At 66.5% G+C, this 54,837-nt stretch carries 57 protein-coding genes, 1 tRNA gene and 1 riboswitch (2 of these 59 cut by a window edge); of the genes, 13 read left to right on the top strand and 45 right to left on the bottom strand.

From position 1 onward, the window contains the following. The 3 genes in view from thiD to thiM are tightly spaced (each overlapping or abutting the next) and all read right to left on the bottom strand, a layout consistent with a single transcriptional unit that may run on beyond the window. Positions 1 to 265, bottom strand: partial view of a bifunctional hydroxymethylpyrimidine kinase/phosphomethylpyrimidine kinase gene (gene thiD, locus CLD20_RS18745; protein ID WP_224408194.1) — the 5' end (the start) only. The gene continues 542 nt to the left of window position 1, outside the view; only the first 265 of its 807 coding nucleotides appear in the window; the start codon lies at positions 263 to 265; the stop codon falls past the left edge of the window. Beyond that, positions 262 to 912: a thiamine phosphate synthase gene (gene thiE / locus CLD20_RS18740; RefSeq protein ID WP_224408193.1), complete on the bottom strand. Its 651-nt coding sequence runs from the start codon at positions 910 to 912 to the stop codon at positions 262 to 264. Before thiE ends, thiD begins: the two co-directional genes overlap by 4 nt. Further along, on the bottom strand, positions 909 to 1,718 hold the full coding sequence (thiM, locus tag CLD20_RS18735; RefSeq protein ID WP_224408192.1) for a hydroxyethylthiazole kinase: 810 nt from the start codon (positions 1,716 to 1,718) through the stop codon (positions 909 to 911). The genes thiE and thiM overlap by 4 nt, the downstream gene beginning before the upstream one ends. A 48-nt stretch (positions 1,719 to 1,766) precedes the next feature. Continuing rightward, a riboswitch (TPP riboswitch) is annotated at positions 1,767 to 1,875 on the bottom strand. Between the two features lie 140 nt (positions 1,876 to 2,015). Between thiM and CLD20_RS18730 the strand changes: the two genes are divergently transcribed. Next, positions 2,016 to 2,252: an Lrp/AsnC ligand binding domain-containing protein gene (locus tag CLD20_RS18730; protein WP_224408191.1), complete on the top strand. Its 237-nt coding sequence runs from the start codon at positions 2,016 to 2,018 to the stop codon at positions 2,250 to 2,252. A gap of 37 nt (positions 2,253 to 2,289) precedes the next feature. Here the strand turns inward: CLD20_RS18730 and CLD20_RS18725 are convergent, their stop codons facing one another. Together CLD20_RS18725 and CLD20_RS18720 are read right to left on the bottom strand one after the other, a co-directional pair. Further along, positions 2,290 to 3,216: a DMT family transporter gene (locus tag CLD20_RS18725; protein ID WP_224408190.1), complete on the bottom strand. Its 927-nt coding sequence runs from the start codon at positions 3,214 to 3,216 to the stop codon at positions 2,290 to 2,292. A 75-nt stretch (positions 3,217 to 3,291) separates the two neighbouring features. Continuing rightward, entirely contained in the window at positions 3,292 to 5,577 is a 2,286-nt protein-coding gene (locus CLD20_RS18720) for a xanthine dehydrogenase family protein molybdopterin-binding subunit (RefSeq protein WP_224408189.1), read from the bottom strand. A 161-nt stretch (positions 5,578 to 5,738) separates the two neighbouring features. On the opposite strand from CLD20_RS18720, the gene CLD20_RS18715 reads away from it, so the two are divergent. The 4 genes from CLD20_RS18715 (at position 5,739) to CLD20_RS18700 (ending at position 9,526) form a co-directional block, all read left to right on the top strand. Next, positions 5,739 to 6,674, top strand: coding sequence for a DMT family transporter (locus CLD20_RS18715; protein ID WP_224408188.1), 936 nt, complete (start codon positions 5,739 to 5,741; stop codon positions 6,672 to 6,674). A gap of 99 nt (positions 6,675 to 6,773) precedes the next feature. Then, positions 6,774 to 7,865: a DNA topoisomerase IB gene (locus CLD20_RS18710; RefSeq protein ID WP_224408187.1), complete on the top strand. Its 1,092-nt coding sequence runs from the start codon at positions 6,774 to 6,776 to the stop codon at positions 7,863 to 7,865. Continuing rightward, on the top strand, positions 7,862 to 8,341 hold the full coding sequence (locus tag CLD20_RS18705; RefSeq protein ID WP_224408186.1) for a pyridoxamine 5'-phosphate oxidase family protein: 480 nt from the start codon (positions 7,862 to 7,864) through the stop codon (positions 8,339 to 8,341). Before CLD20_RS18710 ends, CLD20_RS18705 begins: the two co-directional genes overlap by 4 nt. Before the next feature lie 87 nt (positions 8,342 to 8,428). Then, on the top strand, positions 8,429 to 9,526 hold the full coding sequence (locus CLD20_RS18700; RefSeq protein ID WP_224408185.1) for a calcium:proton antiporter: 1,098 nt from the start codon (positions 8,429 to 8,431) through the stop codon (positions 9,524 to 9,526). Positions 9,527 to 9,656: 130 nt separating this feature from the next. Here CLD20_RS18700 and CLD20_RS18695 read toward each other — a convergent pair whose 3' ends face one another. The 6 genes from CLD20_RS18695 to CLD20_RS18675 form a co-directional block, all read right to left on the bottom strand. Further along, the gene (locus CLD20_RS18695; RefSeq protein WP_224408184.1) at positions 9,657 to 10,205 is read right to left on the bottom strand and encodes a sigma-70 family RNA polymerase sigma factor; all 549 of its coding nucleotides are present in this window, start codon (positions 10,203 to 10,205) and stop codon (positions 9,657 to 9,659) included. An 18-nt stretch (positions 10,206 to 10,223) separates the two neighbouring features. Next, positions 10,224 to 10,445: a NepR family anti-sigma factor gene (locus tag CLD20_RS18690; protein ID WP_224408183.1), complete on the bottom strand. Its 222-nt coding sequence runs from the start codon at positions 10,443 to 10,445 to the stop codon at positions 10,224 to 10,226. 337 nt (positions 10,446 to 10,782) lie between these two features. Then, the gene (locus tag CLD20_RS20295; RefSeq protein ID WP_255599987.1) at positions 10,783 to 10,917 is read right to left on the bottom strand and encodes a hypothetical protein; all 135 of its coding nucleotides are present in this window, start codon (positions 10,915 to 10,917) and stop codon (positions 10,783 to 10,785) included. Positions 10,918 to 11,252: 335 nt separating this feature from the next. Further along, complete coding sequence (locus CLD20_RS18685; protein ID WP_224408182.1) at positions 11,253 to 12,251, bottom strand: diacylglycerol kinase family protein; 999 nt, start codon at positions 12,249 to 12,251, stop codon at positions 11,253 to 11,255. Positions 12,252 to 12,286: 35 nt separating this feature from the next. Then, positions 12,287 to 12,508, bottom strand: coding sequence for a DUF2945 domain-containing protein (locus CLD20_RS18680; RefSeq protein WP_224408181.1), 222 nt, complete (start codon positions 12,506 to 12,508; stop codon positions 12,287 to 12,289). A gap of 83 nt (positions 12,509 to 12,591) precedes the next feature. After that, positions 12,592 to 12,990: a hypothetical protein gene (locus CLD20_RS18675; protein ID WP_224408180.1), complete on the bottom strand. Its 399-nt coding sequence runs from the start codon at positions 12,988 to 12,990 to the stop codon at positions 12,592 to 12,594. A 130-nt stretch (positions 12,991 to 13,120) separates the two neighbouring features. Between CLD20_RS18675 and CLD20_RS18670 the strand changes: the two genes are divergently transcribed. The 3 genes from CLD20_RS18670 to menA all read left to right on the top strand — a co-directional run bounded on the left by CLD20_RS18670 (position 13,121) and on the right by menA (position 15,516). Beyond that, the gene (locus CLD20_RS18670; protein ID WP_224408179.1) at positions 13,121 to 14,047 is read left to right on the top strand and encodes a formate/nitrite transporter family protein; all 927 of its coding nucleotides are present in this window, start codon (positions 13,121 to 13,123) and stop codon (positions 14,045 to 14,047) included. A gap of 122 nt (positions 14,048 to 14,169) precedes the next feature. Next, a complete protein-coding gene (locus CLD20_RS18665; RefSeq protein ID WP_224408178.1) occupies positions 14,170 to 14,367 on the top strand; it encodes a CsbD family protein in 198 nt (65 codons plus the stop codon). 252 nt (positions 14,368 to 14,619) lie between these two features. Beyond that, positions 14,620 to 15,516 (top strand): 1,4-dihydroxy-2-naphthoate octaprenyltransferase, encoded by an 897-nt coding sequence (gene menA, locus CLD20_RS18660; protein WP_224408177.1) that lies wholly within the window; start codon positions 14,620 to 14,622, stop codon positions 15,514 to 15,516. 6 nt (positions 15,517 to 15,522) lie between these two features. Here menA and CLD20_RS18655 read toward each other — a convergent pair whose 3' ends face one another. The 25 genes from CLD20_RS18655 to nifA form a co-directional block, all read right to left on the bottom strand. Beyond that, positions 15,523 to 16,278 (bottom strand): metallophosphoesterase family protein, encoded by a 756-nt coding sequence (locus CLD20_RS18655; protein WP_224408176.1) that lies wholly within the window; start codon positions 16,276 to 16,278, stop codon positions 15,523 to 15,525. A 56-nt stretch (positions 16,279 to 16,334) separates the two neighbouring features. Beyond that, positions 16,335 to 16,673, bottom strand: a complete 339-nt coding sequence (locus CLD20_RS18650) for a ferredoxin family protein (RefSeq protein WP_224408175.1) — start codon at positions 16,671 to 16,673, stop codon at positions 16,335 to 16,337. Continuing rightward, positions 16,670 to 17,977 carry an FAD-dependent oxidoreductase gene (locus CLD20_RS18645; RefSeq protein ID WP_224408174.1) on the bottom strand — a complete coding sequence of 436 codons (1,308 nt, stop codon included), beginning with the start codon at positions 17,975 to 17,977 and terminating at the stop codon, positions 16,670 to 16,672. Before CLD20_RS18645 ends, CLD20_RS18650 begins: the two co-directional genes overlap by 4 nt. A gap of 10 nt (positions 17,978 to 17,987) precedes the next feature. Then, a complete protein-coding gene (locus CLD20_RS18640) occupies positions 17,988 to 19,088 on the bottom strand; it encodes an electron transfer flavoprotein subunit alpha/FixB family protein (protein WP_224408173.1) in 1,101 nt (366 codons plus the stop codon). Beyond that, complete coding sequence (locus CLD20_RS18635; RefSeq protein ID WP_224408172.1) at positions 19,085 to 19,954, bottom strand: electron transfer flavoprotein subunit beta/FixA family protein; 870 nt, start codon at positions 19,952 to 19,954, stop codon at positions 19,085 to 19,087. The genes CLD20_RS18640 and CLD20_RS18635 overlap by 4 nt, the downstream gene beginning before the upstream one ends. A 184-nt stretch (positions 19,955 to 20,138) precedes the next feature. Next, entirely contained in the window at positions 20,139 to 20,471 is a 333-nt protein-coding gene (gene nifW / locus CLD20_RS18630; RefSeq protein WP_224408171.1) for a nitrogenase stabilizing/protective protein NifW, read from the bottom strand. Continuing rightward, positions 20,471 to 21,637 (bottom strand): homocitrate synthase, encoded by a 1,167-nt coding sequence (nifV, locus tag CLD20_RS18625; RefSeq protein WP_224408170.1) that lies wholly within the window; start codon positions 21,635 to 21,637, stop codon positions 20,471 to 20,473. The genes nifW and nifV overlap by 1 nt, the downstream gene beginning before the upstream one ends. Next, entirely contained in the window at positions 21,637 to 22,857 is a 1,221-nt protein-coding gene (locus tag CLD20_RS18620) for an aminotransferase class V-fold PLP-dependent enzyme (RefSeq protein WP_224408215.1), read from the bottom strand. The genes nifV and CLD20_RS18620 overlap by 1 nt, the downstream gene beginning before the upstream one ends. A 19-nt stretch (positions 22,858 to 22,876) precedes the next feature. Further along, positions 22,877 to 23,305 (bottom strand): NifU family protein, encoded by a 429-nt coding sequence (locus CLD20_RS18615; protein ID WP_224408169.1) that lies wholly within the window; start codon positions 23,303 to 23,305, stop codon positions 22,877 to 22,879. Positions 23,306 to 23,316: 11 nt separating this feature from the next. Then, positions 23,317 to 23,637, bottom strand: coding sequence for an iron-sulfur cluster assembly accessory protein (locus CLD20_RS18610; RefSeq protein ID WP_224408168.1), 321 nt, complete (start codon positions 23,635 to 23,637; stop codon positions 23,317 to 23,319). Positions 23,638 to 23,784: 147 nt separating this feature from the next. Further along, positions 23,785 to 24,387, bottom strand: coding sequence for a nitrogen fixation protein NifQ (locus CLD20_RS18605; RefSeq protein WP_224408214.1), 603 nt, complete (start codon positions 24,385 to 24,387; stop codon positions 23,785 to 23,787). Further along, entirely contained in the window at positions 24,387 to 24,683 is a 297-nt protein-coding gene (gene fdxB, locus CLD20_RS18600) for a ferredoxin III, nif-specific (protein ID WP_224408167.1), read from the bottom strand. Before fdxB ends, CLD20_RS18605 begins: the two co-directional genes overlap by 1 nt. Positions 24,684 to 24,738: 55 nt before the next feature. Continuing rightward, positions 24,739 to 25,218, bottom strand: coding sequence for a NifX-associated nitrogen fixation protein (locus tag CLD20_RS18595; RefSeq protein WP_224408166.1), 480 nt, complete (start codon positions 25,216 to 25,218; stop codon positions 24,739 to 24,741). 13 nt (positions 25,219 to 25,231) lie between these two features. Then, entirely contained in the window at positions 25,232 to 25,720 is a 489-nt protein-coding gene (gene nifX / locus CLD20_RS18590; RefSeq protein ID WP_370636943.1) for a nitrogen fixation protein NifX, read from the bottom strand. Further along, positions 25,692 to 27,089: a nitrogenase iron-molybdenum cofactor biosynthesis protein NifN gene (gene nifN / locus CLD20_RS18585; protein WP_224408165.1), complete on the bottom strand. Its 1,398-nt coding sequence runs from the start codon at positions 27,087 to 27,089 to the stop codon at positions 25,692 to 25,694. The genes nifX and nifN overlap by 29 nt, the downstream gene beginning before the upstream one ends. An 11-nt stretch (positions 27,090 to 27,100) precedes the next feature. Beyond that, a complete protein-coding gene (gene nifE, locus CLD20_RS18580; protein WP_224408164.1) occupies positions 27,101 to 28,525 on the bottom strand; it encodes a nitrogenase iron-molybdenum cofactor biosynthesis protein NifE in 1,425 nt (474 codons plus the stop codon). A 29-nt stretch (positions 28,526 to 28,554) separates the two neighbouring features. Then, positions 28,555 to 30,090: a nitrogenase molybdenum-iron protein subunit beta gene (nifK, locus tag CLD20_RS18575; protein WP_224408163.1), complete on the bottom strand. Its 1,536-nt coding sequence runs from the start codon at positions 30,088 to 30,090 to the stop codon at positions 28,555 to 28,557. Between the two features lie 35 nt (positions 30,091 to 30,125). Next, positions 30,126 to 31,628 carry a nitrogenase molybdenum-iron protein alpha chain gene (gene nifD, locus CLD20_RS18570; RefSeq protein ID WP_224408162.1) on the bottom strand — a complete coding sequence of 501 codons (1,503 nt, stop codon included), beginning with the start codon at positions 31,626 to 31,628 and terminating at the stop codon, positions 30,126 to 30,128. Positions 31,629 to 31,697: 69 nt separating this feature from the next. Further along, positions 31,698 to 32,579 carry a nitrogenase iron protein gene (nifH, locus tag CLD20_RS18565; protein ID WP_224408161.1) on the bottom strand — a complete coding sequence of 294 codons (882 nt, stop codon included), beginning with the start codon at positions 32,577 to 32,579 and terminating at the stop codon, positions 31,698 to 31,700. A gap of 308 nt (positions 32,580 to 32,887) precedes the next feature. After that, the gene (locus tag CLD20_RS18560) at positions 32,888 to 33,742 is read right to left on the bottom strand and encodes an SIR2 family protein (protein ID WP_224408160.1); all 855 of its coding nucleotides are present in this window, start codon (positions 33,740 to 33,742) and stop codon (positions 32,888 to 32,890) included. Then, positions 33,739 to 33,954, bottom strand: coding sequence for a putative nitrogen fixation protein NifT (nifT, locus tag CLD20_RS18555; protein ID WP_224408159.1), 216 nt, complete (start codon positions 33,952 to 33,954; stop codon positions 33,739 to 33,741). The genes CLD20_RS18560 and nifT overlap by 4 nt, the downstream gene beginning before the upstream one ends. Continuing rightward, positions 33,951 to 34,247, bottom strand: coding sequence for a nitrogen fixation protein NifZ (locus CLD20_RS18550; protein WP_224408158.1), 297 nt, complete (start codon positions 34,245 to 34,247; stop codon positions 33,951 to 33,953). Before CLD20_RS18550 ends, nifT begins: the two co-directional genes overlap by 4 nt. Positions 34,248 to 34,262: 15 nt before the next feature. Then, positions 34,263 to 34,457, bottom strand: a complete 195-nt coding sequence (locus tag CLD20_RS18545; protein WP_224408157.1) for a 4Fe-4S dicluster domain-containing protein — start codon at positions 34,455 to 34,457, stop codon at positions 34,263 to 34,265. A gap of 12 nt (positions 34,458 to 34,469) precedes the next feature. After that, the gene (nifB, locus tag CLD20_RS18540; protein WP_224408156.1) at positions 34,470 to 35,963 is read right to left on the bottom strand and encodes a nitrogenase cofactor biosynthesis protein NifB; all 1,494 of its coding nucleotides are present in this window, start codon (positions 35,961 to 35,963) and stop codon (positions 34,470 to 34,472) included. A 189-nt stretch (positions 35,964 to 36,152) separates the two neighbouring features. Continuing rightward, entirely contained in the window at positions 36,153 to 37,973 is a 1,821-nt protein-coding gene (nifA, locus tag CLD20_RS18535; protein WP_370636942.1) for a nif-specific transcriptional activator NifA, read from the bottom strand. Positions 37,974 to 38,482: 509 nt separating this feature from the next. On the opposite strand from nifA, the gene CLD20_RS18530 reads away from it, so the two are divergent. Next, positions 38,483 to 39,877, top strand: coding sequence for a hypothetical protein (locus CLD20_RS18530; RefSeq protein WP_224408155.1), 1,395 nt, complete (start codon positions 38,483 to 38,485; stop codon positions 39,875 to 39,877). A 178-nt stretch (positions 39,878 to 40,055) separates the two neighbouring features. On the opposite strand, the gene CLD20_RS18525 is transcribed toward CLD20_RS18530, so the two are convergent. Beyond that, on the bottom strand, positions 40,056 to 41,123 hold the full coding sequence (locus CLD20_RS18525; RefSeq protein WP_224408154.1) for a hypothetical protein: 1,068 nt from the start codon (positions 41,121 to 41,123) through the stop codon (positions 40,056 to 40,058). A gap of 61 nt (positions 41,124 to 41,184) precedes the next feature. Next, a tRNA-Lys gene (locus tag CLD20_RS18520) sits at positions 41,185 to 41,260 on the bottom strand. A gap of 141 nt (positions 41,261 to 41,401) precedes the next feature. On the opposite strand from CLD20_RS18520, the gene betB reads away from it, so the two are divergent. Further along, complete coding sequence (betB, locus tag CLD20_RS18515) at positions 41,402 to 42,868, top strand: betaine-aldehyde dehydrogenase (RefSeq protein WP_255599984.1); 1,467 nt, start codon at positions 41,402 to 41,404, stop codon at positions 42,866 to 42,868. A 56-nt stretch (positions 42,869 to 42,924) separates the two neighbouring features. Here the strand turns inward: betB and CLD20_RS18510 are convergent, their stop codons facing one another. Then, the gene (locus tag CLD20_RS18510) at positions 42,925 to 43,824 is read right to left on the bottom strand and encodes a LysR substrate-binding domain-containing protein (protein ID WP_370636941.1); all 900 of its coding nucleotides are present in this window, start codon (positions 43,822 to 43,824) and stop codon (positions 42,925 to 42,927) included. A 103-nt stretch (positions 43,825 to 43,927) separates the two neighbouring features. Between CLD20_RS18510 and CLD20_RS18505 the strand changes: the two genes are divergently transcribed. Beyond that, a complete protein-coding gene (locus CLD20_RS18505) occupies positions 43,928 to 45,238 on the top strand; it encodes an aspartate aminotransferase family protein (protein ID WP_224408152.1) in 1,311 nt (436 codons plus the stop codon). Between the two features lie 116 nt (positions 45,239 to 45,354). Then, positions 45,355 to 47,172 (top strand): DNA helicase RecQ, encoded by a 1,818-nt coding sequence (recQ, locus tag CLD20_RS18500; protein WP_224408151.1) that lies wholly within the window; start codon positions 45,355 to 45,357, stop codon positions 47,170 to 47,172. Between the two features lie 31 nt (positions 47,173 to 47,203). Here recQ and CLD20_RS18495 read toward each other — a convergent pair whose 3' ends face one another. The 4 genes from CLD20_RS18495 to CLD20_RS18480 form a co-directional block, all read right to left on the bottom strand. Continuing rightward, positions 47,204 to 48,040 carry a heparan-alpha-glucosaminide N-acetyltransferase gene (locus tag CLD20_RS18495; protein ID WP_224408150.1) on the bottom strand — a complete coding sequence of 279 codons (837 nt, stop codon included), beginning with the start codon at positions 48,038 to 48,040 and terminating at the stop codon, positions 47,204 to 47,206. Positions 48,041 to 48,045: 5 nt separating this feature from the next. Beyond that, a complete protein-coding gene (locus CLD20_RS18490; protein ID WP_224408149.1) occupies positions 48,046 to 49,617 on the bottom strand; it encodes a 2-isopropylmalate synthase in 1,572 nt (523 codons plus the stop codon). Positions 49,618 to 49,922: 305 nt separating this feature from the next. Then, positions 49,923 to 50,822 (bottom strand): PhzF family phenazine biosynthesis protein, encoded by a 900-nt coding sequence (locus tag CLD20_RS18485; RefSeq protein WP_224408148.1) that lies wholly within the window; start codon positions 50,820 to 50,822, stop codon positions 49,923 to 49,925. A 28-nt stretch (positions 50,823 to 50,850) separates the two neighbouring features. Further along, entirely contained in the window at positions 50,851 to 52,095 is a 1,245-nt protein-coding gene (locus tag CLD20_RS18480) for a sodium:proton antiporter (RefSeq protein ID WP_224408147.1), read from the bottom strand. A gap of 182 nt (positions 52,096 to 52,277) precedes the next feature. Here CLD20_RS18480 and CLD20_RS18475 point away from each other — a divergent pair, with 182 nt between their 5' ends. Then, a complete protein-coding gene (locus tag CLD20_RS18475; RefSeq protein WP_224408146.1) occupies positions 52,278 to 52,532 on the top strand; it encodes a PilZ domain-containing protein in 255 nt (84 codons plus the stop codon). A gap of 95 nt (positions 52,533 to 52,627) precedes the next feature. Here CLD20_RS18475 and ilvC read toward each other — a convergent pair whose 3' ends face one another. Continuing rightward, the gene (ilvC, locus tag CLD20_RS18470; RefSeq protein WP_224408145.1) at positions 52,628 to 53,647 is read right to left on the bottom strand and encodes a ketol-acid reductoisomerase; all 1,020 of its coding nucleotides are present in this window, start codon (positions 53,645 to 53,647) and stop codon (positions 52,628 to 52,630) included. A gap of 173 nt (positions 53,648 to 53,820) precedes the next feature. Continuing rightward, positions 53,821 to 54,837 carry the 3' portion of an ATP-dependent RecD-like DNA helicase gene (locus CLD20_RS18465; RefSeq protein ID WP_224408144.1) on the bottom strand. It continues 120 nt past the right edge of the window, so only the last 1,017 of its 1,137 coding nucleotides appear in the window; its start codon lies off the right edge, out of view — the gene reads right to left on this strand; its stop codon occupies positions 53,821 to 53,823.

Genomic DNA, 54,837 nt, shown 5'->3' with positions numbered 1-54,837 from the left:
CCACCTCGATCACCTCCGGGCGAGACAGCATGCCGATCTTGGTCGCGTCGACGTCGAGGTCGGAATAGACCGCATCGATCTGCTTGGCGATGAAATCGGGCGGCACGTCATGGATGGCCTGGACGCCACGGGTATTCTGCGCGACCAGCGCCGTCATGACGGTGGCGCCGTAGACGCCGAGGGCGGAGAAGGTCTTGAGGTCGGCCTGGATGCCGGCCCCGCCGCTCGGATCCGTGCCGGCGATGGTGAGTGCGATCGCGGTCATCTTCTTTCCTTTGCCTCACAGACTTCCTTGAGGAGCGCGGCAGCCGCCGCCTGTGGATCGGCAGCGGCCATGATCGCCGAAACGACGGCAACGCCCTCTGCCCCGGCCTCGACGCAGGCGCCGGCATTGCCCGCGGCAATGCCGCCGATCGCCACCGCGGGAAGGTCGATGAGGCCGGCCACGGCCGACACGCCCGCCGGGCCGATCGCCGCGCCGGCATCCGGCTTCGTGCCCGTCGCATAGACGGGGCCGACGCCGATATAGTCCGCGACGAGGAGGGCCTGGCGCGAAGCGGCGTGCTCGGCCGCGCTGCCGACGGAGATGCCGAGAATGAGGTCCGGCCCGATCAGGCGGCGGGCATCCTCTCCGTCCATGTCGCTCTGGCCGATATGGACGCCCTCCGCCCCGGCCGCGAGCGCAACGTCGATGCGGTCGTTGACGATGAGCGGCACCTTGTAGGGCTCAAGCAGCGCCTTCAGCCGCCGGGCGATGCCGACGAGCTCGCGCGTTCCGGCATCGGGGTCGCGCAGCTGTACCAGGCTCGCCCCGCCCTTCACGGCCGCTTCCACCGTCTCGAAAAAGTCCCGCCCGCCCGTCAGGCGCGGATCGGTGACGAGATAGAGCGAAAGGTCGAAAGCCCGGCTCATCCTTCCACCTTCCGGATCGTGGAATGGGCCGACAGCGCCTCGGCATCGAGCCCGTAGAGCGCGTCGCACAGCTCGGCCGGCAGGTGTCCCGGTCCGCGCGGGCAGCGCTCGCCTGCGATCGCTCCGGCAGCGCCATAGACGGCAAGCCCCGCAACGGCGGCTTCAAGCGGAGGACGACAGGCGGAGAAGGCGGCAACGCAGGCCGACAGCGCGCAGCCGAGCGCGGTGGAGAGCGGCATCAGATGGTGACCGCCGGTGATCGCATAGACGGTCTTGCCGTCGGTCGCGTAGTCGCTTTCGCCGGTCACGGCGACGACGCAGCCCGCCTTGCCCGCCAGGGCCTTCGCCGCGGCGAGCGCGGCATCCGAGCCCTGGGTGGAATCGACGCCCTTGCCCGCGCCCGCACTGCCGGCGAGCGCCATCACCTCGCTGGCATTGGCGCGCACGATGGTCGGGCCCCGCCTCAGGAGATCCTCGGCCGCCCGCGTGCGAAAGCTCGTCGCGCCGGTCGCGACCGGATCGAGCACCCAGGGCTTGCCGGCATCCTTGATGACGCTGGCGGCGTCCTGCATCGCCCGCACCCAGGCCGGCGAGAGCGTGCCGATATTGGTGACGAGCGCGTCGGCGATGCCCGCGAAATCGTCCGCCTCCTCCTCCGCATGCACCATGGCCGGCGAGGCGCCCAGCGCAAGCAGCGCATTGGCCGAAACGGTCATGGCGACGAAGTTGGTGATGTTCTGGACGAGGGGCTTTCGCGAGCGCAGCTCGGCAAGAGCCTCAAAGGCATTCTGGGTCGTAAACGGCATTCTTCCTCCGGCGGGCCGGCCCGGCGGCGGAAGAACGGAAGAGGGTTGAAAAGGCGCCCATCCCATCCCTACGCCGGTGCGAGCCGGATCAGGTTCGAGGGGTTGGCCATCTGCCTCTCAGCCACCCGCATGACGGGTGGCACCCCCTGAGATTTGATGTCGGTCTAATGACAGCGGCGAGGCATTGCAACCGGCTTCCGCCATGAGCTCGTGAGCCGGCAAGGCTTCGCCCCCGCACCCTCCCCTTGCCCGGCGGCGCGGCTTGGTCTTTTGTCGGCCCGACAGGAGACCAAGCCCATGACGCCCTTTTTCGTACTCATCAAATGCAGTCTCGGCGAAGCCTACAAGGTGGCGACCGAGTTGGCGGATGCGGAGATTGCCTCGGAGATCTATTCCACGGCCGGCGACTACGACCTTCTCGCCAAGTTCTATCTGGAACGCGACGGCGATATCGGCCGCTTCGTGCAGGAGAAGGTGCACTGCCTGGAAGGCATCCAGGACACCAAGACCATCATCACCTTCAAGGCCTTCTGAGGCGGCGCGGTCGAAAGCCGCCGGCGCCCCGGGCGGCCTAGCCCTGGGGCGTTGCCAGCTTGCGCATGCGCCGGCGCTCCAGGCCGAGCTGATGCTCGCGGTAGATGATGAAGATGCCCGCGGCGATGACGATCGCTCCGCCCGCCCAGACGTTGATGCTCGGCACCTCGCCGAAGACGAAGAAGCCCAGGCTCGTGCCCCAGATGATCGAAACGTATTCGAAGGGCGCGATGGTGGAGGTCTCCGCCTTGCGATAGGCGGCGGTCAGCATGATCTGCCCGACACCCCCCAGAAGACCGCACAGAATGAGCAGCAAGGTGTCGCGCACGGGCGGCAGGCTCCACCCGAAGGGCAGTGTCGCAAGCGCCACCACGCTGCAGGTGAGCGAGAAGTAGAAGACGATCGAGGAGGTCGATTCCGTTGCCGTCATGTAGCGGATCTGGATGGCGATGAGGCCCATCAGGACGGTCGAGGCGAGCGCGCAGACCGCGCCGACAAGCTCGTAATCCTCCAGCCCGCCGGCCGACACCGCTCCGAGGCGCGGCCATAGCACCACGACGATGCCGATGAAGCCGAGCGCCACCGCCGTCGAGCGATAGATGCGCACCGTCTCATGCAGGATGAGCGCCCCCAGAATGACGATGACGAGCGGCGCGGCGTAGTTGATCGCCATCGCCTCCGGCAGAGGCAGGCGCTGCACGCTGACGAACCAGAGCATCATGGAAGCGACGCCGAAGAGACCGCGGCGCGCATGTGCCCACGGATTCCGGGTCTTCACCGCCTCGGCCAGTTTCTTCTGAAAGGCGAGCATCGCGAGCAGAGGAACCAGCGCGAAGGCGGAGCGGAAGAAGACGATCTCGCCGATGGGCACGCTGCCCGCAGCGAGTTTGATGCAGACGAGCATCAGCGCGAAGGTGAATGTGGAGCCGATCTTCAGGAGGATCGCGGCTGAGGAGTTGGTCACCGCCCCTGCCTGTCCGGGACGTGTCCGGCACCGCGCCGGCACGCCTCTTCTTCTTTATGGGTCACCTTGGCCTCGTCATGCCGCACTCTGCTCGCCCGTGACCGCCTGGATCGCTTCCCACACGCGCAGCGGCGTTGCCGGCATGTCGAGATGGCGGATGCCGTAGCCACGGTATAGCGCATCGATGACGGCGTTCATCACCGCTGGCGTCGCACCGATCGTACCGGCTTCGCCCGCCCCCTTGATACCGAGGGCATTATGGGTCGACGGCACGTTGCGCGTTTCGAAGGCGAAGGAGCAGGTGTCCCAGGCGCGCGGCATGGCGTAGTCGTTGAAGGTGGCGGTCAGAAGCTGGCCGTCCTCGTCGTAGACGGTGTTCTCCAAGAGCACCTGGCCGATCGACTGCACGACGCCGCCATGCACCTGGCCTTCCAGGAGGATCGGATTCACCGTCACGCCGAAATCGTCGACGATGGTGTAGCGCAGGACATGGGCGCTGCCGGTCTGCGGATCGATCTCCAGCTCGCACACATGCGTGCCGTTCGGATAGGTCGCTTCGGCCTGCTCGAATTCGCCGACGGCCTGGAGCTTTTCCTTGTCTCCGGCCTTGGCCGCGAGCTCGGCAAGCGAGATCGCCCGGTCGGTGCCGACGATGCGCGCCGTTCCTTCGGCCAGTTCGATATCGGCGGCGGCGGCCTCGAGCTCGTTCGCGGCGAGTTCTTTCAACTGCCCGGCGAGCTTTGTCGAAGCGCGCTCCACTGAAGGCACGCCGAGCGGGATCGAGCGCGAGCCGCCGGTACCGCCGCCTTTTTCCAGCTCGTCCGTATCGCCCTGGCGCACATGGACATGCTCGTAGTCGACGCCGAGCGGGCCGGCGACGAACTGGGCGTAGGCGGTCTTGTGGCCCTGCCCGTTCGACTGCGTTCCGATGAAGAGCGAGACTGAGCCGTCCTCCTCCAGCTTCGCCTTGGCGGGCTCCGATCCGGCGAAGGCGCAGGCCTCCACATAGGTCGCAAAGCCGAGACCGCGCAGCCTGCCCTTGGCGCGGCTCTCCTCCAGCCGGGCCGCAAAGCCGGCGGCGTCCGCCTTTTCAAGCGCCCGGTCCATATGGCCGGCGAAATCGCCGGTGTCGTAGATCCGGTCGGTCACGGTCGTATAGGGCAGCTGGTCGGGCCGGATGAAGTTGCGCCGGCGGATCTCCTCAGGCGACAGCTCCGCCACGCGCGCCGCCTCGTCGATCAGCCGCTCCACCACGAAGGCCGCCTCCGGCCTGCCCGCGCCGCGATAGGCATCCACCGGCACCGTGTTGGAATAGACGCCCTTCACCGTCACATGTGCCGTGCGGATGTCGTAGAGCCCGGTCGCCATGGAGATGCCGAGCCAGGGGATATAGGGGCCGAACTGCGACAGGTACGCGCCCATATTGGCGATGATGTCGACCTTCATCGCGAGGATCCGGCCTTCCCCATCGAGAGCGAAGGCGGCTTCGGTGACGTTGTCGCGCCCCTGCGCGTCCGACTGGAAATGCTCGTTGCGGTCGGAGGTCCAGCGCACGGGCCGGACGAGCGCCTGCGCGGCCTTCGCCACCAGCGGATACTCCCGGTAGGCAAATCCCTTGGGACCGAAGCCGCCACCGACATCCGGCGTGATGACGCGCAGCCGCGCGGGATCCACGTTCATCGCCTTGGCGATGGCGCGGCGCATGCCGTGCACGCCCTGGGAGCCGACGGTGATCGTCCAGGTCTTTTCCTCGGGGTGGAACTCGGCCAGCAGGGCCCGGGGCTCCATGTAGTTGCAGACGAGCCGATTGTTGACGAGCCTCAGCTTCGCCACCTTGGCCGCATCGGCGAAGGCCGCCTCGGTCGCCTCCCCGTCCCCGCGCTCATATTCGAAGGCGAGGTTGGTGCCATGCTCCGGCCAGATGACCGGTGCGTCGGGATCGAGGGCGGTATCGGTCGCCGTCATGACCGGCAGCGGCTCGTAATCGACCTCGATCAGTTCGGCCGCCGAACGCGCCAGGTTGATGTTGTCGGCAACGACGAGTGCGATCGCATCGCCCACATGGCGCACCGTGTCGGCGCACAGCACCGGCACCTCGGCCCGGTTGAGCGGGCCCTTGGTCGGTCCGGCCGCCAGGCAGGGCATGGGGGAAAGATCGGCGACTTCGGCCGCCGTCCAGACGAGATGCACGCCCTCGGCCGAACGCGCCGCCGAAAGGTCGCCGATCGAAAAGCGCGCATGGGCGATGGGCGAGCGTACGAGAAAGGCCGTCAGCGTTCCTTCGGGCTGAAAGTCGCTCGTGTAATGCCCCTCGCCGCGGATGAAGGCATCGTCCTCCACACGGCGCGGATTCGCACCCATGCCAAATTTCGGCGGAGCCATTTCGTTCATGTGACGGGAACCTGTCTTGCGAAGGGATGTGGCGGGGAAAGCTAGGAGCCCCCGGCCGGAAAGAAAGAGCCGTCAGCTTGACGGATCGGCTGCGACAGCGTCAATAGGTCCCGATGCATGGGCCTGGCCGGATGAGTGAAAAGGGTGCCGGCTGGGTGATGCGTTTCGGCGCTTTGCCCGGCAATTTGCGTGGCGCCGCGTGGATTCTCATCGCCACCGTGCTCTTCACCATCATGATGACGCTGATCAAGCTGATCGGCACGCATCTGCCCGTTTCGCAGATCCTTTTCGTGCGCCAGATCGTCATGTTCATCGTCGCCCTGCCGGTGATTCTCTCAGACGTTTCCGGCTCGCTCATCACCCGCCGCCCCGGCCTGCACGGGCTGCGCGTCCTCTTCGCCCTCGTCGCCATGTTCTGCGGGTTCAACGCGGTGGTTCACCTGCCGCTCGCCGACGCGACGGCGATCGCTTTCGCCAAGAGCTTCTTCATCTCCATCTTCGCGATCCTGATTCTGCATGAGGTGGTCGGCATCCGTCGCTGGGCGGCGATCATCATCGGTTTCGCCGGCGTCATCGTCATGCTCGACCCGGCCGGCGGCAGCATCGATCTCTACGGCATCCTCGCCGTCGTCGGCGCGGCGGCGGCCGGCATGGTCATGGTCATCATCCGCCTCCTGTCGCGCACCGATCGATCGATCACCATCCTCACCTGGCAGACCGTGCTCGTCGGGCTGCTGATCTGCCCGCTCGCCATCTGGCAATGGGTCTGGCCGAGCTGGCACGAGGCTCTTCTCCTCGTCGGCATCGGCCTCGTCTCGGTGGTCGCGCAGACCTGCAACATCCAGGCCTACAAGGCCGGCGAGGCGACAGTTCTTGCCGCCCTGGACTATATCCGTCTGCTCTGGGCGACCCTCATCGGCATCACCATCTTCAGCGAAGTGCCGTCCTGGCAGACCCTGCTCGGCTCCGGTATCGTCATCGCCGCGGCACTCTACACCGTGCATCGCGAGGCACGGCGCGGCCAGCGCCTTGCCCGCTCGCCATCGGGACGCGGCTACACGACCTGAAGGCGTTCCGCCCTTGGCGGAATATTCGCCGCCGATGCCGGCTAAGCTTCCGGAACCCGTTTCCCGGCGGCCCGTTTCCGTGTGTCCACGGAAAGGCCGATGCAGATCGAACTCCACGCCCGCGCCCGCCATTGCGGCCTCAGCTATGTCTGCGTCGAGGACCTCTCGATCGAGCGCCGTCGCCACGGTCGCGGCTTCTCCTATCGCGACGGCGAGGGCCGGCTCGTGACCGATCGCGATCTGCGCCGCCGCTTCGCCGACCTCGCCATCCCCCCGGCCTGGAAGGAGGTCTGGCTTGCGCTCGACCCGCACGCCCATCTGCAGGCGGTCGGGCGCGATGCGGATGGGCGCCTGCAGTACCGCTATCACGACGACTGGAAAGAGGTACGCGACGAGATCAAGGCGGAGAGGCTGATGACCTTCGGCCGGGCTTTGCCTGCGATCCGCGAGAAGATCGAGGCGGATCTGCGTCGCCGCACGCTGGACCGCGATTTCTCCGCCGCCGTCGCCGCCCGCCTCGTCGACAAGGCGCTGCTGCGCTCCGGCCACCGCGCCGAGAAAGGCGAGGAATCGGCACGCGGCGCGACCACGCTTCTCAAGCGCGACGTGAAGACGAATGGGCGGAGCGTCTCGCTCGCCTTCATCGGCAAGTCCGGCAAGGCGATCCGCAAGAAGGTGCCCGATCCCCTCCTGCCCTCGCGCCTGCGCAAGCTGAAGCAGATCGGCAGGAAACGCCTCTTCGCCTACCGCACCGAGGAGGGAAAGTGCGCCTATCTGACCGCCCGCGACCTGAATCAATATCTGAGGGATGCGGCCGGAGCCCCTGTCAGCTCGAAGGATTTCCGCACTTTCGCCGCGAGCGCTGCGGCGCTGGAAGAATTCGCCCAGATGGCGCCTCCGCAGACGAAGACGGCCCATCAGCGCGCCATTGCGGCCGTCATGCGCGAGGTCAGCGAAAAGCTCGCCAACACCATGGCCGTGTGCCGGTCCAGCTACGTCCATCCCCTGGTGGTGGAAGCCTTCGAGGCGGGAAAGCTGGAGGCCGACCTCCTCCACGGTCCGCACCGCACGCGCCTTTCGCCCGGCGAGACGGCCCTCATGCGCTTTCTGGAGAAGGAGCTGTCGAGCGGGAACGCGCGGCGACCCACGCCCGTTGATTCGGCCAGGCACGACAAGGAGATGCATCCATGAGCGAGGCACCGATGGAAGAGTTCTTCCGCCTCATCGACGACATCCGCACCTGCATGCTGACGACCCGGGACGAAGGGCGGCTGCGTTCGCGCCCCATGGGCTTTTCCTTCGATCGCGGAACGCACGAGTTTCATCTGCTCACGCGCAAATCCTCCCACAAGGCCGAGGAACTGGCCGCCAATCCGGGGGTGAACCTCGCCTTTGCCCGGCCCGACCGGCACGAATTCGTCTCCGTCTCCGGCCAGGCCTATCTGACCACCGACCACCGCCTGATCGAGGCTGTGTGGACGGAGGACGCGGATGCCTGGTTCAAGGGCGGCAAGGAGGATCCCGAGGCGGCCGTCATCCGGGTCGTGCCCTCCCTCGGCGAATACTGGCACGGACACAACCAGCTCATCCGGCACTGGAATCTGATCCGTGCCAAGCGTGCCGGCGAAGAGCCGCATCTGCAGGAAAACAGTCAGGTAACGCTTTAGCGTCACCATGCCCCTCGGGCCGCCTCAAGACGAGGCGGATGAGAGACGCCGCCGCACTCTGCCGGCCGGCATTCGGGGGAAGCACGGTTGAGTGAGAACGAGAGCGCAGGCATCCACCCTTTGTGGGTGCTCGCCACGCCGGTCGTGGCGGGCGCCTTTGTCCTTGGCGAACATCTGCATCTCTTTACGATTGAGACGATGGCGATGGGAATCCTCGCCGCCTTCCTGCTCATCGCAACTGTCTTTTCCGCGGTCCATCACGCCGAGGCGATCGCCCTGAAGATCGGCGAGCCGCTCGGCTCGCTGGTGCTCGCCGCCGCCGTCACCGTCATCGAAGTCTCGCTGATCATCACCATCATGCTCGCCTCGGCCGGCAGCGGCGCCGACGTCGCCCGTGACACGGTCTTCGCCGCGGTCATGATCGTTCTCACCGGCATCGTCGGGGCCTGTCTCCTGGCAGGCGGCATTCGCCACCACGAGCAGGGATTCCAGGTGAGCGGCGCGACGGGTGCGCTCAGCGTTCTGGCGACACTCGCCACGCTGACGCTCGTCCTTCCCAATTTCACCGTCGCCGTGCCTGGCCCCTATTATTCCACCGCCCAGCTCGTCGGCGTCGCGGCCGTCTCCCTCGCCCTCTATTTCGTCTTTCTCTTCGTCCAGTCCGTGCGCCATCGGGATTTCTTCCTGGACGTCAACCAGGGTGAAGAGGAGGGCCATCCCAAGCCATCGGCCATCACCACGGCGACCAGCGTCGTCCTGCTGCTGGTCGCGCTGATCGCGGTGGTGCTCCTCGCCGAAGGACTCTCGCCCGCGGTCGAGCGCTTCGTCTTCCGCGCGGGCTTGCCGGCATCCTTCGTCGGCGTGGTGATTGCGGGGGTCATTCTGCTGCCGGAATCGATCGCAGCCTTCCGGGCGGCAAGGGCGAACCACCTTCAGCGCAGCCTCAATCTGGCGCTCGGATCGGCGATGGCGAGCATCGGCCTCACCATCCCCTCCGTCGCGGCGGCATCGATCCTGCTGGATGTTCCGCTGGGCTTGGGGCTGGAGCCGGAGGACACGGTGCTCCTCATCCTCGCCCTCTTCACCTGCACGCTCACACTGGCGACCGGCCGCACGACCGTGCTGCAGGGCGGCGTCCATCTGGTGATCTTCGCCGTCTTCCTGATCATCGCCGCCGTCCCGTGAGCATAAGGCTCCCGGCACACGCCGCCACGTCGCGCGAAAATGCGCCGACGGAGCCGCGAGGCAGCGACCTGCGGGGAAGGAGAAAAAAACGGTGGAGAAAGGATAAGGGGCGGCCTCGCCGCCCCTCAGCTCAGGTGAAGTTCCGCGTGATGACCGTCGCCGATACGGGATCGGCCCCGTAGGTCTCGCCTTCCTCTAGCGCGAGAATCTCGCTGAGGCGCGTGCGGGCGCGGCTGACACGGCTCTTGATGGTTCCGACGGCGCACTGGCAGATCTCGGAAGCTTCCTCGTAGGAGAAGCCCGAAGCCCCGACGAGAACCAGCGCCTCGCGCTGATCGTCGGGCAGCTGCGCCAGGGCGTCGTGAAAGTCCTGAAGGTCCATGTGGCCGGTCTGCGCCGGCTGGGAAGCGAGCCGCGCCGCGTAGGCGCCCTCGGCATCCTCGACCTCGCGGCCCTTCTTGCGGACCTGGGAATAGAATTCGTTGCGCAGGATGGTGAAAAGCCAGGCGCGGAGGTTGGTACCTTCCTGAAAGGTATGGAACTTCGCCCATGCCTTCATCAGGGTTTCCTGGACAAGATCGTCCGCGCGCTCACCGTTGCCGCAAAGCGAGACGGCAAACGCGCGCAGGTTCGGAATGGCGGACAGGAGTTCCTGTCTCAGTGCCTCGGATACGGCCATGTATGATGGGGTGGGTGCTTAGCTGCGACGAGTCTTGGTGGAAGACTGCTCGAGCTGCTCCAGGAGATCGATAAAGCGCTGCGGAACCGGCTCATTCACCACATCGTCATAGGCTGCACGCAAATGCTTGCCGATCTGGCTCTGAATAAGCGGGTGCATGCTGCTATGATGGCCGTTGCCATCGGTAAACATGGTGTCCTCCTGCGAGCGACCGCTTCCCTCCCGGTCTGATTGATCCATTCATTCAACTCCGTACGAGGTTAATTCGAGCGCAGGCATGTGGTTCCGTCTGTACAGAAAATTTCCCGGCTCAATGAACGGCAGACGGGCCGGACGCCGGGTGATCGGCGATGTCTCATCGGGCCGCGCTTCGCGCGCATATCGCTTGGCCAACAAGGCACCCTGCTTAACGAATGGTAGCGTGAAAACGGTTAGCGGGACGTTTACAGGCCTTGGGTTCCATGAACTATCGCGCCTTGTCAAATAGAAATGAGGCGGAATTTGGCGCATTTCCCAGCTGACCCCCGACCCGTCACGGCCTGCCTTCCGGCCGGCCGGAGCCCTTCCCTTCAGCCTGTCAGAGGCCGAACCAGAGCGCGATCGCTCCCAGCGCCACGATAACCAGCGCCGTGCCCCATATCAGCGGTACGCGGTTCGTGGCACGCTCGTCCCCCTGCCTTGCGCTGGTCTCGGTGATTTCTGGATCGGCCATGTCTTTCTCCTTGGTTTGCCGCTGCGCCGGTAGGACGCAGCCTGTTGCCTTCCGGCAAACGTCACAATCCTCGCTCTGAGGGTGGACAATTCGTGTCTGGCGATGCTGCGGGCGTGTGACGCCCCCACCTGACACACTTGCAGGCCGGTCATGCGACCAGGCCCGCAGCCGGCTCTTGCCTGGCTTTCTCGCGGACAACGTCGCGGGAGCGCAATGCGTTGCAAAACAAACAGGATTTTCGTTTCGGCCGATTTCACCGATGCAAGGGCAAATGCTGAAGGCGGAGCGTCGCCGCAGCAAAGGCTGCTGCGCCTTCGTGGCCGGAAGCCTGTCCTCTAGTCCCGGTCTTCGTCGGCGGTGGTGAGCGATTTGGAGCCGGCCTCATCATCCGCGATCGCCGGCGCGAGCACGGAAAGCGCGCCCGGATGCTGGCGGATCTGAAGGGGGCTCTTCAGCGTCACCACTTCGCCATCGACGGAGGCGCGTGTTTCATTGCGCCGGAGCACGATCGTGAGTTCCCTCACCTCGCTCTCTTCCACCACCGAACTGCCGACGAGCCGTCCGAGTCCGAAGGCGGCCGCGATCTCCAGAAGATCCGTCCATTTGCGCGAAGTTGCGAAGTAGAGCCCCAGCCGCGCCGCGCGCGGATCGTCTGCATAGGGAAGATGGCCCTCCCCGAGCGGATCGTTGCTCACGACGAGGACCGGGGTGGTGATGTCGCGTCTCTCGCCAGCGGCGTCGATCTGTGCGCGAATGAGTGGTGGACGCCGGAGCGCCATCCGCAGCGCCTTGGCGCTGGCGAGCATCTTGCCGACGCGCGAGCCATAGCTGAGCTGTTCGCGCAGACGGATCATTTTCGGATGCAGGCCGAGCGTCACATGGTGGACGAAGAGGCGCCCATTCACCTCGGCGATATCGACATCGGCGGGCGCGCCCCGGGCAAGCGCCTCGGCCGCTTCCATCATGTCCAGCGGCACGCCGAGGGATCGCGCGAACAGGTTCATCGTCCCGAGCGGCAGGATGCCGAGCGTCTTGCCGCTGCGGAAGGCTTCGCTGGCGGCGAAGGACACGCTGCCGTCGCCGCCGCCGACGACCACGGCGTCGATCTCCTCGTCCACGAAGCGGGCCTTCATCGCCTCGATGGCGCCCGCGCCGCCTTCCCAGTGCATGGCCACGCTGTGGCCAGCAGCCTCGAAAACGCCGGCGATCCGGTAACCGAGGGAACGCTCGCAGCCCTTGAGACTGCCTGAATCCGAATTGAGGACGAGAGCGATCCTCAGGGGCGCGTCCACGCGGCTCGGCGCGTCCTCTCCGTCGTCACCCTCGTTGGACACCAGATGCTCCCCCCACCCCGGCTCATCCGGGCCGTTCAACCGGCTTTCAACAGCTCGCTCTGCGACTTCATGATCCGGCTCTCGTCCTCCTGCTCGATCAGGTAGGCCGGATTCTCCTCGTCGGCGAGGCGCACGATCTCGTGGCCTTCCAGGGTTCGCCGGACAGGCTGCTTGTAGATTTCGACGACGCGGCCCTTGCTGACAGCCGCGCCCCAGCGCCATTCGACCCGCTGGCCCTTGTGAAATTGTTGACCCATTCAGTTCGGCCGACTCGCGGCCATTTCCTTTCTCTTTTCTGGCGCCGGCATGCCCGGACAATTCAGGCTTTTTCGGGCCGGCTTCACTTCTTTTCGGCCTCGCCCCGTTCCTCGCGCGCCTCTTCCTCACGGCGCTCGATAATCTCGTCCGGGCGCGTCAGACGATCCTCCGGGGCAAGACCATAGGCCTCCGGGTCGCCTTCGCCCGTTCCTTCCGCCGAAAGGGCGGACAGAAGCTCCCTGCCCCGCGCGATCAGCGGGTCCATTTCATTGCCGCGATCGATCGAGCGGCGCACTTCAAGCTCCCCCACCATCGCTTTCAGCGTCTCGCGCCGAGCCTCCAGGCTGCCGCGGGCGGAGTGAGCGAGAGCCTCCATGTCGTCGAGCGTGATCGGCTGGGAAAAGCCCGGCTCGTCCGCATCTCCCCCGACCGCATAGTCGGCGGCAGTCGGAACACCGGGCCCGTCATGGCGTTCAGTCATCTCAGCTTTCTCCTTACGGGAGCAGAATGCTGCCGGCCGGAAGCTTGTTCCGAGATCTCCAAGAGACACTTGCCGGCGCTGGCGCCGGATTTCCGCCATCGCCGGACTTTCACCATCAAGGACCGCACCTGTGAGCAATGACGAAGAGGCACCTCTCCGCAACGATCGCCACCCCCCAGGGTCAACCGACGCCACACCCCGCCAGACCCGGCTTGAGCGTGCCAACGGCCGCGAGGGCCGCGCTCACGATTCCTCCGGCCTCACCGCGCGCGAGGCCGAGAGCGTGCAGGAGCGCGTGCGCCTGTCCGTCCCCGCTATCTACGAGATCGTCCGCCAGGAAGGCGAAGAGGAGATGGAACGGCCAATTTCCTCTCTATGGTGGTCGGGGCTTGCCGCAGGCTTGTCGATCGGATTCTCCCTGCTCGCGGAGGCCGTGCTGCGCCATCACCTGCCGGACGCGCCCTGGCGGCCGCTGGTGGAGAATTTCGGCTACACGGTCGGCTTCCTGATCGTCATTCTCGCCCGCCAGCAGCTCTTTACCGAGAACACCATCACCGCGATCCTGCCGCTTGCGGCGGAGTTCAACCGCACGAACCTTCTCTGCGTCGTGCGGCTGTGGAGCGTTGTCTTCATCGCCAACATGGTCGGCACGATCGGTGTGGCCGCCTTCAACGCCGCCCTGCCGGGCACCGTGCCGGAGGTCCTCAGCACCATGCTCGAGATCAGCCGGGAGATGATGGACAAGGGCTGGCTGGAGATGTTCGTGCGCGCCATCGGCGCCGGCTTCCTCATCGCCGCCATCGTCTGGATTTTGCCCAGCGCCAAAGGCAGCGAGTTCCTCGTCATCCTGCTCTTCACCTACATGATCGCCATTTCCGAGTTCACCCACATCATCGCCGGCAGCGTGGAAGCCTTCCTGCTCGTCGCGCATGGCGAAATCGGCATCCTGCACATGCTGTGGGGCTTCACCGTGCCGGTGCTGCTCGGCAACATTCTGGGCGGCACGGCCCTGTTTGCCATGCTCGCCTACGCGCAGGTGAAAGAGGAGATCGAGTAGCCTTTAGGGCGGGCTCTCGCTTAGCCGGTTGAGCAAAAACTCCGGCCGGCGAACCTGCAGGCCCGGAACCGTCAGCCGAGCGATTCCGTTTTCCATTCAGATCAACCGATGTGGAGAACGTCATGAATTGGGATCGTGTGGAAGGCAACTGGAAGCAGTTCAAGGGCAACGCCCGCACGCAGTGGGGCAAGCTCACGGACGACGAGCTCGACCAGGTCGAGGGCAACCGTGAAGTGCTCGCCGGCAAGATCCAGGAGCGCTACGGCATCGCCAAGGACGAGGCGGAGAAGGAGATCGACGCCTGGCTCGCCCGCCACTGACCGGGCACGGCCTTCGGGCCGAGCCACAACAATCTCTCAAGGGGCCGGCACCGCCGGCCCCTTTTGCTTGTCCGCCTTTTGCATCTTGGCGGGCCGGGGCAACGCCGACTTCTCGCCCCGGGACAGGATGCGCGTTGACCGTTTGCGCGCCGCCTCTGTATCTGACGCCCCGATCCCTCTAGGAATGTGTCTGCCTTGCTTGACAGCGCGGCAGCTTCTCGGCTTCGCAGGGCTTCAACGATGAACGGCTCCATGACGGCAGAAAGACCATCCGCATTCGCCATCTGGTGGCAGGCCGCAAGGCCGCACACCCTCAGCCTCTCGGTATCGCCGGTTCTGGCGGGCCTGGTGCTGGCGCTCGCGGAGACGAGCCGGATCGACGTGCCCGTCGCCATCGTGACGATGCTCGCCGCCATCGCCATCCAGATCGGCACCAACCTCAACAACGACGCCGCCGATGCCGTCAACGGCACGGACCAGATCGACCGCGTCGGCCCGGCCCGCATCACCCAGAAGGGCTGGGCGAGCCCGCGTCAGGTCTTCACCGCCGCCCATATCGCCTTCGGTCTCGCAGCTGTCGGGGGGATCTATCTCGTCGCCGTCGGCGGCCTGCCGATCATGGCGATCGGCATCCTCTCCCTGATCGCCGGCTACGCCTATTCCTCCGGCCCCTGGCCGATCTCCCGCAGCCCCTGGGGCGAAGCCTTCGTCATCGCCTTTTTTGGCCTCGTCGCCGTGGCCGGCAGCTTCTATCTGCAGACGGGATGGGTTGACCTCGCAGCCGTCCTTTTCGGCCTCGTCGTCGGCCTGCCGGCGGCCGCCGTGCTACTCGTCAACAACACCCGCGACCGCGAGACGGACACCCTCGCCGGCCGCCAGACGCTGGCGATCCGCGTCGGCCCGGACGGGGCGAACCGCCTCTATGGGCTGCTCCTATGGGCAAGCTTCGCCGTGCTCTTCTGCCTCTCGCTGCTCGGCTTTCCGGGCGTGCTCCTGGGTGTTGTCGCAATTCCCCTGGCGCGGAAGGCGCAGCGCGATTTCTCCGCGGCGCATCTGCCGGTGGATTTCAACCAGTGTCTGGCGCGCACCGCCGCCTTCCAGATGGCGCTCTGCGCCTCCGCCTCGATCGGCCTCGTCATCATCGGCTGAGAAAGCTCAGCCGCGCTTCGTCGCCAGAAACCGGCGCGAGCTCCGCTCCAGCGCCACGCAGGTCAAAATCCCTGTAGAAAAGGCGCCGGTGTCGAGATTGATGCGGTTGGCGTGCACGCGCTGGCGCTCGCGCGGCGTATGGCCGTGGACGACGCAAAAGCCGAAGTCCTTCTGGCTCGAAAGAAAAGGCTCCCGGATCCAGACGAGATCCTGCTCTTCCTGCTCTTCCAGCGGCCGGCCGGGGTTAATGCCGGCATGCACGAAGAGATAATCGCCGATCCGCTCCATCGTATCGAGGCCGCCGAGAAAGGCCGAGAGGTCGGGACCGAGCGCCATGGCAAGCGCGTCCCGGCAGTTTTCGAGCGTCGCAGGGCGCGCATTGCGCGGCGGCTCGACCCCGAAGGAGAGCATCGTCGCGGCTCCCCCTTGGCCGAGCCAGTAGGTGAGGAGTTCCGGCTCGCGCAGCGCCCGGATCAGAATGTCTTCGTGATTGCCCTTGAGACAGACGCGCCGCCCGCAGACCGAGGAAGAATCGGCGAGAAACCGAAGCACCTTTTCAGAATCCGGGCCGCGGTCGACATAGTCGCCGACGAAGACCTCGACGCATTCGTCGACCGGCCTCGCCTGAAGATCGGCCTCCATCGCCTGATGGAGTTCGCCGAGAAGATCGAACCGGCCGTGGATGTCGCCGAAAGCATAGACGCGGCAGCCCTCCGGGACGGAAAACCGCGAGAAGTCTTCGTCTTCGGGAAAAGCAACCATGCCCTGATATGGGGGGCCGCGGCGCGGCCCGCCAATTTCATTGTCCCCGGGCCGTCCTATCCGAACTTGAAGAGGATGCCGAAGCCGCCGCGCGGATAGTTCCATTCGATGTCGCCGGTGTCCGCACAGACGATCCGGCATGTGCCGCATTCCATGCAGCCGTCGGGGGTGACTTCCACCTGCCCCTTGTCGTTGAGGGCGTAGCAGCCCGCCGGGCACATGCGCGTCAGGGCAAGCAGCGCCTCGGTGGGCATTTCGTGAGGCTTTACCTTCACATGCGGGCGGCCCGCATCCACCACGAACCGGTTGTAATAGAGCTTTTCCTCGACCTTCACGCTTTCCCCCGTCTCTGCCCCTGTCGTCGCGGCATTCGCCTTCTCGGAAGTTCTTGTCATCGCCATGCCCTCGCCAGTCTGTAGGCGTCGCCCAGAAGCCCGCCGAGCCCGCGGCTCTTGCGGAAGGCGGCCATGATCTCCTTCTCCTTGGAACGCTTGTCGGTGCCGTCGACGCGGAACCAGGTCTGCGCCGCCTTGGAGACGAGCTGCGGATAAAGGCCGAAGAGTGCCTTCTTGTTGCCGTGCAGGAAGCCCGGCAGCTTGCGGTACTTTTTGAGGTCCTTCAGCACGAAGGTCTCTTCCAGCCGCTTCTTGTAGAGCGCCAGGTTGGTCGCGCTGAATTCCTGCCGCGTGCGGTTGAGGCGCACGATCGTCTCGCCGGCGATCCGCCCCGTGGTCATCGCCAGGTTGGAGCCCTCGCGGTGCGCCGCATTCACGAACTGGCCGGCATCGCCGACGATCACCCAGCCCTCGCCGAAGAGCGAGGGGATGGCGTTGTATCCGCCTTCCGGGATGAGGTGGGCGGCATATTCCTTCACCTCCGAGCCGGCGAGAAGCGGCCGGATCGCCGGATGCGCCTTGAACTTCTCCAGGAGCGCATAGGGCGCCTCGCCGCTTTCCTTGAAGTCGGAGACGAGGCAGCCGATGCCGACGGAGATCGATTCCTGGTTGGTGTAGAGGAAGGCGGTGCCGGTCATCCCCGAGGTGACGGTGCCCATCGCCTCGATGACGGCGCCCTCGTCCCCCTTCAGGTTGAAGCGCGCCTCGATCGTCTCGCGCGGCAGGAAATGCATCTCCTTCACCGCCAGGGCGACCGTGTCCGGCTTCAGCTCGTCGCGCAGCCCGGCGCGCTGTCCGACCAGACCGTTGACGCCCTCGGCGAGCACCACGACGTCGGCCATGACGGCGCCCTCGTCCCGGTCCGTCAGGACACCGATGACCTTGCCCTGGGTGTTGCGGATGAGTTCCTTCACCGTCGTCTCGCAGATGACGGTGGCGCCGGCCTCGCGGACCTTCTGGCTGAACCACTTGTCGAACTGGGCGCGGATGATGGTGTAGCGGTTGGGCCGTTCCTCGTTGAAGTCCTCCGAGCGGTAATGCACGCCCGTATAGGAGGTGTCGTCGAGCATCCACATGCGCTGCTCGATGATGTGGCGCTCCAGCGGCGCATCCTCGCGAAAGCCCGGGATGAGCTTTTCCAGCGCGTCGGCGTAGAGGATGGCGCCCTGCACGTTCTTGGAGCCGGGATATTCCCCCCGCTCCAGCTGCAGGACCTTCAGCCCCTCCTTCGCCATGGTGTAGGCGGCGGCATTGCCCGAAGGCCCGGCACCGACGACGATGGCATCGAAGCGTTCTTCGACCATTTTCTGTCTCCTATCCGGCGAGGCGGTTGACCGAGAGGCGCCGCGAGAATGCCCGCGTCAGGGCGGGAAGCACCTCGAGCGCGTCGGCGACGATGGCGAGATGGGCAAAGTCGAGAATCGGGGCGTTGGGGTCGGTATTGATCGCCAGGATCATGTCGGCGCCCTCCACACCCACACGGTGCTGGATCGCGCCGGAGATGCCGGCGGCGATGTAGAGCTTCGGCCGGATGGTCTTGCCGGTCTGACCGATCTGCCGGTCGGAGGTGATCCAGCCCTTCTGCACCAGCGGGCGCGAGCCGCCGTATTCGGCCCCCAGCACCCGAGCGAGATCCTTCACCAACTGGAAATTCTCCGCCGAGCGCAGGCCGAGCCCGCCGGCGACGACGATATCGGCATAAGCGAGCTGCACCTCATTGGAATCGCGGTCGGCGATGAAGCGCAGGACCTTGGTGACGATGTCCTCCTCGCGCATGTCGAGCGGATGCTCCACGACGCGGCCGGTTCTGCCGGCCTCGCGCTGCGGCATCGCCATGACGCGCGGGCGCACCGTCGCCATCTGCGGGCGGAAGTTGAGGGTGTGGATGGTGCACAGCAGCGAGCCGCCGAATGTCGGGCGCGTCGCCGCCAGCGAGCGCTCGTCGTCGATGGCGAGCTCCGTGCAGTCGGCCGTCAGCCCGGTCGCCAGCGTCGTCGCCACGGAGCCGGCGAGGTCGCGTCCGAGCGTGGTGGCGCCCAGAAGAAGGATCTCCGGCTTGAAGGTGTTGACGAGGTCGGTCAGCGCCTTGGTGTAGGGCTGGTTGCGGTAGTGCTCCAGGATCGGGTCGGCGATCAGATAGGTGAGATCCGCCCCGTGCTCCCAGCATTCGCCGGCAGCGGCCAGAAGCTCTTCGCGGTCGCCGCCGACCAGGAGGCCGGCGAGCTCCACGCCGAGCTTGTCGGCGAGCTTGCGGCCCTCGCCGAGCAGCTCCAGCGACACCGGATGGATCGCTCCGTGTTCGTATTCGATGAAGACCCAGACATGCCGGTAGGCCTTGAAGTGCTCCGGCAGCTCTTTGCGCATGCCGGCGCGACCGCCGGCGGGCTGGGGCTTTTTCTGGGGCGCGTCGGTCATCGCCATTCCTCCTGCTGTCCGGCAGCGAATTCCCTGAGATCGGCCTCGACGGTCGGATGGCGGGCGAAGATCTCGTCCATCGCCGCATCCGCCAGTTCCTCGAAGGACATGCCCGGCTTGCCGATCTCCTCGGCTCTTTCGGCCCGCGGCGTCGGCGCGAAGACGCGCTTGACGACGGTCGGCGAGCCGCGCAGGCCGCAGCTCTGCACGTCGGGCACGCCGGCCGCTTCGGCGTTCCAGGTGGTGATCTCCGCATTGGCGGCCCTGAGCGCGCTGGTCAGTGAGCCGCGGCGCATCTCGTTGGAGCCTTCCAGCATGGTGATGAGCACCGGCAGCTTCGTCTGCAGCACCTGCACCCCGCCTTCCGCGCGCCGCTCCACTTCCACGATGCCCTTCTCGGTATCGACGTCGCAGATGGCGGCGACATAGGTGAGCTGGTTGAAGCCCATGCGGGTGGCGATGCCGGGTCCGACCTGCGCCGTGTCGCCGTCGATCGTCTGCTTGCCGGCGAAGACGATACCCACCGGGCCCCAGGTCTCGCCGATCTTCTTGATGGCGGACGACAGCGCGTAGCTCGTCGCCAGCGTGTCGGAGCCGGCGAAGAAGCGGTCCGTCAGGAGCACGGCCCGGTCGGCGCCGAACGTCAGCGCCTTTCTTAGGCTGTCCTCGGCCATCGGCGGGCCCATGGTCAGCACCGTCACCTCCCCGCCGAGCCTGTCGCGCAGGCGCAGCGCCTCTTCCAGCGCGAAGAGGTCGTAGGGGTTGATGATGGTGGGCACCCCCTGCCGCATGATGGTGTTGGTCACCGGATGGACGCGGATCTGGGCGCTGTCCGGAACCTGCTTGATGCAGACGACGATGTGCATCTTTCTCACCCTCGGTTGCGTCCGGCTCTGGCCGGAGCTGCCTTCAGGAAGGAGGATCGCAATCCGCGTGCCAATCCGCACTTACCTGCAGGCATCTGAAAACAAACGATTTTCTCAAAAACGCGGCCGACAGGGCCGAACGCTGAAACCGGACGAAGCTGTCGCAAACCCGACAGAGCGCCCATCAATCCTGGCCGGTCAGGCTGGAGAGCGGCACGAAGGGCCGGCGCGGCGACGGCTTCTCGCCGGTGGCGTCCTTCAGCACCTTGAAGACGCGCTCCTTCAGCGGCGAGGAACGGGTGAAGTCGGCATAGGCGCGCTGAAGATGCGCCCGGCAGGCGGCCTCCGTCTCGGCCTCGCCAAGCCCCGCCAGGCTGTCGCCGGAAAGATACTCGCCCATGCGCTTGAGGATGTGCAGGCGCGCCACCCGCAGGACCTCGGGGTCGTACGCGACGCCGAGCGTGTCGAAGAACTCCTCCGCCGAGGAGAGCGTGCCGAGCTTTTCGAGGATGTCCATCAGGCCTCTTCCCTTGAGCTGAAGGCGGCCGTCTCGTCCGCCAGCATGTCGGCGTAAAGGTCGGCGATCTCGCAGATGGCGACGGCGCGCTTGGCCGCCGCCGCGCGTCGTTTCACCCGCTCCAGAAGCCGCTCGGCCGAGCATTCGTCAGCGGCGATGCCGAGCGTCGTCAGGGCATGCTTCAGCGCCGCCATGCCGGAATGCTTGCCCAGCACGATGGAGCGGGACCGGCCGAAGCGGGCCGGATCGACGCCCTCATAGGTGGCCGGGTCGCGCAGCAGCCCGGAGACGTGGATGCCGGATTCGTGCGTGAACACCGCCGCGCCGACGATCGACTTCGCCGCCGGGATCGGCCGGCGCGCCGCCAGGGCGACGAGGTCGGCGAGCGCGCCGAGCCGCGTCGGGTCGATGCCGGTGCGGAAGTCGGTGACGTGGTCGATGACGGCCGCGACCTCTTCCAGGGGCGCGTTGCCGGCGCGCTCGCCGAGACCGAGGACGCAGACGGAGGCATGGCTGGCGCCCGCCTTGATGGCGGCGAGCGTGTTCGCGGTCGCCAGGCCGAGATCGTCATGGCCGTGGAATTCCAGCCCGATCCCGCTGGCCCCCCGCAGGCGCTCGAAGATCGCGTGCGTGGCGAAGGGATCGAGGATGCCGACCGTGTCGGCGAAGCGGAACTTGGTGGCGCCGGCCGCCTCGGCCGTCTCGATCGCCCGCAGGAGGAATTCCGCATCGCCCCGGCTGGAATCCTCGCCGCCCATGAAGACCTCGAGGCCCCGGCCCCGGGCATAGGGGATCACGTCGCGGATGCGCGCGAGCACGTCCTCGCGGCAGGTGCCGAACTTCGCCGCGATCTGCCGGTCCGACATCGGCACGGACAGATTGATGGCGGCAAGTCCCGTCGCCACCGCCGCGTCGACGTCGCGCCGCGTCATCCGGCACCAGCTGACGGCGCGCGCCGTGGTGAGCGCCGCGCCCACGGCGGCGATGCTCTCAATCTCGGCGCCGCCCATCGCCGGCGTGCCGGCCTCGATCTCGTCGACGCCCGCCGCTTCCAGGGCGAGCGCGATCGCCACCTTCTCTTCCGGCGAGAACGCGACGCCCGGCGCCTGCTCGCCGTCGCGCAGGGTCGAATCGTTGATCAGGATGCGGGGAAGCTGCGCGAGCATCAGGCGACCTTTCGGAGCGAGGCCCGTGGCGCGGGGTGGAGCGCCGCGGCCGCTTCCTCCACGGCGCGGCGGAAGGGCGTCGGCCCGCACAGCTTGTCCATCGCCGCCGGCAGGGCGGCGAGCGCCCGCTCGATGTCCTCCGCGTCGTTGTCGCGCGAAAGCGAAAAGCGCACCGCACCGAAGAGGAGGTCCGTCTTGAGCTTCATCGCCTTCAGGACATGCGAAGGCTCCATCATGCCCGAGGCGCAGGCCGAGCCGCCGGAGACGGCGACGCCCATCTGCGCGAGGAGGACAAGGAGCCCCTCCCCGTCCACCTTGTCGAAGGCGATCGAGGCGGTGTTCGGCAGCCGGTTCGATGTGTCCCCGAGGACCGTTGCATGGGGGAAGAGTTCGGCGATGCCGGCCTCCAGCCGGTCCCGCAGGCCGGCGATCCGGTCGCTGTCGGTCAAGAGATGCCATGCGGCAAGGCTCGCCGCCGCGCCGAGCCCGGCGATCCCGGCGACGTTCTCCGTGCCGGCCCGGCGCCCGCGCTCCTGCTTGCCGCCGCGAATGAGCGGCGAGAAGGCCGTGCCCTTGCGCACGAAGAGCGCGCCGACGCCCTTCGGCCCATGGAACTTGTGGGCCGAGAGCGACAGGAAGTCGGCCGCCACCGCCGAGAGCCGGACCGGGACCCGCCCGGCAGCCTGCACGGCGTCGGTATGGAAGAGCGCTCCCGCCTCGTGGGCGAGATCGGCGAGTTCCTCCACCGGGAAGAGCGTGCCGGTTTCGTTGTTCGCCCACATGATCGAAGCGAGCGCCGTCTTGGGCCCGAGCGCGGCGCGATACGCCTCCATGTCGAGCCGCCCGCAGCCGTCGACCGGGATGACATGGACCTTGATGCCCCGGCTCTGGGCGAGATGGGCGCAGAGCGCGAGAACCGCCGGATGCTCGACGGCGGAGGTGACGATCTCGTCGCGCCCTTCCTGCGTTGCAAGGGCCGAGAGGATCGCCGCGTTGTTCGCCTCCGTGCCGCCGGAGGTGAAGACGATCTCGCTTTCCTCCGCGCCGATCAGCGCGGCGACGGCGGCGCGGGCGCGGCCGAGCACGGCCTTCGCCGGCTGGCCGTGGCCGTGCAGCGAGGAAGGATTGCCGAACTCGCCCTTCAGGAAGGGAAGCATCGCCTCCAGCGCCAGCGGGTCGAGGCGCGTCGTGGCATTGGCATCGAGGTAGACGGGACGCACGGGGGTCTTCTGCAGCATCTCAACGATCTCCCTTCACTGGCGCCTTGACCGGCCCCGGCACGGGAATGACGCGGACCGGAAAGCCGAGCTTGGCCATCAGCTTCATCTGGATGCCGCCAACGGTGACGCTGGCGAGCTGGCAACCGACGCAGGCGCCGGTCAGCTGGATCTTCACCTTGTTGCCTTCGACGGCGACGAGCTTGCAGTCGCCCCCGTCGCGCACGAGGAAGGAGCGGATCTCGTCGATCGCCGCCTCGATGCGGCGGAATTTTTCGGCCCGGACCTCTTCCGATTCCGGCTCGGCCGGCGCTTCCTCGGCCGGCTCGGGGCGCGGCGGGCGGCTGCTCGCGATGCGCTGCGAGGAAGAAAGCTGGATGAGCGTCGTGCGGGCGGGCTGCGGACCGGCGCAGGCCTCGTCCTCGATGCGCTTGGGCTGGGCTGCGGACATAGGCACCTCCCTCAGCCGAAAGACCTGCCGCAGGAGCAGCTCCAGGCCGCCTGCGGGTTTTCGAAGGTGAAGCCGGCCCCTTCCAGGCTGGAGACGAAATCGACGGTGGTGCCGGCCAGATGCGGCAGGCTCTCCCCGTCGACGAAGACGCGGATGCCCTCGCTCTCGAAGACGGCGTCCTCCGGCTCGCCCGCCTCCACGAGGCCCATCATGTACTTGTAGCCGGCGCATCCGCCGACCTCGACCATCAGGCGCAGGCCTCCCACGGGGTGTTCGGCTCCCTCGATCGCCGAGCGGAGCGCGGAAGCGGCGGAATCGGTCAGATGGATCATCGGCAGGTCTCCTTCTGGAAGACGCCGAGCAAGGCCCATGCCAAACGCTAATTATATGATATTGTTATATATTATGGGTTTCCGACATTGTCGGCTTCGCTGCAATGTCGCAAAGTCGACAGGTCGCTTTCGCCCCGAAGAGAGCCCTCAGAGGGCCGTCTCGGCCCCGCGCCTGGTATGGGCAAAGAGGCTCGGCCCCGCCTCGTCGCCGAAGCAGGCGTCGAAATCGGCGCATTCGGAGCAGGAAGGCGCGGTGCACAGGCTGTAGCCGGTATCGGCGCAAATCATGCGGTAGAAGAACTTCTTCCACTTCATGTCCTGCCGGTTGCGCGCGGCCAGCGGCGCAAAATGCAGCTCCATCAGGCGCGAGAGCTCGCCGCGGTTTTCAAGCCCCAGATCCTGCCAGAGATGATTGGCCCGCTGCGCCCGCCGAGCGATCATCGCCGCAAGGGTTTCCTCGAGCGGCGAGGCGCTCGTCGAAAACCGAGCCAAAAGGTCAAGGAGAGAAGCTTCTTCCTCGCTCAACCGCGGATCCTCGCCGAATTCGCTGCCGCGAAGGTCGGCGCCGGGAAACAGGCTCGCCACAAGCTGCGAAAGCGCTTCGCCCGAAAGCCCGCAGCCGGCGCAGAGGCCCCCCGTCTCTGCGCCGGCCAGGGCAAGGATCGAGGCGACGATATGGCAGTTGAAGGGATCCGCCGCGTCGCCGCGCCCTGCCATCAGCCGGTCGTAGATGTCGACCGGCTTGAGCATCACGCCGCCATCGCCTCGGCGGCATGCGTCTGGGCGCCGGTCGGGCAGACGCGGTAGCAGGCGCCGCAGCCGATGCAGTTGCCGCCGTCGGCGATCACCATCACCTTGCGCTCCAGCTCGTCCTCGTCCTCCTCGTCCATATCGACGAACTCGCCGTCCTCAGTCACGCCGCGCAGCGTCATCACGGAGCGCGCGCAGACCTTGAAGCAGCGCCCGCAGCCGATGCAAACCTTCGGATCGATGGACATCAGATATTCCGGCATCCAGTCGCGCCCGTCGCGTGTTTGAAAGCTCATCCGAATATTCCTTCCTTGCCCCCGCGCCGCGGCGCGCTCGTTTCCTGCGGAGCGCTCAGGCGCGCGCCACTTCCGGATAGGTCTCGATCTCCTTCATCGCCTTGGCGACGACCTTGCCGCCCTCGGCCGCCAGCGCGGCGAGGCTGTCAAAGCCGAAGCGATGCACGTCGCGCAGCGATTTGGAGAAAATGACCAGCTTGCCGGTGGTGAGGATCACCCGACCGAAGCCCTCGTAATGCATGGTCATCATCGGCGAGGCCATGAGGCCGGTCTCGCGCTCCACCGCGAGCCCGACCGCGCGGTAGTACTTCTCCACCCGGTCGATGAGATCGGGATCGGGATCGCCGATGATCGGGATTTCGCGCCGCTCGTCGGCCGTGACGATGAACTCGGCGAGAAGGTCGCCGTCGCCCTTCTCCTCCCACACGCCATAGGTGTCGTCGGCGCGGATCAGCGCCACCAGCGACTTGATGAAGGGCGTCGCCATCGCCTCGGCGTCGCTCATCACCTGCCGTACCACCGTCTCCGTCGACATCGCGGCTCTCCCCTCAATCTTCCTCGTCGAGAAAATCCATCCGCCGCGGCTGGGCGAGGCCCATCACCTTGCGCAGCCAGGGCGGCGGATTGCCCTCCATCATCGTCTGCACGCGCCCGATCACTTCGTCGATCGGCTCGGGCCGCGGCAGTTTCACGGGATGGATCTTGGCGTTGATCACCTTGGCCGCCGACGGCCCGCCGATGGCGAGGCAGAAGAGGAGATGGCAGCCTTTCAGCGCCTCCACCTTCGGCGTGATGCGGTCCTCGCCTTCCGGGCGGTGCGCGCCGCTCTCGTCGGAAACCTCTTCGAAGGCCGCCGCCGAGACGAAACGGCTGGAATCGGCCGTGACCTCGTAGATGGCGAACTTCTTCGCCGAGCCGAAATGGGCGTTGAGGTTTTTCAAATCCTGCGTCGCCACCGCGATCCGCAGCCGCGGCTCGGCCTCGCCCTCCGGCATGGCGTCCTCGTCCTCAATGACCTGCAAATGTCGCGCCAGCATGGTCGCTCTCCTGAAGCTGGAATTCCGGCACCCGGGAGGAGGCGAAATCCTCCGGCGTCTTCTCGCCGATATCGGCAAGGAACATGTTCGCCACCTCGTAGAGGAAGCTGCGCGTGCCGGCGTAGCCGACCGTGGCCCGGTGCTGGACGCCGAGCCGGTCGAAGATCGGAAAGCCGACCCGCAGATGCTTGAGGCCGAGCCTTTCGGCCGCCTGCCGCCCATGGCTGTGGGTGACGATCAGCCCGGCGCCCGCCTCGCCCGCGCGCTCCTCAAGGTCCATGAGATCGCCCACCACCACCTCCTCGGCCGGCACCTCGACGAGCAGCGGCGAATGCGACGTCGTCGTCACGGCCGCGACGATCTTCGCTCCGAGCCCGGCGAAGAAGGCGCTCATGGAATAGAGAAGGTCGGGATCCGCCCCGAGGGCGATCTTCCGCCCGCCGAGATAGAAATGGCAGTCGAGCATGGCATCGACGAGCTGGCTGCGCTGGCGTCGGATCGAAGCCGGCACCTCGCGTCCCGAGATATCGGCGAGGAAGGCGATCAGCTCGTCGGCCGGCTGCAGGCCCGTCAGCGTCGCAAAGACCCGCGAGGGAACGCCGGTCAGCCCCTCCAGCGCCTCGGCCGCCGGCCGCATGTGCTCGCCGATGGCGATCGTGGCTACCGCCTCGCCGAGATCGGCGATGTCTTCCAGTGCCGTGCCCCCGGAGGTGGCGGGGCTGAATTCGGCGTTCACATGCCCGTCGAGCGAGCCGGAAAGGTCCGGCAGGACGACCGCGCGCAGGCCGAAGGCGGCGGCGAGATCGCGCAGCGCGTCGATATCGCCCGCCGTCTGGTGGACACCGGCCAGGATGTTGATCTGCGTGCCGGCCTTGGCCCGTCGCTCGCCGGGCACGACGAGGGATTCGATGATTGCCGTCACCGCCTTCGCCCATCCGTCCTCCAGCGCGCCAGAGAAATCGGGCGTCGAGGCGAAGACGACGGCGGTGCGGTCGAGCTCGTGCCGGCGACGCAGGATCGAGACGATATCGGCGGGAAAATCCTCCCCCCGCGTCTCGATCAGCGCCGTCGAGGCGACGCCGATGAATTTCGGCTTCATCCGCCCGGCGACGTTGACCAGCGCCTCTTCCAGATTCTCCGCCCCGCCGAGCACCGTCTCCACCTCGCCGATGGCGGTCGTCTGCAGGGGCATGTCTTCCTTGAAGTGGCGCACGCCGAGCGTCAGCGCGAAGGACGAGCAGCCCTGCGCCCCGTGAAAAAGCGGCACGGCGCCGTCGATACCGAGATAGGCGAGCGCGGCGCCCATCGGCGTCGAGGTCTTGAGCGGGTTGATCGAGGCGTTCTTCCTCGGGGTGACGAGCCTTGCCATATGCCCCTCCCTCACGCCTCGGTCACGGCGGGTTCGCCAGCCTCCGCCGGGCCCTTCTCCCAGGGCGCCGGGCGGCGGATGTCTTCCCAGACCGGATTGGAGAGCGATTTCGCCAGCTCGGCGACGAGGTTCACCATGCCGTCGTAGCCGGCATAGGCCTGATGGCGCTCCTGGTTGATGTCGAGCCAGGGCACCTTCGCCTTCAGCGCCACGAACTGCGTCTTGCCGCCGGACAGGAGGATGTCGGCCTCGCCCCGCTTCAGCTGCGCGTACATCTCGCGCGCCGGCACGGAGCCCACCATGTGCGGATCCTCCATCAGCGCCTCGATGCGGGCCTTGTCCTCATCGGTCGATTTGCGCACCGAGGTGGCGACGATCTTCATGCCCGCCTCCTGCAGGGCAGAGACGATCGACCAGGATTTGACACCCCCCGTATAGAGAATGACGCGCTTGTCCTTCAGCACCGGCCGGTAGGGCGCGATGCGCTGCCAGGCCCGCGCTTCCTCCTCGGCGATCAGCGCCTCGGTGCGCGCCAGAAGGCCCTCCGACGCCCCGCGCTCCACCAGCAGCTTCGCCAGGGTGCGCAGCGCCGTCGAGGTGTCCGAAATGCCGTAGAATGAGCCCTCGAAATAGGGAATGCCCCAGCGCTCCTCCAGCTTGCGGGCGACGTTGATGAGGGCTGCCGAGCAGCTCACCATCGTCACGCGCGCCCGGTGCGCCGTCGCAATCTCGCGATAGCGTGCATCGCCGGTGATGCAGGCGAGGACCCGGATGCCGAGCTGCTCCAGGAGCGGCCTGATCTGCCAGAGCTCGCCGGAAAGGTTGTATTCGCCGAGGATGACGATGTCGGTCGGCGTCGTCGTCTCGGGCTCGACCGTGCCGATGACATGGTCGAAGAGAGCCGCCCCGGCGAGTTTGTTGCCGAGGTTTTTCGAGCCCGCAAAGCCGGGCGCATGGACCGGGATGCAGGGCGTGCCGAGCTTCTCGGCCGCATGCCGGCAGACGGCGTCGATGTCGTCGCCGATCATCGCCGGCACGCAGGTCTCGTAGACGAAGACCGCCGGCGGGTCGTAGCGGGCGACGACATCCTTGATCGCCCGGTAGAGCCGCTTCTCCCCGTTGCCCATGACGATGTCGAGCTCGGAAAGATCGGTCGTCACCCCGAGTCGATAGGTCTTCGGCCCGGAGGTGGCGACGTTGCGCCCGTCCCAGGAATTGCCCTCGCAGGCGAAGGGTCCGTGGACGAGATGCACCGCATCGGTGATCGGCTGGAGCGCGATTTTCGCTCCGTCAAAGGCGCAGCCGCCGGCGGCGGCGCCAGGCGTCAGACGCTTGGCGCAGCCCTTCTTGCGCTCGCCCTCGCTCTTGGAGCGGTTGGTCGCGCAGCCGGGCTCGTTGAAGAGCTCGGCCACCTTGGCGTTGAGGTTGCTGGCCATCGGAGCCTCCCTGCCCCCTGGACCTGGCCCTAGCGGGTCAGGTCGAAGGAGATGTCGGCACCCGCCTCGCCGGTCGCATCGTCGAGCTTGTCGAAGATCGTGTCGAGAAGCGTGACGAGCACCCTGAGGCCGCCCTGGTATCCCCAGACGGGGAAGCGGTGGTGGTGATGCCGGTCGAAGATCGGGAAGGTCAGCCGGATCAGCGGCGTGCCGGTATCCCGCTCCAGATACTTGCCGTAGGAGTTGCCGATCAGCAGGTCGACGGGCTCCGTGGCGAGCAGCGAGCGCATGTGCCACAGGTCCTTGCCGGCCCAGGCCTTGCAGTCGCGGCCGAAGGGCGAGGAAGCAAACAGCGCGTCCATCTTCTCCGCCCAGGCCTTGGAGCCGTTGGTGGCAAGGCAATGTTTCGGCTCGCCGCCGGTCTCCAGGATGAAGCGGGCCATGGCGTAGACGAAGTCCGGATCGCCGTAGATGGCGTAGCTCTTGCCGTGCAGCCAGGACTGGCTGTCGGCGAGGGCGTCGACCAGGCGTCCGCGCTCCTTGGTCAGCTCGGCCGGGATCTCTTTGCCGGTCAGTCGGGAGATCGTCATCAGGAGTTCGTCCGTGCCGGCCACGCCGAGCGGATAGTGCAGCGCGGCCGTCTCCTGGCCGAAGCTCCCGGCATATTCCAGCGTCTTCGGCGTGCAGTATTCCTGCAGGCTGAGCGTCGCCTTGGCGTTCACCGCGGCCTCGGTCGCCTCCAGGCTCGTGCCGCCATCATACATGCGGAACTCGCCGTCCGACGGGGTGTCGAACTGGTCCGACACGTCGGAGAGGATGGTGTATTTCACCTCCATCATGTCGAGGATGCGCTTCAGCTCGCGGTTGTTGCCGACCGCGAAACCGTCGAAGCCCGGGATGATGTTGATCGTCTCGTTCTTCTCGGCGGTCTTGCCCTTCCAGAAGTGCTCCAGGATGCCCTTCACCATGTTGTCGTAGCCGGTGACGTGGCTGCCGACGAAGGCGGGCGTGTGGGCGAAGGGCACATGGAAGTCCTGCGGAACGGATTCCTTTTCCTTCGCTCCGAGGATGAAGGACTGCAGGTCGTCGCCGATGACCTCGGCCATGCAGGTGGTGGAGACGGCGATCATCTTCGGGTCGTAGAGGGCGTAGGTGTTCTTCAGCCCTTCCACCATGTTGGCGAGGCCGCCGAAGACCGCCGCATCTTCCGTCATCGACGAGGAGACGGCCGAGCACGGCTCCTTGAAATGGCGGGAAAGGTGCGAGCGGTAGTAGGCGACGCAGCCCTGCGAGCCGTGCACGAAGCTCATCGTCTTTTCAAAGCCCGCCGCCGCGAAGACGGCGCCAAGCGGCTGGCAGGCCTTGGCCGGATTGACGCACAGGGACTCGCGGGCGAAGTTCTTCTCCCGGTACTCCCAGCTCTTCGTCCAGTCGGCGACTTCCGCCACCTTCTCGGACGGCGGCGCGCCCTCGACGCTCTCGCGCTTCTTGGCGAGCATCTCCTGGTATTCCGGCTGGCGGAACAGTGACGAGTGGTCGAGGACCTTTTCAGCGGATTGCGGCATCGTTCTAAGCCTTTCGTCAGGTTCGGCGTTGGCGCCTACTCGGCGGCTTCGGCCAGCGGCTGCTCTTTCGGCGCCCAGGGGGCATCGAAGAGGTTCCAGACCGGATTGTTGATGGCGAGGTCCATGTCACGGGCGAAGATCGCGAAGCCGTCGTAGCCGTGATAGGGGCCCGAATAGTCCCAGGAGTGCATCTGCCGGAACGGGATGCCCATCTTCTGGACCGGGTACTTCTCCTTGATGCCGGAGCCGACCAGGTCGGGGCGCACGCCTTCGATGAACTTCTCCAGCTCGTAGCTGGTGACGTCGTCGTAGATCAGCGTGCCTTCCTTCACGTAGTGGCCGGTGCGCTGATAGTCGTCGTTATGGGCGAACTCGTAGCCCGTGCCGACGATCTCCATGCCGAGATCCTCGTAGGCGTTGACGACGTGCCGGGGGCGCAGGCCGCCGACATAGAGCATCACCGTCTTACCCTCGAGCCGCGGCTTGTACCGGGCGATGACGGCATCGACGAGCGGCTGGTACTTGGCGATGACCGCCTCGGCCTTCTCCTTGATCGTCTCGTCGAAGTAGCTGGCGATGTGGCGCAGCGAGGCGGCGATCTGGGAGGGGCCGAAGAAGTTGTACTCGGTCCACGGGATGCCGTGCTTTTCTTCCATGTGCCGGCAGATGTAGTTCATCGACCGGTAGCAATGGATGAGGTTGAGCTTGGCCTTGGGAGCGCTTTCCAGCTCCTTCAGCGTCGCATCGCCCGACCAGGAGGCGATGACGTTGAGGCCCATCTCCTCCAGGAGGATGCGCGAGGCCCAGGCGTCGCCGCCGATGTTGTAGTCGCCGATGATGTTGACGCTGTAGGGATCGCTCTCGACCGCTTCCGCTTCGCCCTTGTCGAGCACCCAGTCGCGGATCGTGTCGTTGGCGATGTGGTGGCCGAGCGACTGGGAAACGCCGCGGAAGCCCTCGCAGCGGACCGGAACGATGGTCTTGCCGCTCTCATTCTTCTTCTTGCGCGCCACCGCTTCGATATCGTCGCCGATCAGGCCGATCGGGCATTCCGACTGGATCGAGATGCCCTTGGCGAGCGGGAAGAGATCGTTGATCTCGTCGATGATCTTTTCGAGCTTCTTGTCGCCGCCGAAGACGATGTCCTTCTCCTGGAAGTCGGAGGTGAACTGCATCGTCACGAAGCTGTCGACGCCGGTCGTGCCGGTGTAGTAGTTGCGCCGCTGGGACCAGGAATACTGGCCGCAGCCGACCGGGCCGTGGCTGATATGGACCATGTCCTTGACCGGTCCCCATACGACGCCCTTCGATCCGGCATAGGCGCAGCCGCGGATGGTCATGACGCCGGGGATCGACTTGATGTTGGACTTCACCCCGCATTCGCTGAGCGCGCCCTCGCCCTTGTCTTCCTCGCTCGCGCCGCCGGCGGCGGAGAGGTGACGGCGGCGCTTCTTGGCGGCCTTGTCGGGATAGGCTTTCAGCACCTCTTCAATGAGGTTGGCGTTGAACTCGCCGGTATTTTCGTAATCCAGGCTCATGGCTCTCTCCTCATCGGGAGGGGTTGATGAAGCGCCCGGCCGCGCTTGCGGCCGGGCCATTCTTCGGCCTTACGCCGCGGCTTCCTTGGCCTGCAGCTCGGCGAGCGCCTGCTCCTCGGTCTTCATGATGCCGAAGTCGAGGAGCATCTGCTCCAGCTCGTCCATGGAGACCGGCGTCGGGATCGTGCCCTGGCCGGAATTGGCGTGGATCTTCTCCGCCAGCGTCCGGTACTCCTGCGCCTGCTGGGAATCGGGCGCGTACTGGATGACCGTCTGGCGCCGAAGCTCGGCATGCTGGACGATGTTGTTGCGCGGCACGAAGTGGATCAGCTTGGTGTTCAGCTTCTCCGCCAGCGCTTCCGACAGCTCGACCTCGCGGTCCGTCTGGCGCTCGTTGCAGATGAGGCCGCCGAGGCGCACGCCGCCCGAATGGGCGTACTTCAGGATGCCCTTGGCGATGTTGTTGGCCGCATAGAGCGCCATCATCTCGCCGGACATGACGATGTAGATTTCCTGCGCCTTGTTCTCGCGGATCGGCATGGCGAAACCGCCGCAGACCACGTCGCCGAGCACGTCATAGGAGACGTAGTCGACATCGTCGTAGGCACCGTTCTCTTCCAGGAAGTTGATGGCGGTGATGACGCCGCGGCCGGCGCAGCCGACGCCGGGCTCCGGGCCGCCGGACTCCGTGCACTTGATGCCCTTATAGCCGATCTTGAGGACTTCCTCGAGTTCGAGGTCCTCCACCGAGCCCGCCTCGGCGGCAAGGCTCAGCACGGTGTCCTGCATCTTCGTGTTGAGGATCAGGCGGGTGGAATCGGCCTTCGGGTCGCAGCCGACAATCAGGATGCGCTGGCCCATTTCGACCAGGGCAGCCAGGGTGTTCTGGGAAGTAGTAGATTTGCCGATGCCGCCCTTCCCGTAGAACGCGATCTGGCGAAGTGAGCTCATATCCGGTGTCTCCTGGTGTCAGGTTCGAGGACTTTCCCGTCGGCACTTCGGCCGCGTACCCCAACATCGCAAAGCCCGTGCCAGAACGTGCCAAGTCATATTTTCTTGTTATTTCAATGCGTTAGCAAAATCCGACACAAGCCGCTATTCCGACAGTCGCTGTCCGTTCTCCGACAATCGCGACAGCTTCGCGGTTGAGGCGTCCGACACGCGCCCCGCCAGTGTCGCGAGGCCAAAGCGCGACGGGCGTCGCCCGCCCGCGCAATCGTTGCGCGAGCGCCCGGGAGAGATCGTTCGAAAGGGAGTTTTCAGGCCGTGCGGGCGAGAGCGGCGGCGAGTTCGGCCGCGTCGGCGGCCACCGGCGCGATGCCCTGGACGGCGAAGAAGCGCAGTTCGTTGCGCGTCAGCGTGGCAGGATCGACCAGCGCGAAATGCGGCCCGCGCGAGCGCTTCATGATCTGGCGGGCGTAGATCCGGAGCGTCTGGTCGTCGAAGCGACAGCCGACGAAGAGGAAGCCGCGGCCGGAACGGCGCGTCTTCACCATCTCCGGGATCGGCGTCTGGATGTCGATCTCCGTCAGCACTTCGACATAGTCGGAATCGGCGATGAGGAAGTTGCCGGCCGGCCTGGCGCCGCCATGCGGCTTGTAGAGGAGCGTCGACCAGCCATGCGCCGGCGGCGCGATCGTCTCGGCGCCGTCGGGGCCATAGAAGGTGTACCAGCGCGCCTCGCCGAAGCCGGTCCGGTCGGTGCCCTGCACTTCGCCCCAGTCGGAGCGGCCGGCCAGCGCGCGGCGCATGGCGTCGTCGTACCAGGTGTCGACGACGAGATGAATCTCGGGGATGCGGGCGAGTTCGGCATGCAGGGGGCCCGGTTCGGCCGGGCCGGCGAAAGCCTCCGCCATCAGCGCGTCGAGCGTCTTGCGATGCTTGCGCGCCTCGATGAACTGGGCCGAGGCGAACGGATTGCCGCGCGCCCTTTTCGGCAGCGCCACTTTGGCGGCGAAGAAGGCGGCGAGCGCCTCGTAGCCGTCGGGAGAGGCCCCGGCGGAAAGGCCGGGACCCAGATAGGGTATGAGCCGTCCTTCCAGCAGCCAGTCGACGATGGCGGGCAGATGTTCGTCCGCCTTTTCCACGACCGGCAGCTCCAGGACGGCGCTCATGCTTCCGCTTCCGTGCGCTTCTTCGCTTCCACGGTGATCGGCAGGCGGGTATCGGCGGCCATCTCCGGAAGCTCCAGCACCCAGCCGTTCTTCAGCCGGATCCAGCCGCCCCACAGGCCCTCGTGCTCCGTCTCCACGACCGGCTCCTCCAGGTCCTTCTTGGCGACATAGGCCGAAAGGCCCTTCGCGCTCCGGCGGATCATCACTTTCATGGGGCTCGTTCCTTCCGTTCGGCGGTCTCGGCCGAGACGAGCTCGCGCCCGAGCATGCCGACGATGTTGCCGCTGGTCAGGAATTCCACGGCATAGACGTAGTGGCGTTGCAGGTAGGTGCCGACGTCGCGCACATAGCCCTCGTCGCCCTTCTTCACGAGGATCTCGCCGATCTCGCGCCCGCCCACCGTCCCGTCGTTCTTGACGAGCTTTTTGGCGCGCACCCGCGTGCCGGGCCTGAAGTCCGGCTCGCGGTAGATTTCGATTTCCGCGTCGGCGTCGCCGAGGCCCATGCCGCGCGTCCCCGATCAGACCGGAACGCAGGTATTCTCGACCGGGCACACGGCGACGCATTGCGGGGCGTCGAAATGGCCCTCGCATTCCGTGCACTTGTCGGCGTCGATGATGTAGGTGTCACCCTTGAACTTGATGGCCGCGTTCGGGCACTCGAACTCGCAGGCGCCGCACACGGTGCATTGTGACTTGATGATCTTGTAGGCCATTTTTCTCTCCTCTCAGCCCGCATTCGCTATCGCCGGCCCGCCCTGGTCGGCGGCGAACTCGGCCGCATACCAGGCCGCGATACCGGCCTCGATCCACTCATAGGCCTGCGCGTCGCTGGCGCTGATGCCGGCGGCCGCAAGCTTCTTCGTCGGCCCCTCGCCGATCTTGGCGACGAGGACGGCCGACACGCCTTCCAGCGCATCGATGACCGCCGCGAGCGTGTCGGCCTCGCCGAAGCCGCCCTGGCAGTACTGCTCGACCTTGCGGGGCCCGACGAAAGTCACGCCCGCGCTAGAGACCTCGAACACCAGGAATTCCGTGGCGTGTCCGAAGTGCTGATTGATACGCCCGCCCCCGCGGCTTGCCACCGCGACAAGGCGCGCCGGCGCCTTTTCGACGCTTCTGAGCTCGGCCTCGGCGGCCTCGCGGCTGGCGCCATGCTCGCCGCGTTCATGGGCGACGAGGGCGCGGTATTCCTCGCGCGCGGCCGGATCGTAGGTGACCGTCTCCGGCAGCTGGTCGAGGGTGAATTCCTGGCCGCGATCCTCTCCGAGGATGCCGACCGCGTCCGCGCGGCACTGCCGGCAATGGCGCATCAGCTTGGTGCCGCCGCCGAGCCTGTCCTGCAGCGCCTTCACTTCCATCGGCCGCGGTCCGCGCTGGCCGGTGAGGCCGAAATGCGTGCCATGCGACGCATCGGAGATGAGCGGCATGATGTTGTGCAGGAAGGCGCCCTTCTCCTTCACGACGCGGTTCACTTCGACGAGATGCTCGTCGTTGATGCCCGGGATCATCACGGAATTGACCTTCACCAGGATGCCGCGGGCGACGAGCATTTCGAGGCCGCGCATCTGCCGCTCCAAAAGGATCGTGGCCGCTTCCACGCCGGTCCAGCGCCGGTGCTGGTGGAAGATCCAGGGATAGATCTGCGCCCCGATCTCTGGATCGACCGTATTGATGGTGATCGTCACATGGTCGACCGCCATCTCGGCGATCTCGTCGACATGCTCCGGCAGCGCCAGCCCGTTGGTGGAAAGGCACAGCTTGATGTCGGGAATTTCCTTCGCGACCGCCTCGAAGGTCGCTTTCGTCTTCGCCCAGTCGTAGACGGCGTCGCCCGGTCCGGCGATGCCGAGAACGGAAAGCTGCGGCACCTCGTTGGCGACGGCGATCACCTTGCGCACCGCCTCGTCCGGCGTCAGCCGTTCCGAGACGACGCCCGGCCGGCTCTCATTGGCGCAATCGTACTTCCGGTTGCAGTAATGGCACTGGATGTTGCAGGCCGGCGCCACCGCCACATGCATGCGCGCGAAATAATGGTGCGCCTCTTCCGAATAGCAGGGATGGTCCTTCACCTTCTCCCAGATCTCGGCGGGCATGTCGTCCGGCCCCTCCGACGACCCGCAGGCCCCCGAGGTGCAGCCCGTCGTGGAGATCGCGGCGCGCATGTCGCGCGCAGAGGTCGGAGCTTTCAGGCTGTCGAGCGAGATGAGCTGTGCCACCAATTCCTCCGTCTCTGCGACCGGGCCGGCCGGGGGCCTTCAGGGGATGAGGAGCAAAGGCCGTGCCAGAACGGAAATGACGGAATTTCAGTGGCTTGGACGGATCGGGTGAATCATTTTCCCTGTCGCGCCTTCGACAAACCTGTCGGGTCTCCGACAATGTGGCGGACACCGGCGGGCGTCCGCCAATGCCTAGAACTTCTTGATCGGGATCGAATGCTTGCGCAGCGCATAGCCGATCTGGCGCGGCGTCATGCCGAGGATGCGAGCCGCCTTCGCCTGCACCCAGCCGGCCGTCTCCATCGCCTCCACCAAACGGTCGCGTTCGGAGCGCATATCCGCCCCGGGCACCGGACAGGCGCCGGGGGCCGGGCAGGCATGCTGGCCCACTCCGGCGCCGGAAGGCTGGGCGGGCGGCGCGGCCTCGCTGGCGACCGGCTGGACGGGCTGGACCGCCGAAGAAGTCATGCCCGGCTGCGCGACCGGCCTCGGCGCCACCGGGCCCGCATCGTTATGGGCCGGCATCACCGGCAGCGGCGTGAAGCCGCCCGGATGTGTCGGCGCGGCGGTACGCCCGCCGCCCTGCCACAGGGTGGAGGACAGGCACCCCTCCTCGCGGCAGGCAAAGGCGCTGGCGCCGATCCTGGGCTCGCGCGAGAGCGTCGCCGTGCGGCGGATGCAGTTCTCCAGCTCGCGCACATTGCCGGGGAAATAGCAGCCCGAAAGCACCGACATTGCGTCCTGCGTCAGGGTGAGGCTGGTGCCGTGCTCCTTGTTGAAACGGCGCAGGATGTCGGCGGCGAGCAGCGGCACGTCGCCGGTCCGGTCGCGCAGCGGCGGCAGGAAGATCGGCACGACCGAGATGCGATAATAAAGGTCGGCGCGGAATTCGCCGCGCGCCACCGCCGCCTCCAGGTCGCGGTTCGTGGCGCAGACGAGGCGCACATCGACCTTCAACGACTTGCTGCCGCCGACGCGCTCGAACTCCCCCTCCTGCAGCACCCTGAGCAGCTTGGCCTGGAAGGAATGGGAGATCTCGCCGATCTCGTCGAGAAAGAGCGTGCCCCGGTCCGCGAGCTCGAAGCGGCCCTTGCGCTGGGCAAGGGCGCCGGTGAAGGCGCCTTTCTCGTGGCCGAAGATTTCCGATTCCAGGACGCTCTCGGGCAGCGCCGCGCAGTTGAGCTTCACGAACGGCCCTTCGCGCCTTGGCGAGAGGTCGTGGATGGCGGAGGCGAAGAGTTCCTTACCGGTGCCGGATTCGCCGCGCAGGAGCACGGCGGAGCGGCTGCGCGCCACGATCCGCACCTTGTCGAGCGCGGAAACCAGCGCCGGGCTGTCGCCGATAATGCCGGCGATCTTCGCCTCGCCTTCCGGCTCGGGCATCACCTTGTTGGCGCTCAGTTCCTTTTCCAGCCGGTGCTGCTCGGCCATCAGCCGCTCGCGGTCGCGCGCCACCGTGCGGTGCAGGCGAAGCGTCTGGCCGACGAGATTGGCCACGAGCGTGAGGAAGCGGACATCCTGGTCGAAGGGCACCTGGCCGAGATCGCTGTAGGCCCGGTCGATGGTGAGCGTGCCGATCACCGCCCCGTCATTCTTGATCGGCACCCCGATCAGCGAGAAGGGCATGCCGTCGTCGGGGCCCCAGCCGGAAAGGTCGGAACCGGCGAAGAGCCTGTCGTTGAGGACGTTGGCGACGACGAGCGGCATGCCGGTGGCGACGATCCGGCCGATCGCCTCTTCCGGCAGACGGCGGAAATAGCGCTGCGCGCTCGCCTCGCTCCATCCCGAGCCGACGACGATCTCCGGCTCGCCCTCCGGATCGAGAAGCGCGATGAGGCCGTGCCGCATGTCGAGGAAACTGGAAAGCAGCGACAGCACGCTGGCCAGCATCGCCTCCAGCCGGCAGGGCTCGCCCAGCACCTTGGAAATCTCGTAGATGCCGGTGAGCTCCACCTCCGCCCGGCTGGTCGCCCGGGGATTGTGGCCGAAAGCCCTCACGTTGGAAATCGTCACGGCATTGGCTCCGAATGGGGGCGCGGCCGGCAGCGCCCGGGACTTGCGGTCGGCCCAAGCGGCCCGACCTCTCCGCAACCATCGCGGCGAAGAGATCGGGAGCTTAGAACGTGGCCAATTCTATTGTGCATGTGCGAAACAACTAGGCATTCGAAAGATGAGCGCATATTTCAACTTTTCCGGCAGAAGCCACGGAAAGTCTGCAAGAATTGTTCAAAAGAGAAGCTTGCGCCTTGCATGTTTCGGTCCGCCTTCTGGCATAGCGATGCATATCCCGTGCCAGTCCCCGGCGGCCTGCTTTCGGCCCTTGAGCGCCGCTCGGCAGAGGTCCGTGCCGACGCTCTTGCAGAGCCGCACAGCCCCCCTTTGCCCGCCGCCGCCGGCGGGCCTTGCCGGGTCGGATCGGGCGCCCGCGCCGCGGGCGATGGCTGCTACCTGCGAAAAAGGGCTGGTCGCGCGCGCGCCCTCCTCTATTCAGAAGACCATGCGTCTCGCCGATTTTCTCCAGCATGGAAGCTGACAGCCCGCTCGACCGCCTCGCCGCCTGGCTGCTCGTCGCGACGACGGTCTGCGTCGTCCTCTCCGAATGGACGGGCCTCGCCCCCTTCGTTCTGGCCGAGGCGGCCTGCGCGGTCCTCGCGATCCTTCTCCTCGGCCGCCGCGCCGGGCGCACGCAGCTCATCTTCCTCGCGATCGCCGCCATCCTCATCGTCTTCACCCTCTTCGCGCGCGCCGAGCCCTGGCAGCTCCTGAGGCCGGCGCTGAAGACCATGTCCTTCATCGCCGCATTCTTCGTCGCCACGACGGCGCTGCGCTACGCCGCCACGAGCTCGGAGGCGATCGTGCAATGCGGCCGCTATCTCGCCGAGCAGAGGCCGGGGCGCCGCTATGCCGCGCTCACGCTCGGCGGCCATCTTTTCGGACTGATCCTGAACTACGGCTCCATCGCCCTCCTCGGCTCCCTGGCGGAGGAGAGTTCGCGCGGCGAGCCCGATCCCCGTCTGCGCGCCATCCGCCTGAGGCGGATGCTGACCGCGATCCAGCGCGGCTTCGCTTCGGTCCTCGCCTGGTCGCCGCTCACCTTCGCCACGGCGATCTCGATCTCCCTCATTCCGGGCGCGACCTGGGGCGACATCGCCCTGCCGGGCTTCCTCGCCGCGCTCATCATCGGCGTGACCGGCTGGGCGCTCGACACGATCTTCAAGCCGCGCGTCTCCGGGACGCAGCCGGCCCGCGCGCCCTCCGAGCTCTCCTGGAAGGTGATCTGGCCGCTGCCGGTGCTTCTCCTACTCCTCGGCGCCGCGGTGGGCGGGCTCCACCTGGCAACCGGCGTCCGCTCCACCGCCGTCGTCATCCTCGTCGTGCCGCTGATCGCCGCCGCCTGGGTGGCGCTGCAGAACCGCCACGACCATCCGCTCGCGGCCATGCGCGCGCGCGGCCTTCTCTTCGTCAACCACCAGCTCCTCGGATACCGGGCCGAACTGGTCATCCTGACGATGGCGAGCTTCATCGGCGTCCTCGGCAGCGGCCTCCTGGCGCCGGTCGTCGCCCACAGCGGGATCGACCTCTCGGCGACGCCGGGCTGGCTGCTCCTCATCGTGCTTCTTTGGCTCGTACCGATCACCGGGCAGATCGGCATGAACCCGCTCCTGTCCGTCTCGCTGATCGGGCCGCTCCTGCCCGGCGCACGCGAAGTGGGTCTCGATCCCGCCGACATCGTCGTGGCGCTGACATCGGGCTGGGCGCTCAGCGGCGCGAGTTCGCCCTTCACCGCAAGCTCGCTCGTCATCGGCGGCTTCGGCTCCGTCTCCGCCCGCCATGTCGGGCTCGTCTGGAACGGGCCGTTCACGCTGGCGAGCGGCATCGCCCTGTCAGCCTTCATGGTGCTGCTGGCGGCGCTCTAGGATCGGACTTTTCGGAGGATGACTCACGAGCTGAGCAGGAGCGCCGAGGACCGCGCCCGCCTCGGCCTCCCCCGCGTTCATGCCGGCCCCTTTTGGCGATAGGCCAAGCCTGATGCGCCGAAGTTGCACGTAGCGTCGGGCCGCCTATGCGGCTAAGGCAGATTGCATGAAGCGGGCGCTACAACTTGCGCGGCAGGCAGTGCGCCGAAGGCCGGTCGCCCTGCTGCTTGCTTTCGGCCTGGCGCTGTCTCTGTGCGCGCTTTCGTTCTCGCGCGATCCATCCATTCTCGACAAGGCGCGCACCGCCAATCCGGAGGATTTTCCCGAGCTCGGCCCGGATGCCGCCACGCTCCTCGAGGCGACGCGGACGGTCTTCCGGTCCTTTGATTTTGCCGGTGTCGGCGCGCGCTTCGACGCGGCGCAGGCGCCCCCGGAGGTCCGAGAGCTCGCTGGCGGCCAGTGCGACCGCACGGTGGAGGCTCTGAGGCGTCTCGTTCCCGGCCGGCTGTCCGTTCGCAACCTCGACCTCGTCTATCCGAACGGCGACGGCCTCGGCGGCCATACGATTGCCTACGTGCCGACGCCCGCGGGCCACCTCCTCGTCGATCCGACCTATGGTCTTCTCTTCCGCCACGCCGGCGAATTGGCGCCGGCCCAGGCAATGCAGGCCGCCGATTATGCCGTCTTCAGGATCGGCAAATCTCCGGCCGGCTATGAGAAAAGGATCGGGCCGCCTCGCATCATCTACGATCATGTGCAGTCGCCGCGCGCCGCCTTCGCCCTGCCCGAAGAGCCGATCGTCGCCAGCCTCCCCGTCCCGTCCCTTGCCAGCGGGAGCGTGCGCCTCGGCGCCATCGACGGCGAGCGCCACAGTCTCACTCTCGCAGTCAGTTCGAGCTACCACGATCGGATCGGCAATTACTTCCGTCCCACTCGCCAGCAATGGCAATTGAAGGGCGCCACCCCCGGGGCCTTCTACGAGATGCGGTTCTATCTGCTGCCCGCGCACACCAATCCTCTGGCGCTGCGCGTGGGGTTGTTGGCGGAAAACCTCGAGGTCGCCGCCGACGAGGTGGCGGTCCCCAACGAATCTGACCTTCTTCGCATTCGCATCAGGGCGCCCGCAAAGAGGTTTACCGTGGAGATGAGCTGCGACGGCATGGGCGGCCGCTTCCTCGATGCAGTCTCGATCGACAGGATCGGGATGGAGCCGGATCTCGATGCCACAGCCGAGAGTTCGACCCATTCTCGGGATCGTACGGGCCGGCCCCCGTCCGACGCGCCTTCCGCCAAGCCATTGGAAAGACTGGTGGGTGAGCAGGGACTCGAACCCTGGACCCGCTGATTAAGAGTCAGCTGCTCTACCAACTGAGCTACACACCCGAAGTCTGGGCGCTGTATAGTGTCGCGAACTCGCCTCCGCAAGCCGTGAGAGGTGCCCGTCCCGCACCTTTCTCGATAGAAATCGCCTGAGCCCGGCCGCCAGGCAGGCCGCCCCGACCACGCCCGAGAGAAGCTGCCCGCATGAACGCACCCCTCTATCCTCCCCTTGCCTGCCATATCGGGGGCGAGAAGCTCGCCGGCGGCGGCGAGACGCTCCTCACCGAGAACCCGGCGACCGGCGAGGCGCTGGCACAATTTGACGCTGCCGATGCCAGAACCGTCGACAGCGCCGTCGCCGCGGCCGCCGCCGCTCAGCGCCAGTGGCTCGCCATGTCGCCGGCCGAGCGCGGCCGCGTCCTCTTCAAGGTCGCCGCGCTCCTGCGCGCGCGCACCGACGAGCTCGCCCATCTGGAAGTCCTCGACACCGGAAAACCCATCCAGGAAGCGCCGGAGGCCGATATCGGCTCGGCCGCCGACTGCTTCGAGTTCTTCGCCGGCCTGACGCAGGTGATCCACGGCGAGCACATGCCGCTGTCGCAGGATGCCTTCGCCTATACGCGGCGCGAGCCGCTCGGCGTGTGCGCCGGCATCGGGGCGTGGAACTACCCGATCCAGATCGCCTCCTGGAAGGCCGCTCCGGCGCTCGCCGCCGGCAATGCCATGGTCTTCAAGCCGAGCGAGCTGACGCCGATGACAGCCCTCAGGCTCGCCGAGATCGTCGAGGAGGCCAGCGCGCCGAAGGGCCTCTTCAACGTGGTCCTCGGCGCCGGTCCAACGGGCGCGGCAATGACCGCCCATCCCGGCATCGCGAAAGTGTCGATCACCGGCTCCGTGCCGACCGGCAGGCGCATCATGGCGGCCGCCGCCGAAACCCTGAAGCACGTCACCATGGAGCTCGGCGGCAAGTCGGCGCTGATCGTCTTCGCCGACGCCGACCTCGATGATTCGGTCTCGGCGGCGATGCTGGCCAATTTCTACACGCAGGGCGAAATCTGCTCCAACGGCACGCGCGTCTTCGTGCATGAATCGATCCGTGAGGAATTCCTCGCAAGGCTCCTCGCCCGCACGCAAAAGATCAAAATCGGCGATCCGCTCGATCCCGAAACGCAGATGGGCCCCCTGATCTCGGCGGCGCATCTGGAAAAGGTCCTCGGCTTCGTCGAGCGGGCGAGAGCCGCCGGGGCGGAGCTCCTGACGGGCGGCGCCCGCCTTACCGAAGGCGCCCTCGCCGCCGGCCACTTCATGGCCCCGACCGTCTTTGCCGCCACCGACGAGATGGAAGTCGTCCGCGAGGAGGTTTTCGGCCCCGTGATGAGCGTTCTTTCCTTCGCCGAGGAGGACGAGGTCGTCGCAAGGGCGAACGACACGCCCTACGGCCTCGCCGCCGGGCTGATGACGAAGGACCTTGCCCGCGCCCACCGCGTCGCGGCATCGCTGCAGGCCGGCACGGTCTGGATCAACTCCTACAACCTGACGCCGATCGCCATGCCCTTCGGCGGGGTCAAGCAATCCGGCATCGGCCGCGAGAACGGCCTCGCCGCGCTCGATTTCTACACCGAGAGGAAGAGCGTCTACGTCAATCTCGGCAAGGTCGAAGCGCCCTACTGAGAGGACCTCACGCGACCGGAGGGGTCGGGCGACACCCGCGGCTTTCCGCCTTCCCTTCAAAGCGGATGGCGTAGACCCTCCGTGCCTTCGCCTGCGACGGTGGGCGATGCATCGCCCAGCGTCGGCAGAACCTCGCGAATATGATCGGCGAACGCCTTTACGATCGAGGACGGCCGTTCGTCCGCGAATTCAAGGGCGATGCCGATCTCCGGCAGCGGCGGCAGCCCTTCCGTGACGATTGAGAGATCGGTCGGAACGGCGGTGCGGGTCAGGACGCTGATCGCATGGCCTGACCGAGCGATGGCGATGAGGCCCGCGAGGCTGTTGCTGGCATAGGCGACCCGGTAGCGGCGATTGACGGTTTCCATCGCATCGCAAGCTGCGCGGTGGTCGAGCGTGACCGGGGCAGACAGCGCGAGCGGCAGATGGCTGCTCTGAAGAATGGCTGGCGTCGCGGAATTGGCGACCCAGACAAAACGTTCCTTGCGGATCACCGAAGCGTTCTGCGGATCAGCAAGCGACACCAGCGCCATATCGATTTGGCGCCGGCGCAGCATTGGACGCAGCTCGAAGGTCGGTGCGCAGATCATGCGCAGTTCGACATCGGGATGAAGCGCGCAAAAGCCTTTGAGGAGAGCCGGCAGAAAGGCGATCGAATAATCCTCCGGGCAACCGAGGCTCAAGCTGCCCTTCAGGGCCGTGCCGTTCATGTCGGCGAAGATCTCGTCGTGCTGCGCCAGAAGGGCTTCCGCATGCGTGAGAAGCTTCTCGCCTGCCGCCGTGAGCCGCACCCCGGCTCCCGTCCTGCGCAACAACGTCTGCCCCAAAAGCTGCTCAAGCCGGTGCATCTGCATGCTGAGCGCGGGCTGCGTGCGCCCGACTTGCTGCGATGCGAGGCTGATCGAACCCGCACGCGCGCAGATGACGAAATTCTTCAGAAGAGCGAGGTCGAGCAAGGAGACCATCAATCCGATTGATATCAGACGAAAATAATATCAATTCGCTGAGGCTCACAAGCTTCTGCTAGCCTTCTGCGCAACGCTGCCGAAGGAGAGCCGCATGTCGCTCAATGACGATCCCGCCTTCTGGGCTTCCGCCCGCAAGCATCTGACGCGCTACGGACCGAGCTTCGAGACGATCATCGCCGAGCGGGCCGAGGGCAGCTTCGTCTACGACGCCGATGGCCGCGCCATCCTCGACTTCACCTCCGGCCAGATGAGCGCGGTCCTCGGCCACACGCATCCCGATATCGTGGCGACGGTGAACCGTCAGATGGGTGCCGTCGCGCATCTCTTCTCCGGCATGCTGTCGCGCCCGGTGGTCGAGCTCGCCGAGCGTCTCGCGGCCCTCGCGCCGGGCCTCGATCGCGTGCAGCTCCTCACCACGGGAGCGGAATCGAACGAAGCGGCGATCCGCATGGCGAAGCTGGTCACCGGCGGCCACGAGATCGTCGCCTTCGCCCAGAGCTGGCACGGCATGACGGGTGCGGCGGCGTCCGCCACCTACAGCGCCGGGCGCGCCGGCTACGGCCCCGCCGCGATCGGCTCCTTCGCCATCCCCGCGCCCAATGCCTATCGCCCGCGCTTCACGAAAGCGGACGGCACGCTCAACTGGCAGGCCGAGCTCGACGACGCCTTCTGGCTGATCGATCGCCAGTCGACCGGCAATCTCGCCGCCTTCATCGCCGAGCCGATCCTCTCCAGCGGCGGCATCCTGGAACTGCCCCCCGGCTATCTCGCGGCGCTCAAGACAAAATGCGAGGAGCGCGGCATGCTCCTCATCCTCGATGAGGCGCAGACCGGCGTCGGGCGCACCGGCCACATGTTCGCCTTCCAGCGCGACGGCGTGACGCCCGATATCATGACGCTGTCGAAAACGCTCGGCGCCGGCCTGCCGCTCGCCGCCGTCATGACCAGCGAGGCGATCGAGGAGAAGGCGCATGAGCGCGGCTTCCTCTTCTATACGACGCATGTCTCCGACCCGCTTCCCGCCGCCGTCGGCGTCACCGTCCTCGACGTCGTCGCCCGCGACGGCCTCGTCGATCAGGCCAGGGCACGCGGCAAGCGCCTCGCCGAAGGCCTCCTCTCGCTCAAGCAGAAATTCGAATGCGTCGGCGACGTGCGCGGCCGCGGCCTCCTCCTCGGGCTCGAGATCGTCACCGACCGGCAGACTAGGGCGCCTGGCTTCGAGCTCGGCGCCAGGATCATGGAGGAAGCGATGCAGCGCGGCCTCAGCATGAACATCGTCAAACTGCCGGGAATGGGCGGCGTCTTCCGCATCGCCCCGCCACTGACGGTATCGGAGGCTGAGATCGACCAGGGTGTGGAGATCATGTCGGACGCGATCGCAGCCGCCGTCGAGAGACACTGATCGTGTGGTGAGGCGCCTTACTGGGAAACCCGCGTAGCGGCCGACACTGCCCATTGATCGCAACCCCGGCGAAGCTGCTATGGAGAGCGCTCCCACGATTCTTCATGCGAACTCCGATGCCCGCCGATCCCGTCGAAATCCTCAAGGCCGTCTATGGCTACGAAGCTTTTCGCGGGCCGCAGGCGCGCATCATCGAGAATGTGATTGCCGGCCATAACGCCTTCGTGCTGATGCCGACCGGCGGCGGAAAATCGCTCTGCTACCAGATCCCGGCGATCGCCCGACCCGGCATGGGGCTGATCGTCTCCCCGCTTCTGGCGCTGATGGCCGACCAGGTCGCGGCGTTGCGCCAGGCGGGGGTCAAGGCGGCCGCACTCAACTCCGATCTTCCGCCGGAAGAGCGGCGCGCCTTGTGGCGGGACATTGAAGCCGGCGCGCTCGACCTTCTCTATGTCGCGCCCGAAACGCTCCTGCGCGGCGGGGTCCTGCAGCGGCTCGGCCAGGCGACCCTGTCGCTGATCGCCATCGACGAGGCCCACTGCCTGTCGCAATGGGGCCACGATTTCCGCCCCTCCTACCGCCAGCTCGATGTGCTCGTGCGCGAGTTTCCGCAGACGCCGCGTATGGCCCTGACGGCAACGGCCGACGCGCCGACGCGTGCCGAGATCCTGTCGCATCTGGATATCGCCGAAGCCGACGCCTTCATCGTCGGCTTCGACCGCCCCAACATCCGCTACGCCATCGCCGAAAAGGACAATCCCCGCGCCCAGCTGAAGGATTTCTTGAAGCGCCACCAGGGCGAGAGCGGCATCGTCTACTGCCTCTCCAAGCGCAAATGCGAGGAAACGGCCGCCTGGCTGCGCGGCGAGGGCCACGACGCGCTCGCCTATCACGCCGGCATGGACAAGGCCGAACGAGAGGCCAACCAGCTGCGTTTCCAGCATGGCGAGGCGGTCGTCATGGTCGCCACCATCGCTTTCGGCATGGGCATCGACAAACCGGATGTGCGCTTCGTCGCCCATATCGATCTGCCGGGCAGCCTGGAGGCCTATTACCAGGAGACCGGCCGCGCCGGGCGGGACGGCCTGCCGGCCGAGACGCTGATGCTCTACGGCCCTGAAGACGTCGCGCTGCGCAACCGCTTCATCGAGGAATCGGATGCGCCGGACGAGCGCAAGCGCACGGAACGGCAGAAGCTCGATGCGCTGCTGGGGCTTGCCGAGACGGCGGGTTGCCGCCGCCAGGTGCTGCTCGCCTATTTCGGCGACCATTGCGAGCCTTGCGGCAATTGCGACACCTGCGCCGAGCCGCCACAGCTCTTCGACGGGACGATCGCGGCGCAGAAGGCGCTCTCCTGCATCTACCGCACCGGCGAGCGCTTCGGGCAGGCCTATATCGTCGATGTCCTTCTCGGCGTGGAGAGCGAGCGCATCGCCCAGTTCGGCCATGACCGCGTCTCCACCTTCGGCATCGGCAAGGAGCACGACAGCCGCCTGTGGCGCGCCATCCTGCGCCAGCTGATCGCCCTGCGCCTCGTCGGCGTCGACCTTGCCGGCCATGGGGGCCTGTCGATCGCGCCCGCCGGCCGGGACTTCCTGCGCGACAAGCCGGCGCTCATGCTGCGCGTGCCGCCCCCTCGCCGAAGCCGGCGCGGCAAGGGCGGGCAAAGCACGGCTCAGTCCGTTGTGCCGGAATCCGATCGGGATCTCTTTCAGGCGCTCAGGGAAAAACGGCTCGAGATCGCGCGGCAGCAGAACGTGCCGCCCTATGTGATCTTTCACGACAAGACCCTGATCGAGCTCGCGGCGGCGCGTCCCCGCTCGCGCGCCGAGATGGCCCATGTCCCCGGTGTCGGCGAGGCCAAGCTCGATCGCTACGGCACCGCCTTCGTGGCGGTGATTGCCAACCATGCGGGGCGTTCCGTCCCCTCATGAGCGAGGCGTTGCGCATCATTCCCGTCCCGCCTCACCGATAGATCACCCAGGCGGCCGCGTAGACGCAGCCGAAAAGCAGCGGCTGGTGGATGAGGTAGAAGGCGAGCGAGTGTCGTCCGCCGAAGGCGAGCGCCTGCGATACCGGATCGCGCACGGGCTTTGCCAGAACCGCGCAGGCGGCGCGGCTCGCCACGACCAGGCGGCCGATGACCATGCCGACGAGCACCATGCCGAACCAGGGAAAGACCGGCACGAAATCGTTGCTCACCGGCCGGTAGGTCATCAAGCCTAGGAACTCCAGATAGCGGCTGTTGAAGGCCTCGCCGGCGAACAGGTGCGCGCCGAGAAGAAAGAACACGGCCGCCGCGGCGACGACCGCCACGGGCAGGCGCAGGAAGAAAAGCCCGAGCAGGCTCGCCAGCGCGATCTGATGCAGGATGCCGAAGAAGATGTAGGCGTCCGGGAACATGAAATACGTGACGAGCGTGATCGCGCCGGCCGCCACCGCCACCATCGCGAGCCGTTTGGCGAAAGGCCGCGGCCGGATGCCCGAGCGATGCGCCAGCACGAGGCTGACGCCGACCAGCGCCAGGAAGGAGCCGGCGATGGAGCGCGCGAAGATGATCCAGCCGAGCGAGGAGTCCACCCTGGCGTCGGTGAAGCCAAAAAAAGCAAGGTCCCAGGAGAAGTGGTAGACGGCCATCGCGACGAGCGCGACGCCGCGCGCCACGTCGATCCATGGAAGGCGCGCCAGCGGCGCGGTTGCCGCGGGCGCATCAAGGCGCGCCGAAGCGCGCCCCTTCTTTTCGCCTTCGCCGGCCTTTGTCGGCGCCTCGCCCGTAAGGGCCGCCTCTCCTGCCGCCTTCACGCCGTTCAGCCGGCGGCCTGCTGCGCGTGGAGGCGCTCGCCGCGGGCGATCAGCTTGTTGACGGCGGCGAGATAGGCCTTCGCCGAGGCGACCAGCGTATCCGGATCGGAAGCCCGGCCGGTCATGGCGCGGCCGTCCTTGTCCTCCAGCCGCACCGAGACCTCGGCCTGCGCATCCGTTCCGCCGGTGACGGCATGCACCTGGTAGAGCGCCAGCGACGCCTCATGCGGTACCAGCGCCTTGATGGCGTTGAAGGCCGCATCCACCGGGCCGTTGCCGGTCGCCTGGAAGGTACGGTGCTGGCCACCCTCATCGCTGAGGGTGAGCGTTGCGGCCTGCGGGCCCATCGTGCCGGCGATGATGGTCATCGCCTCCAGCTTGATGCGGTCGGCCGCGTTCGCCAGCTTCTCGTCGACCAGCGCCTCGATATCCTCGTCGAAGACGTGCTTCTTGCGGTCGGCGAGCGCCTTGAACCGGTTGAAGGCGTCCTCGAAGGCATTCTCGCCGAGCTCGTAGCCCATTTCCTTCAGCTTGGAGCGGAAGGCGTTGCGGCCCGAATGCTTGCCCATGACGAGGTTGGTCTTCGACACGCCGACCGAATCCGGCGTCATGATCTCGTAGGTCTGGGTGTGTTTCAGCATCCCGTCCTGATGGATGCCGCTCTCATGGGCGAAGGCGTTCCGCCCGACGATCGCCTTGTTGTACTGCACCGGGAAGGAGGTCGCCGCCGAGACGATCTTGGACGCGCGCGTCAGCATCTTGGTGTCGATGCCCGTGTGGTACGGCAGGACGTCCTGGCGCGTGTTGATCGCCATGACGATCTCTTCCAGCGCCGCGTTGCCGGCCCGCTCGCCGATACCGTTGATCGTGCACTCAATCTGCCGGCAGCCGCCGGCGACGCCCGCCAGCGAATTGGCGACGGCCATGCCGAGATCGTTGTGGCAATGCACGGAGAAGACGGCCTGGTCGGAGTTCGGCACGGCCTGCCTGAGGCGGATGAACAGATCGCGATATTCGTCCGGCGTGGTGTAGCCGACGGTATCGGGAATGTTGATCGTCCCGGCGCCGGCGCGGATCGCCGCCTCCACGCAGCGGCACAAAAAGTCGAATTCGGTGCGGGTGCCGTCCTCGGCCGACCATTCCACGTCGTCGACGAGGTTGCGCGCCCGCGAGACGGAATCGGTGACCAGCTGCAGGACCTGCTCGGGCTCCTTCTGCAGCTTGAACTTCATGTGCACCGGCGAGGTGGACAGGAAGGTATGGATGCGCGGCCGGCGCGCGAAGCGCACCGCCTCTCCTGCCCGGTCGATATCGCCCGGCTGGGCGCGGGCGAGCCCGGCGATCACGGCGTTCTTGGCGCGGCGGGCGACTTCCGCCACGGCCTCGAAATCGCCCGGCGAGGCGATCGGAAAACCGGCCTCGATGATGTCGACGCCCATGGCGTCGAGGAAGGCGGCGACTTCGAGCTTCTCCTCGAAGGTCATGGTGGCGCCGGGGCACTGCTCGCCGTCGCGCAGGGTGGTGTCGAAGATGACGACGCGGTCGCCCTCTGATCGTACTTCGTCGGTGATGGTCATTTCGTATTCTCCGTGCCGGTCACCCGGCTGGCCTCATAAGGCGCTGAACGTTTCGCTCTGTTCGCGTCTCCCCTGAATGCCCGCCCTGAGCGGCCCCCTGTTTCGGGAACCCGGGCTGTCGACGCTCAGGGGCGCCTAAGGAGAAGGAGGTCGAGCGAAAGTGCCGGGCCGCGGAGGCGTCCGGCGAGGACCAGGCAGCGATGGTTCGGCTCTGAGAGCATCGAAAGGTCGTTCCACTCGCGTCAGGCGGCGATATTTACGTGGCGGGCGTTAAAAAATCAATCTCCGGCGTCAGGGCGCGGCCTTCAGGCGTTGATCGTGCCTTCCATCACCCGCACCGCCCCGCCGCCGATGCGCACGTTGGTGAGCGCTCCGCGCCCGACGGTGATGTCGAGCCGGATCAGCGCGGGCCGCTCCATCTCGTAGCCCTGCTCCACCAGGATGGCGTGGTCGCCATCGGTCGGCTGATCGAATTTGAGGATCGGGCCGGCGAAGGCGGCGACCGCCGAGCCGGTCGCCGGATCCTCCGGGATGCCGGCTGCCGGGGCCAGCATGCGGGCGCGGAAATGATGCTCGTGCCCCTCCGGGTCCCGGCAGTAGAAATAGACGCCGTCGCGGCTGAAGGTCTCCTCCCAGGCGGGCGCGATCGCTTCCACCGCGCCGAGAGCGGCACGGTTGGAGACCGGCACGAAATGGTAGGGAAGCCCGGCCGACCAGACCGTGGGACGGTGGTTCTCGAACAGAAGCTCGCCGGGCGTCAGCCCGCAGGCGGCGGCGATGCTCTCCAGCTCCGGCGCGACGCCCACCTCGCTCGGCAGCTTCGGGCAGTCGAACTCGGCAAAGCCGGAATGATCCCACAGCTTCACCCCGCAGCGCACCGGCCCGATGCCCTCCTCCAGCACCACGACGGCATCCTGCTCGCCGTCGGGCTCGCCGAAGCGTTCCGCGGCAAGGCAGATCGCCGCGCCCACCGTCGGGTGGCCCGCGAAGGGCAGCTCGGAAGCGGGCGTGAAGATGCGGATTCGCGCGGAATGGGCCGGATTGTCCGCCGGCAGGACGAAGACGGTCTCGGAAAGATTGAACTCGCGTCCGATCGCCTGCATCTGCGCCGGGCTCAGACCTTCCGCGTCGAGAACCACGGCGAGCTGGTTTCCGGCGAGAGCCTTGTCCGTGAAGACGTCGTAGATTCGGTAACGGCGCTGCATGTCGTTCCTGATCGATGAACCAACGGACCTAGCGGAAGACCACCCGGCGTACCAGTCCGGGGATCGTGAGACCCTGCACGACGACGGAGAAAATCACCACCATGTAGGTCGCCACGAGGATCGGCTCCTTGGCGATGCTCACCGGCAGGGAGAGCGCGAGCGCCACGGAAATGCCGCCGCGAACCCCGCCCCATGTGAGCACGGGGATGGAGCCGGAGGTGAAGGTACGTCTCAGCTCCAAGAGCGTGATCGGCACGGAGACCGCGACGAAACGGGCGAAGAGCACAAGCGGGATGGATGCAGCGGCAAGACCTGCGAGCGAGGGATCGATCGCGATGATGAGCACCTCCAGCCCGATCAGCAGGAAGAGGACGGAATTGAGGAGTTCGTCGATCACCTCCCAGAAATGGAAGAGGTAGGTCTTCGTCTCCTCGCTCATCGCCGTGCGCTGTCCGCGGTTGCCGACCAGCAGTCCCGCCACCACCACGGCGATCGGGCCGGACATGTGGAAGGTGGTCGCCAGCGCGTAGAGGCCGGTGACGAGCGCCAGCGTCAGGAGGATCTCCACCGAGTAATGGTCGATGGACTGCATCAGGCGAACGGCGATCCAGCCCCCCGCAAAGCCGAGGAGCGCCCCGCCGGCGGCCTCCAGGAGAAAGATTTCGCCGATATGCAGAAGCTCGATGCGTCCGCCTTCGGCGGCGATCGCCACGAGCACGGTGAAGATGACGATGCCGACGCCGTCGTTGAAGAGGCTCTCGCCGGCGATCTTCACCTCCAGCGTTTCCGGCACACGCACCGATTTCAGCAGGGACAGGACGGCGACCGGGTCGGTGGGGCTGATCAGCGCCCCGAAGACGAGAGCCCAGGTGAACGGCACGGCGATGCCGAGATAGCCGGCGAGGAAATAAAAGCCGGTGCCGACGATCGCCGTGGAGATGACGACACCGAGGCTCGCCATCAGCCCGACGGCCCATTTCTCGCTCTTGAGAAGCCCGAAATCGACATGCATCGCGCCCGCGAAGAGCAGGAAGGCGAGCATGCCGTTCATCAGCGTATCGAAGAAATCGACCTGCCCGACGATGCCGGCGAAGGCCTCGCGCACATGCGAACCGGGTATCAGCGCATCGAGCGCGATGATGGCGAGCGAGGCGGCGAGCGCCATCAGCAGCATGCCGATCGTATGCGGCAGATGGAAGAACCGCACGTTCAGCCAGCCGAAGAGGGCCGACATGACCAGAAGCAACGCAGAGATGTCGAAAAGGCTGAGCATCAAGCTTCCCTACCCGCTTCAGCCGGCAAGGCAAGCGCAGCTTCTGAATTTGCGATTCCCGCGCGGGTCCCGAACCCGCTTCCGGCAGGCCGAACTTGCCCGGAAGCTGGCGACCGCCATTTACGCTTGGTGAACGGGTGCCGTGCTAGCGTCCGCACATTCGAAAACTTGGTATCTATATGATGGAAGGACAGGAAAAGCGGTCCCATCATCGGGCGCGTGCGCTGAAGGCGGCCAAGATCGTCCTCAACGACAGGCACTCCACGATCGACTGCCTCGTGCGCGATCTGTCGCAAGGCGGCGCCAAGCTCAAGGTCGACAACCCCGCTGTCCTGCCGGCGGAATTCGAGCTTTTGCTGGAATCGGACAAGATCATCGTCAAGGCGGCGATCATCTGGCGGCGCGGCGAATATGTCGGCGTCCAGTTCCAGCCATAAAGGCAGTCAGCCATAAAAAAAGGGGCGCCGGAGCGCCCCTCTTCCTGAGCCCGAAGAGGCTCGTCGCGGTTCTTTTCCGCCCAGTTCTTTTCGCCTCAGTTCTTCTCTTTGTCGACGAGCTGGTTCGCCTTGATCCACGGCATCATGGCGCGCAGCTTCTCGCCGACTTCCTCGATCTGGTGCTTGTCGTTGTTGCGCCGCGTCGCCTTGAAGCGCGCCGCACCCGAATGCCATTCCTGCATCCATTCCGACGTGAAGCGGCCCGACTGGATGTCCTGAAGGACGCGCCTCATCTCTTTCTTGCTGTCTTCGTTGATGATGCGCGGGCCGGAGGCGTATTCGCCCCATTCGGCCGTGTTGGAGATCGAGTAGTTCATGTTGGCGATGCCGCCCTCATAGATGAGGTCGACGATCAGCTTCACCTCGTGCAGGCACTCGAAATAGGCCATCTCCGGCGCGTAGCCGGCTTCCACCAGCGTCTCGAAGCCGCCGCGGATGAGCTCCACCAGGCCGCCGCACAGGACGACCTGCTCGCCGAACAGATCGGTCTCGCATTCTTCCTGGAACGTGGTCTCGATGATGCCCGAGCGTCCGCCGCCGATAGCGGAGGCGTAGGAAAGCGCCAGATCATGTGCGTTCCCCGTCGCATCATGATTCACCGCGATGAGGCAGGGCACGCCGCCGCCGCGCTGGTATTCCGAACGCACCGTGTGGCCCGGGCCCTTCGGCGCGATCATGATGACGTCGATCGTGTCCTTCGGCTCGATGAGCGAAAAATGCACGTTGAGGCCGTGCGCGAACGCGATCGCCGCGCCGTCCTTGAGGTTCGGCGCGATGTGCTCGGCGAAGATGTCGGCCTGCAATTCGTCCGGCGTGCACATCATCATGAGGTCGGCCCAGGCCGCCGCATCGGCGACGGACATGACCTTGAGGCCGGCGGCTTCCGCCTTCTTGGCCGAGGAGGAGCCCGGACGCAGCGCGATCGCCACTTCCTTGACGCCCGAATCGCGCAGGTTCAGCGCATGGGCATGTCCCTGGCTGCCGTAACCGACGACGACGACTTTCTTGTCCTTGATCAGATTCACGTCCGCATCGCGGTCGTAATAAACGCGCATTGGGCTACCCTTCCTGAAGGCATGAGAGCCGGCCCTCCCGTACGGGGCCGGAGAAACGAATGGGCCGGGTTCTAGCGGGCTGCGGGTCGGCGGGCAACCGGCCGCTGCAGGCCGGAAGTGGCGCGGCCCGTAAAGGCACGCCTGCATCGCGATCCGCGCGCAAACAACACCTCTTACTTCACGATGGTGATCTTCTCGGCCGCGCGCGTGATCGCCGTATAGAGCCAGCGCTCCCGGCTGTCGGAAAACGCAAAGCTCTCGTCGAAGAGGACGATCTCGTTCCACTGCGAGCCCTGCGCCTTATGCACCGTCAGCGTGTAGCCGTAGTCGAAATCGTCGTAGCGGCGCTTCAGCTGCCAGCCCGGATCGGAGCCCGGATCCTCGAAGGCCGATTTCAGCACCTTGATCTTCGCCTTGGGCGCGCGCGGCCCCTCGTCGAGCGCGCTCACCATCAGCTGCAGACCCGGCCCACGCGGCGCGCCGACCGAATCGACCGACCAGAGCGAACCGTTGAGAAGCCCCTTCTTCGGATCGTTCCGCAGGCAGACGAGCCGGTCGGCGAATTCCGGCAGCGCGCCGGCAAAGCCCTTCAGCGTCCTCAGCCGCTGATTGTAGAGCCGGCGCGTGCGGTTGAGCCCCACGAGAACCTGATCGGCGGCGAGCACGATTTCCTGGTCGACCTCCTGCTTGGAGATGACGCGGCTGTCGCCGTAGCGGCCGTATTCGATGCGGCTTCCCTCCCGCACCCGCATGGCAAGGTCGATGATCGGGTTGTCGCGCGCCTGACGGTGAACCTCGGTGAGGAGAATGTCGGGCTCCGCCTCGGTGAAGAAGCCGCCGCCCCCCTCGCCGGCCTTCACCGGCGGAAGCTGACCGGGATCGCCGAGGACGAGAATGGGGGTGCCGAAGGAAAGAAGGTCGTGGCCGAGCGCCTCGTCGACCATGGAGCATTCGTCGACGATGACGAGCTTGGCCTCCGAGACGGTGCTGGAGCGGTTGAGCGAGAAGGTCGGCGTGACGGTGGTCTTGCCGCTATCGGCATCCTCGACCGTCTCCTCGCCGCGCGGCCGGTAGATGAGCGAGTGGATGGTGCGGGCCTTCTCCGCCCCGCGGGCGCGCAGAACCTGCGCGGCCTTGCCGGTATAGGCGGCGAAGAGCACCTCGCCGTCGACATCCTCGGCGATGTGCTG

The organism is Afifella sp. IM 167 (assembly GCF_020144925.1).
Classification (GTDB): Bacteria; Pseudomonadota; Alphaproteobacteria; order Rhizobiales; family Afifellaceae; genus Afifella.
This window is presented reverse-complemented; position numbering and strand designations above follow the sequence as displayed.

Excerpts from the sequence above, each read along its gene's own strand:
- nifH (WP_224408161.1), bottom strand. The coding sequence starts at position 32,579 with ATGAGCTCACTTCGCCAGATCGCGTTCTACGGGAAGGGCGGCATCGGC.
- nifK (WP_224408163.1), bottom strand. The coding sequence starts at position 30,090 with ATGCCGCAATCCGCTGAAAAGGTCCTCGACCACTCGTCACTGTTCCGC.
- CLD20_RS18480 (WP_224408147.1), bottom strand. The coding sequence starts at position 52,095 with ATGCTCAGCCTTTTCGACATCTCTGCGTTGCTTCTGGTCATGTCGGCC.
- CLD20_RS18505 (WP_224408152.1), top strand. The coding sequence starts at position 43,928 with ATGTCGCTCAATGACGATCCCGCCTTCTGGGCTTCCGCCCGCAAGCAT.
- CLD20_RS18560 (WP_224408160.1), bottom strand. The coding sequence starts at position 33,742 with ATGAGCGCCGTCCTGGAGCTGCCGGTCGTGGAAAAGGCGGACGAACAT.
- CLD20_RS18680 (WP_224408181.1), bottom strand. The coding sequence starts at position 12,508 with ATGGGTCAACAATTTCACAAGGGCCAGCGGGTCGAATGGCGCTGGGGC.
- CLD20_RS18485 (WP_224408148.1), bottom strand. The coding sequence starts at position 50,822 with ATGCAGCGCCGTTACCGAATCTACGACGTCTTCACGGACAAGGCTCTC.
- CLD20_RS18610 (WP_224408168.1), bottom strand. The coding sequence starts at position 23,637 with ATGATCCATCTGACCGATTCCGCCGCTTCCGCGCTCCGCTCGGCGATC.
- nifW (WP_224408171.1), bottom strand. The coding sequence starts at position 20,471 with ATGGACATCCTCGAAAAGCTCGGCACGCTCTCCTCGGCGGAGGAGTTC.
- CLD20_RS18650 (WP_224408175.1), bottom strand. The coding sequence starts at position 16,673 with ATGACAAGAACTTCCGAGAAGGCGAATGCCGCGACGACAGGGGCAGAG.
- CLD20_RS18640 (WP_224408173.1), bottom strand. The coding sequence starts at position 19,088 with ATGACCGACGCGCCCCAGAAAAAGCCCCAGCCCGCCGGCGGTCGCGCC.
- CLD20_RS20295 (WP_255599987.1), bottom strand. The coding sequence starts at position 10,917 with ATGGCCGATCCAGAAATCACCGAGACCAGCGCAAGGCAGGGGGACGAG.
- CLD20_RS18705 (WP_224408186.1), top strand. The coding sequence starts at position 7,862 with ATGAGCGAGGCACCGATGGAAGAGTTCTTCCGCCTCATCGACGACATC.
- nifT (WP_224408159.1), bottom strand. The coding sequence starts at position 33,954 with ATGAAAGTGATGATCCGCCGGAGCGCGAAGGGCCTTTCGGCCTATGTC.
- CLD20_RS18720 (WP_224408189.1), bottom strand. The coding sequence starts at position 5,577 with ATGGGTGCGAATCCGCGCCGTGTGGAGGACGATGCCTTCATCCGCGGC.
- ilvC (WP_224408145.1), bottom strand. The coding sequence starts at position 53,647 with ATGCGCGTTTATTACGACCGCGATGCGGACGTGAATCTGATCAAGGAC.
- CLD20_RS18550 (WP_224408158.1), bottom strand. The coding sequence starts at position 34,247 with ATGGGCCTCGGCGACGCCGACGCGGAAATCGAAATCTACCGCGAGCCG.
- CLD20_RS18665 (WP_224408178.1), top strand. The coding sequence starts at position 14,170 with ATGAATTGGGATCGTGTGGAAGGCAACTGGAAGCAGTTCAAGGGCAAC.
- CLD20_RS18545 (WP_224408157.1), bottom strand. The coding sequence starts at position 34,457 with ATGGCCTACAAGATCATCAAGTCACAATGCACCGTGTGCGGCGCCTGC.
- CLD20_RS18615 (WP_224408169.1), bottom strand. The coding sequence starts at position 23,305 with ATGTCCGCAGCCCAGCCCAAGCGCATCGAGGACGAGGCCTGCGCCGGT.
- nifV (WP_224408170.1), bottom strand. The coding sequence starts at position 21,637 with ATGCTCGCGCAGCTTCCCCGCATCCTGATCAACGATTCGACCCTGCGC.
- CLD20_RS18530 (WP_224408155.1), top strand. The coding sequence starts at position 38,483 with ATGGAAGCTGACAGCCCGCTCGACCGCCTCGCCGCCTGGCTGCTCGTC.
- CLD20_RS18635 (WP_224408172.1), bottom strand. The coding sequence starts at position 19,954 with ATGCACATCGTCGTCTGCATCAAGCAGGTTCCGGACAGCGCCCAGATC.
- CLD20_RS18715 (WP_224408188.1), top strand. The coding sequence starts at position 5,739 with ATGAGTGAAAAGGGTGCCGGCTGGGTGATGCGTTTCGGCGCTTTGCCC.
- fdxB (WP_224408167.1), bottom strand. The coding sequence starts at position 24,683 with ATGAGCTTTCAAACACGCGACGGGCGCGACTGGATGCCGGAATATCTG.
- CLD20_RS18475 (WP_224408146.1), top strand. The coding sequence starts at position 52,278 with ATGGAAGGACAGGAAAAGCGGTCCCATCATCGGGCGCGTGCGCTGAAG.
- CLD20_RS18490 (WP_224408149.1), bottom strand. The coding sequence starts at position 49,617 with ATGACCATCACCGACGAAGTACGATCAGAGGGCGACCGCGTCGTCATC.
- thiE (WP_224408193.1), bottom strand. The coding sequence starts at position 912 with ATGAGCCGGGCTTTCGACCTTTCGCTCTATCTCGTCACCGATCCGCGC.
- menA (WP_224408177.1), top strand. The coding sequence starts at position 14,620 with ATGACGGCAGAAAGACCATCCGCATTCGCCATCTGGTGGCAGGCCGCA.
- CLD20_RS18525 (WP_224408154.1), bottom strand. The coding sequence starts at position 41,123 with ATGGGTCGAACTCTCGGCTGTGGCATCGAGATCCGGCTCCATCCCGAT.
- nifE (WP_224408164.1), bottom strand. The coding sequence starts at position 28,525 with ATGGCCAGCAACCTCAACGCCAAGGTGGCCGAGCTCTTCAACGAGCCC.
- CLD20_RS18655 (WP_224408176.1), bottom strand. The coding sequence starts at position 16,278 with ATGGTTGCTTTTCCCGAAGACGAAGACTTCTCGCGGTTTTCCGTCCCG.
- CLD20_RS18730 (WP_224408191.1), top strand. The coding sequence starts at position 2,016 with ATGACGCCCTTTTTCGTACTCATCAAATGCAGTCTCGGCGAAGCCTAC.
- nifD (WP_224408162.1), bottom strand. The coding sequence starts at position 31,628 with ATGAGCCTGGATTACGAAAATACCGGCGAGTTCAACGCCAACCTCATT.
- thiM (WP_224408192.1), bottom strand. The coding sequence starts at position 1,718 with ATGCCGTTTACGACCCAGAATGCCTTTGAGGCTCTTGCCGAGCTGCGC.
- recQ (WP_224408151.1), top strand. The coding sequence starts at position 45,355 with ATGCCCGCCGATCCCGTCGAAATCCTCAAGGCCGTCTATGGCTACGAA.
- CLD20_RS18645 (WP_224408174.1), bottom strand. The coding sequence starts at position 17,977 with ATGGTCGAAGAACGCTTCGATGCCATCGTCGTCGGTGCCGGGCCTTCG.
- CLD20_RS18675 (WP_224408180.1), bottom strand. The coding sequence starts at position 12,990 with ATGACTGAACGCCATGACGGGCCCGGTGTTCCGACTGCCGCCGACTAT.
- CLD20_RS18710 (WP_224408187.1), top strand. The coding sequence starts at position 6,774 with ATGCAGATCGAACTCCACGCCCGCGCCCGCCATTGCGGCCTCAGCTAT.
- CLD20_RS18695 (WP_224408184.1), bottom strand. The coding sequence starts at position 10,205 with ATGGCCGTATCCGAGGCACTGAGACAGGAACTCCTGTCCGCCATTCCG.
- nifX (WP_370636943.1), bottom strand. The coding sequence starts at position 25,720 with ATGCTGGCGCGACATTTGCAGGTCATTGAGGACGAGGACGCCATGCCG.
- betB (WP_255599984.1), top strand. The coding sequence starts at position 41,402 with ATGAACGCACCCCTCTATCCTCCCCTTGCCTGCCATATCGGGGGCGAG.
- CLD20_RS18690 (WP_224408183.1), bottom strand. The coding sequence starts at position 10,445 with ATGGATCAATCAGACCGGGAGGGAAGCGGTCGCTCGCAGGAGGACACC.
- nifN (WP_224408165.1), bottom strand. The coding sequence starts at position 27,089 with ATGGCAAGGCTCGTCACCCCGAGGAAGAACGCCTCGATCAACCCGCTC.
- CLD20_RS18605 (WP_224408214.1), bottom strand. The coding sequence starts at position 24,387 with ATGCTCAAGCCGGTCGACATCTACGACCGGCTGATGGCAGGGCGCGGC.
- CLD20_RS18595 (WP_224408166.1), bottom strand. The coding sequence starts at position 25,218 with ATGTCGACGGAGACGGTGGTACGGCAGGTGATGAGCGACGCCGAGGCG.